This is a genomic window from Kribbella sp. NPDC050820 (genome assembly GCF_040653975.1).
Classification (GTDB): domain Bacteria; phylum Actinomycetota; class Actinomycetes; order Propionibacteriales; family Kribbellaceae; genus Kribbella.
On sequence record NZ_JBFAHB010000051.1, the window covers coordinates 1 to 55,689 of the forward strand.

The 55,689-nt window shown below is 69.4% G+C and carries 57 protein-coding genes, 1 tRNA gene and 1 riboswitch (1 of these 59 only partly in view); of the genes, 32 read left to right on the forward strand and 26 right to left on the reverse strand.

Annotated elements, in window-relative coordinates:
* The first annotated feature begins 164 nt into the window (after positions 1-164).
* The 5 genes from AB0H36_RS32825 (at position 165) to AB0H36_RS32845 (ending at position 4,731) form a co-directional block, all read left to right on the forward strand.
* Positions 165-758, forward strand: coding sequence for a hypothetical protein (locus AB0H36_RS32825; RefSeq protein ID WP_360532503.1), 594 nt, complete (start codon positions 165-167; stop codon positions 756-758).
* A gap of 126 nt (positions 759-884) precedes the next feature.
* A complete protein-coding gene (locus tag AB0H36_RS32830) occupies positions 885-2,165 on the forward strand; it encodes an alpha/beta hydrolase (RefSeq protein ID WP_360532506.1) in 1,281 nt (426 codons plus the stop codon).
* Between the two features lie 92 nt (positions 2,166-2,257).
* Positions 2,258-2,737: a SigE family RNA polymerase sigma factor gene (locus tag AB0H36_RS32835; protein WP_360532509.1), complete on the forward strand. Its 480-nt coding sequence runs from the start codon at positions 2,258-2,260 to the stop codon at positions 2,735-2,737.
* A 12-nt stretch (positions 2,738-2,749) separates the two neighbouring features.
* Positions 2,750-3,352 (forward strand): META domain-containing protein, encoded by a 603-nt coding sequence (locus tag AB0H36_RS32840; protein WP_360532512.1) that lies wholly within the window; start codon positions 2,750-2,752, stop codon positions 3,350-3,352.
* 215 nt (positions 3,353-3,567) lie between these two features.
* Positions 3,568-4,731 (forward strand): hypothetical protein, encoded by a 1,164-nt coding sequence (locus tag AB0H36_RS32845; protein ID WP_360532515.1) that lies wholly within the window; start codon positions 3,568-3,570, stop codon positions 4,729-4,731.
* On the opposite strand, the gene AB0H36_RS32850 is transcribed toward AB0H36_RS32845, so the two are convergent.
* The gene (locus tag AB0H36_RS32850) at positions 4,728-5,156 is read right to left on the reverse strand and encodes a DUF1761 domain-containing protein (RefSeq protein WP_360532518.1); all 429 of its coding nucleotides are present in this window, start codon (positions 5,154-5,156) and stop codon (positions 4,728-4,730) included. The genes AB0H36_RS32845 and AB0H36_RS32850 overlap by 4 nt on opposite strands.
* A 128-nt stretch (positions 5,157-5,284) precedes the next feature.
* Here AB0H36_RS32850 and AB0H36_RS32855 point away from each other — a divergent pair.
* The 3 genes from AB0H36_RS32855 (at position 5,285) to AB0H36_RS32865 (ending at position 9,329) form a co-directional block, all read left to right on the forward strand.
* Positions 5,285-5,357, forward strand: a tRNA-Arg gene (locus tag AB0H36_RS32855).
* A 76-nt stretch (positions 5,358-5,433) separates the two neighbouring features.
* Positions 5,434-7,998 carry a hypothetical protein gene (locus AB0H36_RS32860; RefSeq protein WP_360532521.1) on the forward strand — a complete coding sequence of 855 codons (2,565 nt, stop codon included), beginning with the start codon at positions 5,434-5,436 and terminating at the stop codon, positions 7,996-7,998.
* Positions 7,995-9,329, forward strand: coding sequence for an SWIM zinc finger family protein (locus AB0H36_RS32865; RefSeq protein WP_360532524.1), 1,335 nt, complete (start codon positions 7,995-7,997; stop codon positions 9,327-9,329). Before AB0H36_RS32860 ends, AB0H36_RS32865 begins: the two co-directional genes overlap by 4 nt.
* A 4-nt stretch (positions 9,330-9,333) precedes the next feature.
* Here AB0H36_RS32865 and AB0H36_RS32870 read toward each other — a convergent pair whose 3' ends face one another.
* Positions 9,334-10,134, reverse strand: coding sequence for a hypothetical protein (locus AB0H36_RS32870; RefSeq protein WP_360532527.1), 801 nt, complete (start codon positions 10,132-10,134; stop codon positions 9,334-9,336).
* Between the two features lie 184 nt (positions 10,135-10,318).
* Entirely contained in the window at positions 10,319-11,155 is an 837-nt protein-coding gene (locus AB0H36_RS32875) for an alpha/beta hydrolase (RefSeq protein WP_360532530.1), read from the reverse strand.
* A gap of 144 nt (positions 11,156-11,299) precedes the next feature.
* On the opposite strand from AB0H36_RS32875, the gene AB0H36_RS32880 reads away from it, so the two are divergent.
* The 4 genes from AB0H36_RS32880 to AB0H36_RS32895 all read left to right on the forward strand — a co-directional run bounded on the left by AB0H36_RS32880 (position 11,300) and on the right by AB0H36_RS32895 (position 16,818).
* Positions 11,300-12,937, forward strand: coding sequence for a response regulator transcription factor (locus AB0H36_RS32880; protein ID WP_360532533.1), 1,638 nt, complete (start codon positions 11,300-11,302; stop codon positions 12,935-12,937).
* A gap of 59 nt (positions 12,938-12,996) precedes the next feature.
* On the forward strand, positions 12,997-13,950 hold the full coding sequence (locus AB0H36_RS32885) for a calcium/sodium antiporter (protein WP_360532536.1): 954 nt from the start codon (positions 12,997-12,999) through the stop codon (positions 13,948-13,950).
* A 115-nt stretch (positions 13,951-14,065) separates the two neighbouring features.
* Entirely contained in the window at positions 14,066-14,743 is a 678-nt protein-coding gene (locus AB0H36_RS32890) for a hypothetical protein (RefSeq protein ID WP_360532539.1), read from the forward strand.
* Positions 14,744-14,760: 17 nt separating this feature from the next.
* Entirely contained in the window at positions 14,761-16,818 is a 2,058-nt protein-coding gene (locus AB0H36_RS32895; protein WP_360532542.1) for a hypothetical protein, read from the forward strand.
* Between the two features lies 1 nt (position 16,819).
* Here the strand turns inward: AB0H36_RS32895 and dapA are convergent, their stop codons facing one another.
* Positions 16,820-17,710, reverse strand: a complete 891-nt coding sequence (gene dapA / locus AB0H36_RS32900) for a 4-hydroxy-tetrahydrodipicolinate synthase (RefSeq protein ID WP_360532545.1) — start codon at positions 17,708-17,710, stop codon at positions 16,820-16,822.
* A 72-nt stretch (positions 17,711-17,782) separates the two neighbouring features.
* On the opposite strand from dapA, the gene AB0H36_RS32905 reads away from it, so the two are divergent.
* Positions 17,783-18,682, forward strand: a complete 900-nt coding sequence (locus AB0H36_RS32905) for a LysR family transcriptional regulator (protein WP_360532548.1) — start codon at positions 17,783-17,785, stop codon at positions 18,680-18,682.
* Here AB0H36_RS32905 and AB0H36_RS32910 read toward each other — a convergent pair.
* Positions 18,679-19,287: a helix-turn-helix domain-containing protein gene (locus tag AB0H36_RS32910; protein WP_360532551.1), complete on the reverse strand. Its 609-nt coding sequence runs from the start codon at positions 19,285-19,287 to the stop codon at positions 18,679-18,681. The genes AB0H36_RS32905 and AB0H36_RS32910 overlap by 4 nt on opposite strands.
* Before the next feature lie 74 nt (positions 19,288-19,361).
* On the opposite strand from AB0H36_RS32910, the gene AB0H36_RS32915 reads away from it, so the two are divergent.
* Positions 19,362-20,564 carry an NAD(P)/FAD-dependent oxidoreductase gene (locus AB0H36_RS32915; protein WP_360532554.1) on the forward strand — a complete coding sequence of 401 codons (1,203 nt, stop codon included), beginning with the start codon at positions 19,362-19,364 and terminating at the stop codon, positions 20,562-20,564.
* On the opposite strand, the gene AB0H36_RS32920 is transcribed toward AB0H36_RS32915, so the two are convergent.
* The 3 genes from AB0H36_RS32920 to AB0H36_RS32930 form a co-directional block, all read right to left on the reverse strand.
* Positions 20,551-20,898, reverse strand: coding sequence for a DoxX family protein (locus AB0H36_RS32920; RefSeq protein WP_360532557.1), 348 nt, complete (start codon positions 20,896-20,898; stop codon positions 20,551-20,553). The two genes, AB0H36_RS32915 and AB0H36_RS32920, sit on opposite strands and share 14 nt — an antisense overlap.
* Positions 20,899-20,979: 81 nt before the next feature.
* On the reverse strand, positions 20,980-21,840 hold the full coding sequence (gene sigJ, locus AB0H36_RS32925) for an RNA polymerase sigma factor SigJ (RefSeq protein ID WP_360532560.1): 861 nt from the start codon (positions 21,838-21,840) through the stop codon (positions 20,980-20,982).
* On the reverse strand, positions 21,837-22,523 hold the full coding sequence (locus AB0H36_RS32930) for a TetR/AcrR family transcriptional regulator (RefSeq protein ID WP_360532563.1): 687 nt from the start codon (positions 22,521-22,523) through the stop codon (positions 21,837-21,839). Before AB0H36_RS32930 ends, sigJ (AB0H36_RS32925) begins: the two co-directional genes overlap by 4 nt.
* A gap of 564 nt (positions 22,524-23,087) precedes the next feature.
* Between AB0H36_RS32930 and AB0H36_RS32935 the strand changes: the two genes are divergently transcribed.
* Positions 23,088-23,753, forward strand: coding sequence for an NAD-dependent epimerase/dehydratase family protein (locus AB0H36_RS32935; protein WP_360532565.1), 666 nt, complete (start codon positions 23,088-23,090; stop codon positions 23,751-23,753).
* Positions 23,754-23,930: 177 nt separating this feature from the next.
* On the forward strand, positions 23,931-24,581 hold the full coding sequence (locus AB0H36_RS32940; protein WP_360532568.1) for a DUF2993 domain-containing protein: 651 nt from the start codon (positions 23,931-23,933) through the stop codon (positions 24,579-24,581).
* A 23-nt stretch (positions 24,582-24,604) separates the two neighbouring features.
* Here the strand turns inward: AB0H36_RS32940 and AB0H36_RS32945 are convergent, their stop codons facing one another.
* The gene (locus AB0H36_RS32945) at positions 24,605-25,540 is read right to left on the reverse strand and encodes a helix-turn-helix domain-containing protein (RefSeq protein ID WP_360532571.1); all 936 of its coding nucleotides are present in this window, start codon (positions 25,538-25,540) and stop codon (positions 24,605-24,607) included.
* Between the two features lie 101 nt (positions 25,541-25,641).
* Between AB0H36_RS32945 and AB0H36_RS32950 the strand changes: the two genes are divergently transcribed.
* The 4 genes from AB0H36_RS32950 (at position 25,642) to AB0H36_RS32965 (ending at position 28,756) form a co-directional block, all read left to right on the forward strand.
* Positions 25,642-26,643 carry a methyltransferase gene (locus tag AB0H36_RS32950; RefSeq protein WP_360532574.1) on the forward strand — a complete coding sequence of 334 codons (1,002 nt, stop codon included), beginning with the start codon at positions 25,642-25,644 and terminating at the stop codon, positions 26,641-26,643.
* A gap of 55 nt (positions 26,644-26,698) precedes the next feature.
* Complete coding sequence (locus tag AB0H36_RS32955) at positions 26,699-27,562, forward strand: helix-turn-helix transcriptional regulator (protein ID WP_360532577.1); 864 nt, start codon at positions 26,699-26,701, stop codon at positions 27,560-27,562.
* A gap of 73 nt (positions 27,563-27,635) precedes the next feature.
* Complete coding sequence (locus tag AB0H36_RS32960; RefSeq protein WP_360532580.1) at positions 27,636-28,319, forward strand: PadR family transcriptional regulator; 684 nt, start codon at positions 27,636-27,638, stop codon at positions 28,317-28,319.
* A complete protein-coding gene (locus AB0H36_RS32965; protein ID WP_360532583.1) occupies positions 28,316-28,756 on the forward strand; it encodes a DUF1707 domain-containing protein in 441 nt (146 codons plus the stop codon). Before AB0H36_RS32960 ends, AB0H36_RS32965 begins: the two co-directional genes overlap by 4 nt.
* Here the strand turns inward: AB0H36_RS32965 and AB0H36_RS32970 are convergent.
* On the reverse strand, positions 28,695-29,138 hold the full coding sequence (locus AB0H36_RS32970) for a VOC family protein (protein ID WP_360532586.1): 444 nt from the start codon (positions 29,136-29,138) through the stop codon (positions 28,695-28,697). The two genes, AB0H36_RS32965 and AB0H36_RS32970, sit on opposite strands and share 62 nt — an antisense overlap.
* A gap of 58 nt (positions 29,139-29,196) precedes the next feature.
* On the opposite strand from AB0H36_RS32970, the gene AB0H36_RS32975 reads away from it, so the two are divergent.
* The 3 genes from AB0H36_RS32975 to AB0H36_RS32985 all read left to right on the forward strand — a co-directional run bounded on the left by AB0H36_RS32975 (position 29,197) and on the right by AB0H36_RS32985 (position 31,061).
* Positions 29,197-29,562, forward strand: a complete 366-nt coding sequence (locus tag AB0H36_RS32975) for a hypothetical protein (protein ID WP_360532589.1) — start codon at positions 29,197-29,199, stop codon at positions 29,560-29,562.
* A gap of 63 nt (positions 29,563-29,625) precedes the next feature.
* Positions 29,626-30,246, forward strand: a complete 621-nt coding sequence (locus tag AB0H36_RS32980) for a dihydrofolate reductase family protein (RefSeq protein ID WP_360532592.1) — start codon at positions 29,626-29,628, stop codon at positions 30,244-30,246.
* On the forward strand, positions 30,243-31,061 hold the full coding sequence (locus AB0H36_RS32985) for a PhzF family phenazine biosynthesis isomerase (protein ID WP_360532595.1): 819 nt from the start codon (positions 30,243-30,245) through the stop codon (positions 31,059-31,061). Before AB0H36_RS32980 ends, AB0H36_RS32985 begins: the two co-directional genes overlap by 4 nt.
* On the opposite strand, the gene AB0H36_RS32990 is transcribed toward AB0H36_RS32985, so the two are convergent.
* Both AB0H36_RS32990 and AB0H36_RS32995 read right to left on the reverse strand, forming a co-directional pair.
* A complete protein-coding gene (locus AB0H36_RS32990) occupies positions 31,045-32,109 on the reverse strand; it encodes a biotin/lipoate A/B protein ligase family protein (protein WP_360532598.1) in 1,065 nt (354 codons plus the stop codon). The two genes, AB0H36_RS32985 and AB0H36_RS32990, sit on opposite strands and share 17 nt — an antisense overlap.
* Positions 32,110-32,134: 25 nt before the next feature.
* On the reverse strand, positions 32,135-32,401 hold the full coding sequence (locus AB0H36_RS32995) for a DUF1905 domain-containing protein (protein WP_360532601.1): 267 nt from the start codon (positions 32,399-32,401) through the stop codon (positions 32,135-32,137).
* 43 nt (positions 32,402-32,444) lie between these two features.
* Here AB0H36_RS32995 and AB0H36_RS33000 point away from each other — a divergent pair, with 43 nt between their 5' ends.
* Positions 32,445-33,077, forward strand: a complete 633-nt coding sequence (locus tag AB0H36_RS33000; RefSeq protein ID WP_360532604.1) for a hemerythrin domain-containing protein — start codon at positions 32,445-32,447, stop codon at positions 33,075-33,077.
* A 33-nt stretch (positions 33,078-33,110) separates the two neighbouring features.
* Here the strand turns inward: AB0H36_RS33000 and AB0H36_RS33005 are convergent, their stop codons facing one another.
* From AB0H36_RS33005 to AB0H36_RS33015, 3 genes are all read right to left on the reverse strand, one after another.
* Entirely contained in the window at positions 33,111-33,947 is an 837-nt protein-coding gene (locus AB0H36_RS33005) for a hypothetical protein (protein WP_360532607.1), read from the reverse strand.
* Between the two features lie 109 nt (positions 33,948-34,056).
* Entirely contained in the window at positions 34,057-34,638 is a 582-nt protein-coding gene (locus tag AB0H36_RS33010; protein WP_360532610.1) for an adenylate kinase, read from the reverse strand.
* 106 nt (positions 34,639-34,744) lie between these two features.
* Positions 34,745-35,119: a YciI family protein gene (locus tag AB0H36_RS33015; protein ID WP_360532613.1), complete on the reverse strand. Its 375-nt coding sequence runs from the start codon at positions 35,117-35,119 to the stop codon at positions 34,745-34,747.
* Positions 35,120-35,278: 159 nt separating this feature from the next.
* Between AB0H36_RS33015 and AB0H36_RS33020 the strand changes: the two genes are divergently transcribed.
* The 3 genes from AB0H36_RS33020 to AB0H36_RS33030 all read left to right on the forward strand — a co-directional run bounded on the left by AB0H36_RS33020 (position 35,279) and on the right by AB0H36_RS33030 (position 39,120).
* Positions 35,279-36,046 carry an NAD(P)H-binding protein gene (locus tag AB0H36_RS33020; protein WP_360532714.1) on the forward strand — a complete coding sequence of 256 codons (768 nt, stop codon included), beginning with the start codon at positions 35,279-35,281 and terminating at the stop codon, positions 36,044-36,046.
* Positions 36,047-36,056: 10 nt separating this feature from the next.
* A complete protein-coding gene (locus AB0H36_RS33025; RefSeq protein ID WP_360532616.1) occupies positions 36,057-38,741 on the forward strand; it encodes an AAA family ATPase in 2,685 nt (894 codons plus the stop codon).
* An 85-nt stretch (positions 38,742-38,826) separates the two neighbouring features.
* Positions 38,827-39,120, forward strand: a complete 294-nt coding sequence (locus tag AB0H36_RS33030) for a hypothetical protein (protein WP_360532619.1) — start codon at positions 38,827-38,829, stop codon at positions 39,118-39,120.
* Here AB0H36_RS33030 and AB0H36_RS33035 read toward each other — a convergent pair.
* Positions 39,096-40,031 (reverse strand): DUF3800 domain-containing protein, encoded by a 936-nt coding sequence (locus AB0H36_RS33035; protein ID WP_360532622.1) that lies wholly within the window; start codon positions 40,029-40,031, stop codon positions 39,096-39,098. The genes AB0H36_RS33030 and AB0H36_RS33035 overlap by 25 nt on opposite strands.
* A 161-nt stretch (positions 40,032-40,192) precedes the next feature.
* Positions 40,193-41,047 carry an SAM-dependent methyltransferase gene (locus tag AB0H36_RS33040; protein ID WP_360532625.1) on the reverse strand — a complete coding sequence of 285 codons (855 nt, stop codon included), beginning with the start codon at positions 41,045-41,047 and terminating at the stop codon, positions 40,193-40,195.
* Between the two features lie 250 nt (positions 41,048-41,297).
* Between AB0H36_RS33040 and AB0H36_RS33045 the strand changes: the two genes are divergently transcribed.
* Positions 41,298-42,716 carry a polysaccharide lyase 6 family protein gene (locus AB0H36_RS33045; protein WP_360532628.1) on the forward strand — a complete coding sequence of 473 codons (1,419 nt, stop codon included), beginning with the start codon at positions 41,298-41,300 and terminating at the stop codon, positions 42,714-42,716.
* A 58-nt stretch (positions 42,717-42,774) separates the two neighbouring features.
* The gene (locus AB0H36_RS33050) at positions 42,775-43,323 is read left to right on the forward strand and encodes a dihydrofolate reductase family protein (protein ID WP_360532631.1); all 549 of its coding nucleotides are present in this window, start codon (positions 42,775-42,777) and stop codon (positions 43,321-43,323) included.
* Here the strand turns inward: AB0H36_RS33050 and AB0H36_RS33055 are convergent.
* Positions 43,320-43,616, reverse strand: coding sequence for a hypothetical protein (locus AB0H36_RS33055; protein WP_360532634.1), 297 nt, complete (start codon positions 43,614-43,616; stop codon positions 43,320-43,322). The two genes, AB0H36_RS33050 and AB0H36_RS33055, sit on opposite strands and share 4 nt — an antisense overlap.
* Positions 43,617-43,677: 61 nt before the next feature.
* On the opposite strand from AB0H36_RS33055, the gene AB0H36_RS33060 reads away from it, so the two are divergent.
* Complete coding sequence (locus tag AB0H36_RS33060; protein WP_360532637.1) at positions 43,678-44,205, forward strand: GNAT family protein; 528 nt, start codon at positions 43,678-43,680, stop codon at positions 44,203-44,205.
* Here the strand turns inward: AB0H36_RS33060 and AB0H36_RS33065 are convergent.
* Positions 44,198-44,965, reverse strand: a complete 768-nt coding sequence (locus AB0H36_RS33065; protein ID WP_360532640.1) for a class I SAM-dependent methyltransferase — start codon at positions 44,963-44,965, stop codon at positions 44,198-44,200. The two genes, AB0H36_RS33060 and AB0H36_RS33065, sit on opposite strands and share 8 nt — an antisense overlap.
* Before the next feature lie 16 nt (positions 44,966-44,981).
* Positions 44,982-45,923, reverse strand: coding sequence for an SDR family oxidoreductase (locus AB0H36_RS33070; RefSeq protein WP_360532643.1), 942 nt, complete (start codon positions 45,921-45,923; stop codon positions 44,982-44,984).
* An 84-nt stretch (positions 45,924-46,007) separates the two neighbouring features.
* Between AB0H36_RS33070 and AB0H36_RS33075 the strand changes: the two genes are divergently transcribed.
* Positions 46,008-46,667, forward strand: a complete 660-nt coding sequence (locus AB0H36_RS33075) for a TetR/AcrR family transcriptional regulator (RefSeq protein WP_360532646.1) — start codon at positions 46,008-46,010, stop codon at positions 46,665-46,667.
* A 26-nt stretch (positions 46,668-46,693) separates the two neighbouring features.
* Here the strand turns inward: AB0H36_RS33075 and AB0H36_RS33080 are convergent, their stop codons facing one another.
* From AB0H36_RS33080 to AB0H36_RS33105, 6 genes are all read right to left on the reverse strand, one after another.
* Complete coding sequence (locus AB0H36_RS33080; protein WP_360532649.1) at positions 46,694-47,545, reverse strand: HAD family acid phosphatase; 852 nt, start codon at positions 47,543-47,545, stop codon at positions 46,694-46,696.
* Between the two features lie 96 nt (positions 47,546-47,641).
* Positions 47,642-48,118, reverse strand: a complete 477-nt coding sequence (locus AB0H36_RS33085) for a GNAT family N-acetyltransferase (RefSeq protein ID WP_360532652.1) — start codon at positions 48,116-48,118, stop codon at positions 47,642-47,644.
* Positions 48,119-48,250: 132 nt separating this feature from the next.
* Complete coding sequence (gene sigJ, locus AB0H36_RS33090) at positions 48,251-49,114, reverse strand: RNA polymerase sigma factor SigJ (protein ID WP_360532655.1); 864 nt, start codon at positions 49,112-49,114, stop codon at positions 48,251-48,253.
* Positions 49,115-49,168: 54 nt separating this feature from the next.
* Positions 49,169-52,774: a methionine synthase gene (metH, locus tag AB0H36_RS33095; protein ID WP_360532658.1), complete on the reverse strand. Its 3,606-nt coding sequence runs from the start codon at positions 52,772-52,774 to the stop codon at positions 49,169-49,171.
* Between the two features lie 20 nt (positions 52,775-52,794).
* A riboswitch (S-adenosyl-L-homocysteine riboswitch) is annotated at positions 52,795-52,874 on the reverse strand.
* 70 nt (positions 52,875-52,944) lie between these two features.
* The gene (locus AB0H36_RS33100; RefSeq protein WP_360532661.1) at positions 52,945-53,478 is read right to left on the reverse strand and encodes a TetR family transcriptional regulator; all 534 of its coding nucleotides are present in this window, start codon (positions 53,476-53,478) and stop codon (positions 52,945-52,947) included.
* Complete coding sequence (locus AB0H36_RS33105; protein ID WP_360532664.1) at positions 53,475-54,905, reverse strand: MFS transporter; 1,431 nt, start codon at positions 54,903-54,905, stop codon at positions 53,475-53,477. Before AB0H36_RS33105 ends, AB0H36_RS33100 begins: the two co-directional genes overlap by 4 nt.
* 132 nt (positions 54,906-55,037) lie before the next feature.
* Here AB0H36_RS33105 and AB0H36_RS33110 point away from each other — a divergent pair, with 132 nt between their 5' ends.
* Positions 55,038-55,689, forward strand: the 5' portion of a protein-coding gene (locus AB0H36_RS33110; RefSeq protein ID WP_360532667.1) for an NAD(P)-dependent oxidoreductase. The gene runs 188 nt beyond the window's last position; the window shows 652 of its 840 coding nt (coding positions 1-652); its start codon is at positions 55,038-55,040; the stop codon falls past the right edge of the window.

The window sequence follows — 55,689 nt, forward strand, 5'->3', positions numbered from 1 at the left end:
TGTCGCAAGTCCCAATCTCCCAGCACGCAAGGGCATTCTCGCGTTACGGCACGCTCACCCCAGCCAACTCACCCCAGTCCATCGGTGGATCCAGGTTTAGGGGCGCGCGACGTGACTCCGGTCGACCATCATGGGTGACCTTGCCAACCCGGAAGGACCGAGTCGTGAGTGCATTACGGACACGGGGCCTGATCGGTGCGACGCTCGTCGTGGCTGTACTCGGAGTCACCGCCGCCTGCGGTGACGAGAGCGCCACGTCCCCGCCCGCCGCCCAGCCCACGGATACCCCGACCACCCCTTCGTCGCCCACCCCCAGCGGCACCCCGAGCATGGACTGCCCCGACACCATCGCGGCAGTGCGTGCGGCCACCGACAAGGTCGTCTGGGGCAAGGGCGCCGCCAAGTCCCTGTTCAACCCGGTCAGCGTGGCGGTCTGCCAGTACGACGCCAAGGCGTCCGGGCAGGACTACGCGACCGTCAGCACGAAGCGCAACGCCAAGCAGGCCGCGGAGCTGTTCGCTCTGGTGAACGCTCCGAAGCCGGTCGCCAAGAAGCCGGGCTACTGCACGCAGGAGCTCGGCCCGACGTACGTGCTGCGGTTCACCGACAACGACCGTGGCGTCCTCTCCTACACAGTCGAGGCCTACGGCTGCCGCCGCCTGGTGGCGACCTCCCTGGAGGGCCAGGGCAAGCCCGGCGAACTGCCGGCGCCCCGCCAGGTGACACCCGAGCTGATCAAGTCGCTCGGCCTGCGCTGACCCTGCCCGGACGCGCCCCCCGAAGCCGTCCGGACCGGGTCAACCCGCGCCTGCCTTGCGGGTCTCCTCCCTGGGTTGACCCGCAAGGCAGGTGGCGGCTCCTCGCCATCTGTTGCAAGCTGCAGCATGCGAGTGTTCCGGTTGCTGTGTGCGCTGCTGCTCGTCAGCACCGCCTGCTCCTCGCCGGCGGCGTCTCCCACGGCTCCATGCATCAGCGGCTTCACCTGTACGACGCTGAGCGTGCCACTCGGCGCTGGCGATCAGACCCTGAAGCTGGCCGTGGCCGCAGCCGACAACGTCGATGCGCCACGCGGTGTCCTGCTGATGCTCACTGGTGGCCCAGGCCAACCAGGTGTCTCCCTGCTACCGCGGGTCCGTACCAACCTGCACCCGGACCTGCTGCGCGAGTACAGGCTCGTCATGTTCGACCAACGCGGCACCGGGTCCGCTGGCATCAATTGCCCTTCACTGCAAGCAGCTGTGGGTGGTTCGGACTTCCTGGCTGCGCCGGCCGGGACTGTCGAGGACTGTGCGCAGCGGATCGGCCCAGGGCTTGGGTACTACGGCACGCCGGACACGGTCGAGGACATCGAGCGGCTGCGCCAGCACCTCGGCGTCGAGCGGCTGACGCTCAACGGGACGTCGTACGGGAGCTTCACGGCGGCGCAGTACGGGCTGAAATACCCGGACCGGGTTGCCTCGATCGTGTTGGACTCGGTCGTGCCGCACAAGGGGTTCGACCCGCTCAGCGTCGACCTCATGGCTGCTACAGGCTCCGTGCTCCGCGCTACCTGCCGACAGGACCCCGCATGTACGACGGACCCGGTGGCCGACCTGGCGTGGTTGGTTCGGCATGGGCCGGTCGACGGCACGAGCCTGTTGGAGAGCATGTCGATCTCCAGCCTCAACTCGGTCAACCCGTCGCTGAAGGGGATCCCGGCGATGCTGCACGCCGCCCGCAACGGGGACGACGCGGGCCTGAAGGAGTTCGTCCAGACCGTCACCAGCAGGAACATCGCGTACGACGAGTTGTCCGCCGGGCTGCACCTGGCCACGCTGTGCGCCGACTTGCACGTCACCAAGGCCAGTGTCGAGTCCGAACTGACGAAGCTGGATCCGGCAAAGCTGTATCCGTACGACGTGGAGACGTCACGCAACCAGCTGATCGTCGACGGGTGCTCCCGGTGGCCGGCTGCGCGGATGTCGACATATCCGGCGGCTGACAAGCTGATGCCGCGGACGCTGATCCTGCACGGCACCAACGACCTGTTCTGCCCGGTGGAGTGGGCGCGGTGGGAGCAGGAGCACGCACAGTCGGCGCGGCTCGTCGTCGTACCCGGAAGTGGACACGGCGTGCAGCGGGATCCGCGCGGCAAGGAGGAGGCCCGGGCTTTTTTGCTGGGCTGAGACTCGACTGTGTGTGATTGGTTGCAGCACCCTGAGCCACTCGATGCGTCTAATAGGTGTGAGGTGTTGTACGCCCAGCCGGGGAGTGGCGAGTGGAGTTCGAGGAGTACGTGTCCGCACGCGGACAGGAACTGGTGCGGCTCGGTTTCACCGTCTCCGGCGACTACCAGCGAGCAGAGGACCTGGCGCAGATCGCGCTGATGCAGGCGTTCCGGTCGTGGCGGAAGGTTCGGAAGGCAGACGACCCGCACCACTACGTCCGGCGGATCCTGATCAACGCGTACCTGTCGATGACGCGGCGACGGTCGTTCACCGAGTCACCGGCCGCCGAGATCGACGCGGAGCGCACGGTTCCCGACCACGCCACCGAGGTCGCGAACTCGGACGCGCTGTGGCGAGCGCTCGCTGAGTTGTCGGCGCGGGAGCGAGTCGTGCTGGTGCTGCGCTACTACCAGGACCTGGACGACCACACGATCGCCGAGGTGCTCGGCATCAAACCGTCCTCCGTCCGGGCGACCGCCAGCAGGGCGCTCGCCACGCTACGGACGACAAGGCAGTCCCACCATGTGTGATGAGAGGTTGTCGTGAGCAACACCGATCTCGAGGATGACCTGCGGGGTACCTTCGACCGTGCCGCGGCCTCGGTGCCGCAGGCCACCGGTCTGACCGAGCGCGCGACCACGGGCGCCCGGCAGGCCCAGCGTCGTACCTGGATCGTCTCCGGCGCCGCAGCGGTAGCAGTGGCCGCCATCGCCGTCGTCGGGTTCAGCCTGGCGGGCGGGAACTCACCAGTGCAACTGCCGGTCGCCGGCGGCGAGGCGTCTGTCGCCACGCCGTCCGTGCAGCCGCCGCCGTCGGCCGAGAGCGTGGCCGGCACGTGGCGTCCGGTCCAGATGGCCGGGCTCACTTCGCTGAAGACGGAGCGGCCCGACGACCCGGTGATCGAGTTCCTCGCGAACGGGACGTGGACCGGCTCGGACGGCTGCAACGGGCTGCAGGGGACATACACGATCGGTCAGCGTGGTGAGTTCACCGCGAAGGCCGGGCCGCAGCGGCTGGTCGGCTGCGACAACGTGCCGCATACCGCCGTACTGCAGGGTGCCAAGCGGATCACGCTCGACGCCGACACACTGAAGTTCTTCGGCGCCGACGGGCGCGAACTTGCGAGTTACGCTCGCGCACGGTAGTCGGAATTGCTCGCTTTCGGTGATCAGGCCTTGACTGAGCGGAGTCACTGACTGGACCATGGAGACGGCCGTCCACCGATTTGGGGAGCTACGTGCGACTCTCAGTTACCGTCCCGCTGCTCACACTCGGCTCAGTGTCACTCTTCGCGGTCGGCTTGACGGCGTCCGGGGCTGCCCCGGCCGCCGCGGCGCGGTGCTCACACGCGGAGCCCAGCGTGAGCTCGGTGCAGTCCCAGCGGCTGGCGCAACCGACGTCCGCGTCGGACCCGCGGCCGCTCGGTGAGAGCCTCGGCGACGGCATCAGCCTGGCCGTCCGGTCCCTCGAGCCGGTGGATGCCACCGGGCGGCCGACGTCCGGCCTGCCGTATGGGTTGAGCCAAGGTGTGATCGGCGTGGTCGGATCGGCGTCGACCGGCTACAAGGTCGTGGTGGACACCTCGATGGTGGACACCCGCAGGTATGAGGCCGCGATGAACCGCAACGTCCCCGCGGCCGGCAAGCAGATGGTCCGGGTCGAACGCAGCTGCCGATCGGCCCGCGCGATCGCCGACGCCTGGAACACGGTGGGCGCCCGGTCGTGGTCGGGCGACGCCACGCGGACCACGTTCGCCGCCGATCTCGACCCGGTCAGCGAGGACATCGTCGTCGAGTACGACAAGGAGACGACGTCCGGCGAATCGTTGGAGGGCCTGCGCGGGCTGTCCGGCGTACGGCTGGTGGAGAGCTCACTAGCGCGGACGTCCCGGCTCAACGACACCCCGAAGGGCGGTCACTGGGGCGGAGCGCGGATCACGTCGGCGCTGAAGAACTGCACTGCCGGCTTCTCCGTCGTACGGCGGTCCAACGGCCAGCGCGGATCGGTGACCGCCGGACACTGCGGCGGCGTCGGCACGCTGTGGAAGTCGGGCAGCCACTACTACGGCACCACCTCGGTCCGCACGAACTACCCCGACTACGACCAGGCCCTGCTCACCGGCAGCACGTACGGCGCCAAGATCTGGACCGACGGCCCCGGCGACTCGGCCGACACCCGCACGGTGAAGGGCGGCGGCGACCCCGGCGTCGGCACGGTCGTCTGCCAGTCCGGCAGCTTCAGTACGTCGCTCTGCGGCATCACGGTCCGCTCGACGTCAGCGAAGTACTGCGACACCGACGGCTGCACGACGTACGTGATCCGGGCCACCCGCGGCGGCAAGATCGCGATCATCGGCGGCGACTCCGGCGGCCCGGTCTACACCGGCCGCGGCTCCACCGGCGCCACTATCCGCGGCACCACCTTCGCCGGCTCCGGCTGCGCCTCCTCCCGCTGCACCACCCTCTACGCCGAGCGCTACGCCTCCATCTCCGGCCACCTCGGCGTCTCAGCCCTCACCGGCTAGGTCCACACCGCCAGAATCACCGCGATCACGAGGATGCTGACGGCGTGGTAGCCGGCCGTGATCCCGATCCACGTTTGCGGCTCGGGCTTCCGCGGATCGAAGAACCCGGTGACGTACAGTGCCGGCGCCACGAGCAACAGGCCCGCCACCAGGCCGAGCACCACACCCTCGCCGAACGTATCCGTCACGGTCGCCTCGGCCACCATCGCCAGCGCCACCGTCGACACGAGGCAGGTGATCGCCGGTACGACGTACATCACCGCCGGCGTCGCCCGCTCCGCGTCCGCCTCGGTCCACCCAATCGCCTCCTGCCACTGCTTGCCAAAGGCAACCGGGGCGTACCACAACCCACCGATCCCGAAGTACACCACCGCGCTCACGACCACCGCGAGCCAGTTCAAGTCCCCCAGCACACCAAAACTCATGATGCCTCCCCCACGAACCACCCCATCCCCGCAGCGTGCGCCCACCCCACCCCCGTGTCCAGCGCTCACCCTCCGCACACGAAGATGAGCCCCACCCCCAAGTTCCGCTACGCTGTCCCCGTCTGTCCGCCCCCGTAGCTCAGGGGATAGAGCGTCGGTTTCCTAAACCGTGCGTCGCAGGTTCGAATCCTGCCGGGGGCACCTATCGGTGCTGATGGAAATGCTTGATCGAGCATCCAGGCCGCGGCCGGGAAAACGCCGGGCTAGGGTGACCGTCGTGTCCGTGTACGACGAACTGGAACGGCTGCTGGTCACCGGGTCCTGGCGTGAGCTGGTGCCATATCTGGACGCCCCGGCGACCAGCCAAACCGGCAAGGAAACTCGAGCGTGGTACCGGTCGCGTCGGGCTCACTGGACCGGGGAAGTCCACTACCCCGAGTTCGATCTCGCCGCCTGTCTCCGCGCCCTCGCGGTCGCGCTGGCGAAGCCGGAGCAGGCGGCGAGGTGGCTGTCGAAGCTCGCGTCGGACTGGCGTCCCGGTCCCGCTGACGAGTTGCTGGTCGAGCTCGCTTCCCGCCGCGGCCGGGACTGGTGTGTGGCATTCCTCGAGACCGCGTCCACGGTGGCGAAGGGCGACGGGTTCCTTTCTGCGTGGATTGCGCGACTCGCGCGGCCGCTGATCGCGGCCGGTCTGGCCGACCTGCCGACCGGCCCGGCCTTTGCCAAATCCTGGGCCGAACTGCACGCGCTGGCAGCGTCGGAGATGAAGTGGGCGCTGTGGCGGCAAGAGCGTCACGGTACGCCGGAACCGCTGCCCACCGGATCACTCGTCGAGGAGTTGCGCGCTGACCCCGTCCTGCCCGAAGCCCTGTCAGCCGCGCTGGCCGGCCCGGGCGTGATCGGGATTCTGGAGCGGCACGCCGTACCGTCGTGGGAGCTCGGTCCAGCCGTCGCCGAACTGGTCGCCGATAGCCACCTCGACCGGTCCCGCGTTCTGGCCGACGCCTTTGTCGCATTGACTCGCCAGGACACTCCCAGCACCCAGAAGGGCATCGCGAAGCTGCTGGCAGCACTCGACCTGAAAGGTCCGGACCTCGCCGATCGCATGCCGTTGGTCCAGGGGTTGCTGGCGACCAGCCACGGATCGGTGACCGCCGTGCTGTTGCCCGCAGCGGTCGAAACCGCTCACGCCGACGACCTCCCCGACCTCGCGGCCACGATCTTCGCGCGTCCGGAGAAGGCCCAGAAGACCGTGCTGCTCAAGGCGTTGACCGGGCCGCATGCGGTCGACCGGTGGGGATCCGACGCGGTGACGATCGCGCTCAAGGTCGCGGCCGACGTACCCGACCAGGCGCTCGCGGACCGAGCCGCCAAAGCGCTGACCGCACTCGGAGTCGCCCAGGAAACCAACGCAGAGGCTCCGCCGTGCGATCTGTGGACCGCTCCCCTGCCGGTGGACGACACCGGGCCGGCCGCCAAGATCGAGCCGGATGAGCCTGGTCTGGCCGCTGCTCTGTCGCGGATCATCAGATCGATCACGGCTGCGGACGGCGCGGTCTTCTGGGACGCGATCGTCCGCTGGGCTGCCAGATCGCCTCATGAGGTGCGCTACTGGGCCTGGTCCGCACATCAGAGCCTCGGCGACGGAGTGCGCCCGCCGTCGGCGCTGTGGGCGGTGGTCACCGCGGCCGATGTGACCGCGAAGACCCACCTGACCTTGTGCGACAAGATCGCGAACGGCGTCCATGCGCCGACCGACTGGGAGATCGCCGGCCTGTCCCTGACCGGTGCGGTCCACGAGATCTTCGCGAGCGAGACGACCCTCAGACTCGGCACGATCCCGTACCTGCTGAGCACCCCGACACAGTGGAACGGCCTGCTCTCCTTCGACACCCTCGTGGACCGTCTCAAAGGCTATGGCCGCACGTCGGCAGGCCCGACGGATCTCTTCCTCGCGCTACTCCGCCTCGAACCCACACGACCCGAACACACAACCCAACTCGACGGATTGTCACTCGACCTGTGGTCTCCAGGATCCCGGTGGCGTACGGCGAAACACACCGTAGATGCGGTCGACCTGCTGCGACAGTGGATCGAAGGCGGCGGCCTCCCGAAGCTCGTGGCTCGGCATGACGGAGCCACCGTGACCGTCGAACCGGTCCGGCTTCCGATCGACATCGGCCTCATCCCAGGCATCCCGGCCGGGCTCCTCGACGGTCACACGAGCGGTACCCATCGCGAGTACCACGAGTGGGCGATCCGAGCCGACACCGGATTCGGGATCGTCCCGGCCTGGCCGGATCTGTTGGCCGCCAAGACGCAGACGCAGTACGACCAAGCCGCGCGGCACCCACCTCGCTGGTTGCCGATGATGGCGCACGCGCCCGGCCCCGGCCTCGCTGTCCAGCATGACATCGCGGCCACGCTGTGCCACGCCGACGAGGATCGACGGCTCCTCGCCGTCGAAGCAGCGCTGGCGCTGATGGGCCGCAGTCGGTGGGACAGCACGGCGTACACCGAGTGTTGTCTGCATCTCCTCGATGACGGCTTACTGCGTCTCGGTCGCCTTGGCCACTCGTGGGAGCAGCTGATTCTCGCGGGTGGCCTGCAACCACTCTGGCCGACCGCGATGACCGTGCTTGGCAAGGCTTCGGTGCTCGAGCGGAAGCCCCCTGGGCTGGCGGAGCTGTACGGCATACTGCGTCGCTACGTCGGTGCGGTCCCCGATCCACAGATCCCCGAATCCGTCCTGGAGCTGGCGGCATCGAAGGGTAGTAGCAAGGCGCGGGTGGAGGCAGCCGCCTTTGTGGCAGCAGCCGCACGGGGAGACGGCAGAGCGTGACGATCGAGGCCGGTTACCGCACTGATTCGACACTCGTCCGGCGTACCGATCGCAGCGCACTGCTGGAACTCGAGACAGCGCTCGGTGCGACTCCCGGCGGGCTCGTCGAGCAGCCGCGGTTCTTCAGCGGAATGCTGGCGCGGCCGGACGTGACCGCGGCCGGCATCCTGGCGGTCGCCGACGTGGCCAACAGCCGGTACTTCGACGCGGGTCTCGTCCACCGCCTCAGCAATCTCGATCCCGTGGTCACCGCGTCGGGCGACCGGCTGCGATTCGAGGCGTTCTCACTCTGCAACGGAGTCCATGCCCGGCTCGATCTGCTTGCCGACGGCATCGACTCGGGCGAGGTCGCGCACGGGACCACCAACGTGGACATCAACCAGCCGCTGCGCACCGCACTCGCCGGAGTCGGCGGCACCGAGCTCGTCCACCTCGACGTCGGAACCGAAGGCCTCTCAGTGGCGACGCTCGACGCGACCCATCACGAACGGAAGGTCGATCTCCCGGACCGATGGATCAGGGGCTTCGCCGAGACGCCCGTGCTCGCCGCGCGGATGACGCAGCGGGCCGAGCTCGCCGGATCGGCGGCGGCTCGATGGCTCGCCGCATTGCCCAAGTCCGCGCCGGGTCCGTCGTACCACCTGCTCCCGGCGCCAGGCGGATTGCGACAGTCGACCCGGCCATCGCCTGGGTCCGTGCATCTTGCCGGAGCCGCGCGGCTGGGAGCGTCGGCGCGGGTCGCGCGCTTCACGCACCGCCTGCGCGTGTTCGGGTCCGACGATCACGCCAGCGCGTGGGTGTTCGAACTGCCGGGCGCGCGGTTGACGCTGCTGCTTTCCCCAGAACCGTACCGAGGCTTCTCGGGTGAAGGGGGCCTGCTGACCACCTTGACGGCGCCTTCGGCCGGGTCCGCTGCCGCCCGGCTACTCGAACATCTCGCCTGGCAGCCGGACATCGATCGCGATCGGCTGGCGGCGACGACGGATCTTTCCCTCGCGGACGTCGATGCGGGCATCGGCTTTCTGGCCGTGTCCGGCAAGGTGGGCTACGACCTCCACGAGAGCACCTGGTTCCACCGAGAGTTGCCGTGGGACAGCGAACGGATCGAGCGTGACAACCCTCGACTGAAGGACGCCCGCCAACTACTGCAGGACCGAGCCGTCGCACCATCCGCCAACGGCTGGTCGATCACCTCCGGCAACCACCGTCACTGGGTCAAGGGCGATCCGTACACCTGCACCTGCCTGTGGTGGGCCAAGTACCACGGCCAACGCGGCCCCTGCAAACACGTCCTGGCAGTCACCCTGTACGTCCAGACGCAGCAGCACTAGCAGGTCACTCGCCGAACAAGAGTGGAGCGGTGCCGGGTTCCAGGGCGTGGCGGAAGTGGACGGGGTCGGGGAAGGTGGTTGGGACCTTGCCCAGGCCTTGGATGATCGTGGTGGGGCCGGTTGCGTGGCCGATGGCGTACAGGTAGCCGGACTGGGTTTCCTTGTCGATGCCGAGTAGCAGGGTGCCGTACTGGCCGCATTTCTCGGCGATCAGGGCGTCGAAGGCCTGCCACGTGGAGGCGCGGACCCGCTTCACGACCGGCTTCATCGGCGAGGTCAGGGGAAGCCGGATCGTGTAGAGGGCGCCGCCGCGCGTGGTGGCCAGGAAGGTGTCGTACGTCGAGGTCTGGCTGATCAGCGCCATCGTCTTGACTGCCGAGAAGCCACCCGCGGACTGCGGGTTGGTCCAGCCGAACCCGCCTCTGGAATCCCACCGGGTGAGCGTGCCGTCTCCGCGCAGCGAGTAGTGGTTGACGAGGGCAAAGGGGTTCGTGTCGTACGGGTAGCTCGTCTCGAGGAAGGTGACGTCGCCCCAGCCGCCACCGATCCGGGAGTTGAGGGCCTGCGACCGGTCGACCTCGCCGTCCTCCGTGAGCAGGTAGAAGCTGCTGTACAGCCCAGCGCCGATGACCACGTGGCCGTGGTAGCCGCCGCCGAAGTTGGGGATCTCCGGGTCATTGACGATCAGACTGCTCAACCTGGGCTGGCCGTCGGGGTAGATATCGGTGTACCGCGGCTTCTGCTGCACCGTTGGTGGCGAACCGGCAGTGATCACCCGGGCCGTGTGGTCACCACCGGCGGTCACCGATCCGACCTTGACGGAACAACCAGCCGACACCTGCGCCGGCGCAGACGTCCCCGCTTGTGCGGGACCAGGGGTGAATCCGACCACCAGACATGCGGCAACAGCCGCCTTACTCAATCGACCGGACATACCCAGCCCCTCGGATCGCAGTACGAAGTAGCACTCCTGCCTACCTCGATACACATCAGCCCCGGAAAGTTGCTGCGTCCGAACAGCGGGAGGCGAAGGTGGCGATTGGGGCGGCTACGGCCGATGGGTTTGTGGTTACTGAGAAGTGGTCGCCGTTGGTGAGGGTGGTCTCCTCGTGGTCGGGGAAGAGGGCGTGGAGGAAGGCTCTGGTTGCGGGGTTGAGCGGGTTTTCTGAGGCGGCGCTCCAGGAGAGGACTGGGCTGGTGATGGTTGCCGCCTGGTCGGGGTCGAAGGTCCAGTCGACCAGGGCGGAGGCTTCGGTCTCGATGAAGGTTGCCGCGTCTCTGATGCCCTGGTCGATGACGCCGGGTCCTGCGGCCTTCGTCGCCGTGCGCCAGTCCAAGCCGGTCGGCTCGAAGAGGGCGTCGAAGGCGCCGGCAACGTCCCCTGCCTGGTAGTGCCCTGCCATCGCCTCGAACGCCGGCCCAAGGATTCCCAGCAGGTCCGCGAAGTTGCTCGCGGCCAGCCAACTGCTCGACGGCAGCGGCTCGAGCAGTGCCAGGGATCGCACCCGATCCGGGTAGGAGGATGCGAGTACGAGCGCGATCATCGCGCCCTCGGAGTGACCCACCAGGTGTGCCCGGTCCACCCCGAGGTGGTCCAGCAGGGCTACGACGTCGGCCGCCTGCAGGTCGAACCCGCCGGCCGGTCCGCCGCTCTCGCCGTACCCGCGCCGGTGGTAGCGGATCCGCTGGAATTCGCTGAACGCCGGCTGCTCGGCCAACGGGCGAAGGAAGTCGGCCCAGATGGCGCCGTGGATGAACAGCACCGGTTCCCCCTCGCCTTGGACCTCGTAGGCCAACTCGGTGCCGTTCACGGTTGTCGTCTTCATCAGAACTCCCTGGTTTCGTAGGACGGCTTCTGATTCGAGACTGGCCGACCGTGCCACCGCAGGGATCGGCATTGGCTGCCACCCTGGATCCGAGGGTGTGGGTACAACTACCCAACTCCGATGGGCCGGGGGCATGCTGATGCCATGGATGCCATGGATGCCGTGGCCACGGCACACCTGGCCCACGCACGGGAGCTGCACCGGACCTCCCGGTGGGAGGCGGCGTGCGTCGAGTACGCCGCTGCAGACGCCGAAGAGCCGCTCACCGTCGAGGATCTGGAAGCGTTCGCAGAGGCAGCCCAGGTCTCCGCCCGGGGCGATGAGGCGGTCGCCCTCCTGCACCGGGTGTTCGACCTCCGAGTCAGTGCCGGCGAACCTGCAGCCGCAGCGCAGGTCGCGTTCTGGTTGTGGTGGGTGCTCCTGAACACCAACGAGGTCGTCCAGGCGAACGGCTGGCTGCAGCAGACGAGCCGCACCTTGGGTCCCGAAACGGCCGCCAGCCTGTGGCTCCGGATCCCTGAGGCAATGTTCCACGCCGCGACGGGCCAACACGGTCGCGCTGAAGAGCTGCTGAGCGCGATCGTCGACGAAGGTCAGGGCGAGGTGATCCCGTGGGCCTTGAGCATGTTGGGTCAGACCTTGATCGACGAGGGACGGCTGCAGGACGGGCTGGATCGCCTGGAGGAGGCGATGGCCCTCAACACCGGCCTGTCGCCACGCGTCACGCCGTGGATCTACTGCGCCGCCGTCCGCGGGTGCTGTCTGGCCCGCGACTTCGCTCGCGCCCGAGCCTGGAACCGGTCGATGGCCAGGTGGCTCGATTCGCTGAGCAGCCTCGGCGGCGCGTACCTCGGGAACTGCCGCATCTATCGCTCACGGTTGATGTGTCTCAACGGTGCCTGGCCAGCGGCGGTCGACGAGATCGCCGCGGTCTGTGACGACCTCGACGGCTACACAGGTTGGGTTTGCGGGCACGCGTACTACCAGCTCGGTGAGGTACGACGGCTCCGTGGCGAGTGGAATGCCGCCGAAGATGCCTACCGCCGCGCGGCGGAACACGGCTGCCTGACGCAGCCTGGACTCGCCCTCCTCAGACTCGCCGAAGGTGACGTCGACGCCGCGTCGGCCGGCGTACGGCGAGCGCTGGCCGAGGTGACTGCGGCGCCCGATCGCCTGGACCTGCTGAAAGCGGCGGTCGCCATCCACCTCGAGGAAGGGAACATCGAGGCGGCCCGGGATGCCGTGACCGAGTTCGAGGGGATCACGCGAGGGCTGACGACGCCGGCCATCGAGGCCGAGATGTCCGCCGTCAGCGGCGCGCTGGCCCTCGCCCATGGTGATCCCGCAAGCGCATTGCCACTCCTCCGGCGGGCCGCCGCCACCTGGCAGGAGCAGGGTGCCCCGCACGAGACGGCCAAGGTGAACGTCCTGATCGGCCAGGCGTGCCGCGCGCTCGCTGACCATGACGGTGCGCGGCTCGAGTTCGCAGCGGCCCGGGAGACGTTCGAACGGCTCGGCGCGCGTCCGGATCTGGCTCAGCTGAACAGGATTGTCGCCGCCACGGACGCCGACGCCCACGGGCTCACTCGACGCGAGATCGAGGTCCTCCGCCTCATCGCCCGAGGCAAGGCGAATCGTGCGATCGCCAACGAGCTGCACCTCAGCGAGCGCACGGTCCATCGCCACGTGTCCAACATCTTCACCAAGCTCGACGTCGACTCGCGTACCGCCGCCGTCGCGTACGGGATCACCCACCGCATCGTCGAGACAGGCACCCTCTGACCGGAGACTTGAAGGACTCGACGGTTGGCGCGGGGTTAGAGGCGTGAGACGGTGGGGTGGTGGGGAGCGCTCTGCTGATCATCGGTGGTCTAGTGGGGCTGTTGGGTGGGGCTGAACTGCTGGTCCGGGGTGGGACAGGGCTGGCGCTGCGGTTGGGGATTGCTCCGATCGTGGTCGGGGTGACTGTGGTGTCGCTGGGCACCAGCATGCCGGAGTTGGCGATCGGGATTGACGCTGCGCGACAGGGCAGTGCTGGGCTCGCGGTCGGCAACATCGTGGGGACGAACCTGGTCAATCTGTTGTTGATTCTCGGGTTGAGTGCCCTGATTGCACCGATCGCGCTGGACACCCGCACGGTGCGGTTCGACCTGCCCTGTATGACTGCGGCGTCGGTGGTGCTGCTGGTTGTGGCGCTCGATGGGACCCTCGGGACGCTGGACGGTGTCGTGCTCCTGGTTCTCGGAGTCGGTTACACGCTGGGCGTACTGCGCACCGGCCGGCAAGAGTCGCCGGCAGTCCAGGAGGAGTACCAGGCCGACTACGAGGCGAAGAAGGCGCGGCCCTGGGTGCACCTCGTGAGTCTGCTGGTGGGGATCGTCGTCATCGTTGTCGGCGCGACGCTGCTCGTCGACGGGGCGGTCGATGCCGCCAGGGCGTTCGGGGTGAGCGACGCGGTCATCGGACTGACGATCATCGCGATCGGTACGTCGGCTCCCGAGCTGGTCACCACGATCTTGTCGACGATCCGCGGGAACCGGGACATCGCCTTGGGCAACCTTCTGGGATCGAGCGTCTACAACATCGCGATCATCCTCGGCGTCACGATCCTTGCAGCGCCCGGCGCCGTACAGGTCCCTGACGAGATCCTCGGCGGGGACCTCCTGCTGATGGTCGGCGCGGCGGTCGCGTGCGTGCCGGTGTTCCTGTCGGGACGCCGGATCACCCGCGCCGAAGGCGGTGTGTTCGTCGCGGCGTACGTCGCCTACCTCACCTGGCTGCTCATCTCCCAGTAACGCTGACGTCCACTGGACTTCGGTGCCTTGAGCACCGACAGTGGAGCCATCGCGCGCTGCGCGAGTGGGGGGAAGGCACAATTTCATGGTTGATCTACGTGGGGTGGGATCAGCGATGCCGCGGCTCCTGAAGGACTGGGAGCGCACTGTCGCCATCGCCGTCGGCATCGTGACGCTGAGCGCGGCTTTGCTGACGTACGTCGCAGTCCGCCAGGACGACGCGGCCGCGGAAGCACGCGGTCAGGCCACACTGGAAACGCTGCAGGTACAGCGGCAGCGGTCCGTGGCCAGCATCCGGGTGGAGGCCGAGTCCAGCGCGGCCAGTCGCTACCGGCGGTCGCTCGCTGAGGCGGAGGCCATGGAGGCGCAGGCGACAGCCGCAGCGGCCGCCGGCCAGCAAGCGCGAGCCGCGCAACTGCGGGCGGAGGCGCTCGTACTGCGCAGTGTGGCCGACGCATACCGTGAGACGACGTTCGACGTCACACGCCTGAGCGGTACGACGGCGTCCGCCAGCTACGACACCGAGCGCCGACTCGAGACGATCAAGGGCTACGAGGCGTTCGAAGCCCTGCAGCCCGACCAGCCCGCGGCCACTGCCGAGGTCGCCGATGCCCGGCACGCGCAGAGCATCCGCACGATGCTGTCAGTCGTCGCACTGCTCCTGCTCGTCCTGCTGCTGACGGTCGGTCGGGTACTGCGTCCGCGGTGGCGCACACCGGTGCTGGCAACGGCCGCGATCGTCTTCGTGATCGCGACGGCCGGCGCCGGCCTCAACGCCACCGTCGGCGGCTGAGCGAACGGAGCCTGCCCATGCCTGTTCCCGAAGCCCAGATCGAGCTCCCGGACATCGACGTACTCGACACTCCGTTCAAGAAGGCAATCGCTTGTTCTGCAGCGCTTCTGGTGCTGCTCGGCAGCCTGCTCGCCCTGGCTGCGAGCCGAGCGGGCGAGCACGAGCGGAACCTGTCGGCGCATGCGCAGGAGACCTCGATCACCTCGCTCGCCCAGTACGGCGCTGCCTACGTGGAGATCTCCAAACTTGCGGCCAGCGACGGCGAGGTCCGCTCGCTGCGCCAGCGGGCCGAGTTGGCACGGTTCGCGTCCTCGCTGACCGGGACGGACACCTACACGACCGCGGCGCAGATGTGGGACAAGTCGTCGCAGGCGCTCGCCGACCTCGCGGTGACGGAGACGGGCTCGACGCACTTCGAGGACGTGAACCGGCAGGCCTCAGATCGCCTTCTGGAGCCGCGGGTCACCGCGCTCCGAGCCGACGCCGAACGGGAGACCGCCACGGCCTGGGGCACCAAGTCGGACCGCTACGTCCTCGGCATCACCTTGCTCGCGGTTGCCCTTTCCCTGTTGGGACTTTCGCTCACGCTGGCCCCGGGAACCCGGAACCTGGTGGTCGTCCCCGCGCTCGTGATCGCAGGCTTCGCGGTCCTGGTCAGCGTCATCGCGGCGAGCCAACACCCGTTCGTCACACCCGACGCGGCGGTCGTCGCGCTGGCCGAGGGCGACAAGCGGATGTGGCTGCGCCAGTACGACGGCGCCGTCGACTCGTACACGGAAGCGATCCGGCTGCGCAGCGACTACACGCAGGCGTACCGCGCCCGCGCGACCGCGATCGTGCTCGCCGGCAGCCCGGAGAACGCCTCCTACGTCTTCACCACGGTCGACGAGAAATCACGGCTCCGCTCGATCGCCGACCTGGACCGGGCGCTGGAGCTCAGCCCGGTCCCCGACTACCTCTCGCTCGTCAACCAGGGCGCGAATCTCTTCCACGTACGGCGCTACGCCGCGTCCGAGGTGCTGACGCGCAGAGCGCTGGAATCGAACGATCGCCTACCGCTGCCGTGGGCGAACCTCGGTCTCGTCCAAGCGGCCCAAGGCGATGAGGCCGAGGCGCGAGCGTCGTACGGCGAAATGATCCGCCGGACAGCGGAGCGGCCGGACCCGCTCGAGCAGGCCGAGTTGTATGCCAGCTCGCGCACCACGCTGGAGATCCTGGCCGTCAAGGAGCCGGACCGGAAGGAGCTGGTGCAGAAGCTGCAAGGGATGCTCGTTGCCGCACAGGCGGAGCAGTTCTCCCCCGGACCAAACCCGGCCGGCGCGGACGCGGCGATCTCCGCGCTGAAGCTGACCGCCATCGGTTGGTCCGTCGGGGCGACGTACCAGAGCACAAATCTCCCCGCGAAGTCACGGATCTCCTGGATCGGCTACTTCCGGCCGAGGTCCGGCGATCCTTGGCAACAGCGGTCCACTCTGGTCGCGACCGATCGGGTCGTTGCCGGGCAGCCGGGCCAGCGGTACTTCATGGACAGCGGCTGCCCGGGGCGTGGTGAGTACCGCCTCGATGCCTGGCTCGACGACCGGTTGCTGGCCTCTGCCACGGTTTCGAGCACTCCCAGCGGAACGACGTCCTTCGTCGGGTCCTACGACTCGTCAGGTCGCATCTCGGCCTGCCGACCGCCCGGTTGGGACCTCGACGACAGCGTGCCGGGGCGGATCCGGCTGTCCGCCCCGGGCGCTGCCATCGAGAGGTTGACCGTACGCTCGGCGCCGCTCCCGGCCGAGTTGCTCGGCCAAGCCGTGCCAGGCGTGATCGACACCGCGCTGAACACCGAGTCCCTGTGTACGAGCCTTGGCAAGCCGACCGCGCAGGCCCCCTTCGCGCTGGGTGGTGTCAACGGCGTGTTCCGCCAGTACAAGCAGCAGAACGGCGATCGTGCCGTCTGGTGCTGGGCTGGGGTCGGCGCAGACAACTCGGTGCGCACAGTGGTCGCCCAGTACGAGGACAAGGCAACGTCCAGGGGTCTCATGGGCGACCTGCTGACCCGCCTCTACTTCGACGTCCGCCGGCCCTGATTCACGCAGGTACGGCGACGGTCGCGAGCGCAGCCGTCAGTCGTTGCAGGTGAGACTCGGGCGCCTCGAGGAGCGGGCGACGTACGGTCGCGGAAGGGATGATGCCCAACTCGGCGAGGGCGGCCTTGGCCATGACGGCGCCTCCGGACGTACGCATGATGGCGTCGGCCAACGGGAGCAGGTCACGTTGGATCGCCTGCGCCTCGTCGAGGTTGTTGGCGCGGATCGCCCGGATGAGGTCGGCATTGCGGTTGGCAACTATGTTGCCGACGACGCTGACCACGCCAGTCGCTCCGGAGGCGAGGTAAGGCAGGTTGAGCTCGTCGATTCCGCAGTAGTAGGCCAGCGACGTCCGGGCCATCACGTTCATCGCTTCGAACAGGTCGCCCTTGGCGTCCTTGACCGCCCGGATCTGCGGGTGGCCGGCGAGCTCGATCAGCGTCGGGGCCTCCATCGCGATACCTGCTCGCGCGGGTACGTCGTACAGCATGACGGGCAACGCAGTCGCGTCGGCCACGGCCACGCAGTGGGCGACCACACCGGCCTGGCTGGGACGGGAGTAGTAGGGGCAGACGAGGAGCAGCGCGTCCGCACCGGCGGCTTCGGCTGCCCGGGCACGGTCGATGCTGGCGGCGGTGTCGTAGGTGCCGACGCCGGCGATGACCTTGGCTCGCTTGTCGGTCTGGGTCGCTACGGCGCGGACGAGGTCGGCCGACTCGGTGTCGGTGAGGGTCGGTGCCTCGCCGGTCGTGCCGCCGACGACGAGGCCGTCGCAGCCGGTGGCGAGGAGGTGGTCGACGAGGCTGGTGAGGCCGAGTTCGCTGATCGTGCCGTCGGGGTTCATCGGGGTCACGAGGGCGACGAGGTTCGCGCCGAAGAGTTGGTCGGTCATGGTTCGATCCTGGCGCGGACGATTGATGTGGTCCAGCGATGCTTTTTTGGCGATATTGCTTAATCTGTCTTCATGATCGACGTGGGAGCCCTGCAGGCGTTGCGGTCGGTGGCCGCGCTTGGGACGCTGGCGCGTGCGGCCGATGAGCTCGGGTTCACCGCGTCGGCGGTGTCGCAGCAGATCAAACGGCTGGAGCGTCAGGTGGGCGTGCCGGTGCTTGCGCCGGCCGGTCGCGGGGTCGTGCTGACGCCGGCTGGACAGGCGATCGTCGACTCCGCGCCGGAGGTGTTCCAGGCGTTGGAGCGCTGTGCGGAGGCGGCCCAGTCGGTCGCGGAGGGCTCGCCGCGTGGCGTTCTGCGAGTCGTCGCCTTCTCCACGGCCATCCGCGGTCTGCTCGCGCCCACGCTCCAGCAATTGTCCGTGCGCTGCCCGGACCTCCAGGTGCACCTCACCGAGCAAGACCCGGATGAGGCGCTGCGCAGTGTCGATGCGGGGACAGCGGACCTCGCTCTCATCCATGACGCCGATGGGATTCCGGCCGTGGTGCCACCCTCGCTTACCCAGCGCGGGTTGCACACCGACGTCGGCGACGTGGTCATGCATCGGACGCATCCGCTCGCGCGCCTTGACTCGCCTCTCACCGGTGCCGACTTTGCTGGCCAGGCCTGGGTGACGAGTCCGCCTGGGACGGTGTGCCACCAGTGGTTCCGGCGGCTGTTCGCCGACGTTGCCGAGGATCCCGACGTACGCCATCTGGTCGATGATTTCGGCACCCAGTTGGCGCTCATTGCCTCGGGCAACGTCATCGCGTTGATCCCCCGCCTGGCCCGCCCACCGCTCGGCTCCGACCTGGTCGCCCGCCCGCTCCGCCGCCCGCCGAAGCGCGAAGTCCACGCCGCCTGGCGCCGCAGCGCCAACACCAGCCCGGCGATCCAGGCGGTGCTCGCCGAGCTGTCCGCCTCAGGACGCTAGGGCCGGTTCGCGGCGATGGCGGTGTCGATCGCCCTACGGGCGCGGTCGAGGACCTTGGGGTCGCCGAAGAGGACGTGATAGTAGTTCGCCAGCTCGACGGCCGCGGTCAGGTCGAAGACGAGTTGAGGTACGTCGGTGGTGCGCTTGAGCTGCCCGCGATCGCGGGCCACGGCGGCGAAGGACTCGAGCAGCTCCGTCCAGCCCTGCTGGTCCGAGGCGACTGCGTCGTGAGCCGCCGTACCGGAACGGGCGTCGAATTCCGCGAGCATCCCGGCGAAGAAGCAGCCGCCGGGGAAGACGCGCCGCTCGATGTAGGACAGGTAGGACGCGCAGATCTGCTCCAGCTGCGGGAGCCCGTCGTCCGCGGCCAGGGCCGGCTGGATCACCTCGCGCTCGAAGATGTCCCGGGCCGCCTGGATGATGTCCAGCTCGAGCTGCTGCTTCGACCCGAAGTGCGCGTACAGGCCGCTCTTGCTCACGCCGGCCTCCTCGGCGAGCCGGCCGAGCGTGAGCGTGCTCAGGCCTTCGATCGAGGCGAGGCGGACGGCCGTCTCGAGGATGGCGGCGTACGTCTGCTCGCCGTCGGAGCGCCGGAGGCGGTTCACCCTTGACAAGGTAGCACGACCGTGCCATCTATGAGATAGACAGCACGGTCGTGCTGTCTATCGGGAGGGTTCAGATGTACGACGTGATCGTGGTCGGGGCGAGTATCGCGGGATCGACGGCGGCGACCCTGCTCGGACGGGCCGGCCTGCGGGTCGCGCTCGTCGAGAAGCATCACCGAATCGACAGCTTCAAGGTGCTGTGCACACATCATGTGATGGCCTGTGCGACTCCGACGATCCGGCGACTCGGCCTCGACCGGACGATCGAGGCGGCCGGTGGGATCCGGAACGGGCTCGACTGCTACACGCCGTGGGGGTGGGTGGTCGCTCCACCGGGCAGTCCACACGGGTACAGCATTCGCCGGGCGAAGCTCGACCCGATGGTCCGGGCGTTGGCCGCCGGCACGAGCGGTGTCGACCTGATGCTGGGGCAGCGAGTGTGCGGGCTGCTCGACGACGGTGGCGTCAGGGTTCGGGGCGACGACCGGCGCGAGCGGTCCGTGCGCGGGCGGCTCGTGGTTGGCGCGGACGGCGTGAACTCGGTCGTCGCGCGGCTCGCCGGCGCCGAACAGCGGGTGGCGGCGAACGAGCGGTTCATCTACTTCGCAGAGTTCACCGATGTTCGGCTGACGTCGGGCTCGAGGACGCAGATCTGGTTGCACGAGCCCGGGATCGCCTACGCCATGCCGAACGAGGACGGCGTCACTGTGCTGGCGTCGATGCCGGTCAAGGCAGCACTTCCGGCGTACCGCTCCGATCGGGAGTCCGCGCTGCTGGCCGACCTGCGCCGGCTGCCGGATGCTCCGGTTTTCGAAGCAGCCCACCGCAGCTCACCGATCGTCGGTGCCACCGACTGCGCACTCATCACCCGTTCCGCGGTGCCGCGCCCTGATGTCGCCCTCATCGGTGATGCAGCGATGACCTCGGACCCGTCCCAGGGGGTCGGGTGCGGGTGGGCGTTCCAGACCGCGGAGTGGCTGGCCGACGCAGTCACACCGGCGCTGCTCGACGGCAGCCCGCTCGAGCCGGCGCTTCGCCAGTACGTACGGCGTCGCAAGGCGCTGACCGGCCACCAGTCGACCATCGAGGACCAGGCGAAGGCCGGCCCGCCGACGCCTGTCGACCGGTTGCTGCTCGGGGCCGCCGTACGGGACGAGCGGACCGCGGCGCACATGCTTGCCTTCGTCAACCGAACCATCGGTCTTCGGCAACTGCTGGCGCCGGCGGCGATCGCGCGGGCTGCCTGGGTGATGGTCCGGGTGCCTAGTGGTACGTGAGGTTGGTGATCAGGGCGGCCAGGGAGGCGGTGAAGAAGAGGGTCCAGGCGGCCAATTGGTGGTCGTGGACTCGGAGGTGGGCTGCCAGGGCGCCCAGGAAGTAGAGGACGAGGCCGGCGCTGGCCAGGAGGCCTAAGGGCGGGATGGCCAGGCCGGCCAGGAGGCCCAGGGATGCTGCGCCCAGGAGGGTTCCGAGCGGGCGCATCCAGGTGTGGGGGACGTTGAGCTTGTCGGCTTGGGACTTGGGGTAGGCGTGGCCGATGAGGTTGGCTACTGCGGCTGAGGCGGTGAGGGTGGCGGCCAGGAGGGTTGCTGCGAGGTAGACGGCGTACATGGGGTTCCGTTTCGTCCGCTGGTGGGTGGGCGCCTCACGGACGAGACAGCTGGGTGGAGCGTGACAGGGCTGGCTGGTGAGTCAGATCACTTCCGCTACACCGGTGAGCTTCTGCGGGTTGCTGACGACATGGATGGTCTCGATCGCGCCGTCGACGAGGTGGAAGGTGGCTGCGATCACCGGGGTAGCGCCGGCGTAGATGACCAGGCCGGGCGCGCCGTTGACGTGCCGCAGTACGACGTGGGAGTCGGCGGGGCGGCGCTGGGACAGCAGGATGATCGCCTGGGCGACGTACTGCGGGCCGTGGATGGGCTTGCGTGGGGCGCCGGTCAGGCCGCCGCCGTCGCTGATCAGGGTGACGTCCGGTGCTAGGACGTCCATGAGCGCCTTCAGGTCTCCGCCGAGGCAGGCTTCGAGGAATCGCTCGGTGACCTGCTGCTGCGTTGCCGGGTCGGCGTCGTACTTGCGGCGGCGGTCGGCGACTGCGGCGCGGGCGCGGTGGGCCAGTTGGCGGACGTCGGCGTCACGGCGGCCGAGGATTGCTGCGATCTCCGTGAGGTTGTAGCCGAAGGCCTCGTTGAGGATGAAGACCGCGCGCTCGGTGGGTGACAACGCCTGCAGGACAAGGAGCATCGCGGTCGAGACTGTGTCGGCGCGGACGACGTCGTCGGCGGCGTCGGGGGTGGTGAGCATCGGCTCGGGCAGCCACGGGCCGACGTAGGACTCACGTCGTATTGCGGCACTGCGGACGCGGTCGATCGACAGCCGGATGGTGACTTTGACGAGGTAGGCCTCGGGGTCCTCGATCGTTGCCTGGTCCACCTCGTCCCAGCGAAGCCAGGCTTCCTGTACGACGTCCTCCGCGTCGGCGACGCTGCTGAGCATGCGGTAGGCGACGGCGTACAGGAGCCCTTTGTGGCGGGTGAAGTCGGCGACCGTCACTTGGGCAGGCCGGCGAGGTCGGCCATCAGGATCATGTGGTGGTCGAAGTACTCGGCGCGGGCCTCGATCATGTCGTCGAGACGGCCGAAGACCTCGAAGTTGAGGACGCCGAACAGGTGCGTCCACGCGACCAGCACGCGGTCGAGGCGCTCCTCGAGCAGCTCGCCCTGGCGCTCGTCGATGAGGCGGCGGAGGTCGGCGCGCAGCGGCATGGTGAGTGGTGAGGCCTTGATCGAGTTGAGCCGGCCGAGGCCGTCGGTGACGATGCCGACCAGCAGCAGGATCACCTTCGAGGCCGGCTCGACGGTGTCCTGCGGGGCGGCGTAGTCCGGGACCGGGGCGCCGTAGATCAGGCCATACTCGGCGGGGTTTGCGAGAGCCCAGGCGCGTACGGCGCGGCAGACGGCCAGCCAGCGGGCGCGGAGGTCGTCGCGGGGGACGGCGGACTCGGCTTCGGTCGCGGCGGCGGCGAGGGCCTCGTAGGCGTCGATGATCAGGGCGGTGAGCAGGGCGTCGCGGCTCGGGAAGTAGCGGTAGAGGGCGGAGGCGACGATGTCCAGGTCGCGGGCGACTGCGCGCAGGGAGAGGTTGGCGCCGTCGGTCGCCAGGTGCCGGCGGGCGACGGCCTTGATCTCCTGGCTCATCTCCGAGCGGACTCGGGCGCGGACCGATGGTGCGGACATGGGATCAGTCTGACACAGAGCTGAGAACACTGGAACGTTTCGAGAACAGTGTTCTTGACCATGGCATTGCGGTCTGCGTACAGTGAACTTGTTCGAGAACACTGTTCTCGCCCCGAGTTCGAGAGGTCGCCCACCATGTCTCTGCACGTCGTCGTCGGAGCCGGCCCGGTCGGATCAGCCACCGCCCGCCTCCTCGCCGCTCAAGGCGAGCAGGTCCGGCTAGTCACCCGCTCGGGCCGCGGCCCACAACCCCTCCCCGCCCCCACCGCGGGCGGCCCCGGCGACCCCACCGGAGCAGCCGCTGCCGGCGCGGGCGCTCCCGGCGAGGCGGGTGCCGCCGGAGCAGGCGCTGGCGGAGCAGGCGTTGCCGGGGCAGGCGCTGGCGGAGCAGGCGCTGGCGGAGCGGGCGCTGGCGGGGAGGGGCGGATCGAGTGTGTGGCGGTGGATGCTTCGGATGGGGAGCGGTTGGCTGAGGTGACCAAGGGGGCTGTGGGGTTGTACAGCTGTGCGGGGCCTGCCTATCACCGGTGGGCTACGGACTGGCCGCCGCTTGGGGCGGCGCTGGTGCGTGCGGCTGAGGAGACAGGCGCCGTACTGGTGACGACGGGGAACTTGTACGGGTACGGCGAGGTGGACGGGCCGATGACCGAGGGCATGCCGTTGCGGCCGAACTCTGTGAAGGGTGAGGTGCGCACCAAGCTCTGGACCGATGCGCTGGCGGCGCACGAGGCCGGGCGGATCCGGACGGCTGAGGTGCGCGGGTCGGACTACCTAGGCGCGCACACGGTGTCGCCGTTCAGCGTGATGGTGCTGCCGAAGGTGATCGAAGGCCGGCGCGGTACGGCGCCGGCCGACCTGGACGCACCGCACAGCTGGACGTACGTCGGTGACGTCGCGCGCACGCTGGTCGCTGTCGCCGCGGACGAGAAGGCGTGGGGGCGGGCGTGGCACGTGCCCACTCCCCCGCCGCAGTCGATCCGCGAGCTCGCCACCCACGCTGCCGAGCTCGCCGGCGCCCCGACCGCCCGCGTCGCCAAGATGCCTGGCTTCGCGCTACGCCTCGCCGGCCTCTTCAACCCGGCCGCCCGCGCAATGGTCGAAACGCAGTACCAGTGGCAGCGCCCCTTCGTCATCGACTCCACGGCAGCAACAGTTGCCTTCGGCATCAACCCCACCCCCACCACCCAAGCCCTCCAAGAAACCATCAACACCCTCCGCACCCCCGCGTAACCGCTCATGTAAGGAGTGTGGGGAGGTGGGTTGGGGGGCTGGCCTAGGCTGTGCGGGGTTGACGGGGTGTCGGGGCTTGCGGGCCGGATGGTGGGAAGGGCTGGGATGGGTTCGAGGAGACCGCGTCGTTGGGGGCGGCGTCTGGTGGTCACCGTGGTGGTGCTGGGGTGCCTCGTGGTGGGTGCTGATCGGGCTGCCGCGTGGGTTGCCGAGGATCGGCTGGCGACGATGGCTGCCGACGAGGCCGCGAAGTACGACGTCCAGGCCGCGGACACCAGCGTTTCGATCGGCGGGTTCGGGTTCCTGCCGCAGGTCGCGCGCGAGGAGTTCCAGTCGGTCACGCTGACGATGCAGCAGCCGACGTTCTCGTCCGTTCCCGCCGAGGACCTCACGGTGACGATGAGCGGCGTGCACGTCCCGCGCGCGCTGGTGACGGGCGGAGCCGGCGCGGCGGTCACCATCGACTCGACGGATATGAAGCTCCGGCTGTCGCCGGCCGAGCTGACCAAGCTCGCCGCACGGGCGACTGGCGTCGACGACCTGACTCTGCGCGTCGTGGACGAGAAACTGCACGCCCAGCTGGCGGTTCGCGGTGTCGACGTGGACGCGACGCTCGTCCCGAAGGTCGAGAAGGGCCGCATCGTGCTCGCCGTCGACCAGCTCTCCGACGCAGTCCCGTCAGCACTCCGCACCGTCGTGAGCCGGTTGCTGGCCCGCGGCATCACGCTCCCCGAGCTCCCGTTCGGCGCCTCCCTCAAGCAGGTCGCCGTCGAAGGCAGCTCTGTCGTCCTCGTCGCCACCGCCGACGACCTGCAGTTCGCCGCCTGACCCCCGATCAGCAGCCCGTCAGGTCACGGGTTGCGTACCTGGGTCGGGGGTTGGCCGTAGGTTGCGCGGAACAGGCGGGTGAAGTGGGCAGGGCTGCTGAAGCCCCAGCGGGTTGCGATGGCGCTGACTGGTACGGCGTTCAGGGTGCTGTCGAGTAGATCGCGGTGGCAGCGGACGAGTCGGCGGCGTCGGATCGAGGCGACCACGGTCGTCTTCTCGGCTTCGAAAAGCTTGTGGAGATAGCGGACCGAGATGAAGTTGGCCGCCGCGATGCTCCGCGGCGACAGCGCCGGATCCGACAAGCGCTGCTCGATGTACGCGTGGATCTGGACCAGCAACGCCCGGCGCCGCGTCGCCGGCGGAACGCTTCGACCGTCCCCGAGCCGTTCGGCCAGGACCACGGTCAGCAGGTCCAGCATCGCCGTACCGAGGCGTCCGCCGTCCGCGTCGTCGAGGTGCTTCGGAAGCCGAAGCGCCAGCGAGGACACGAGCGCACCCAGCCCGTCATCACCGGCAATCCGAACACCGGTCAGCGAGTCCAGATCCCAAGCAGGCAAGAGCGATCGCGGAAATGCCACCGCCACCAGGCCGGCCGCCGGACTGTTCGCCCAGCCACAAGGCCGGGACAGATCGACCAGCGTGAAGTCACCCGGCGCGCAGCGAGCCTCCCGACCGCCATGTGCGATCAGACCATGCCCGCGAGCCTGGACGTCGATCTTGAACACCTCAGGATCCGAACTGCTGATATGCGTACGGCGACGAGTAGCCCGGCTCGACTCGCCGGTCGACAGCTCGACCACCCGCACCGGACCGACCTCGCCGACCCGCAAGCGGTCCCGGGCATCCAGCGACGGCGGAGCCGCCAGATCCAGGCGCGCGAGCGTGTCCCCGACCACCTGGTGCCAGTAGTCGGCTCGTGCCTTCAGAGGCTGGTCGTCGGCCCGGAACACGACGCTCATCCGCCCACCGTAACCAACCAGCACCGGCCAGTACACGGATCCTCAACACCTGTGCACTCCTGGTCATGTCCCCGCGGTGCACCCGGTGTGAGCGTGGCCGAATGACCACGAACCAAGACCAGTTGCTGTTCGGAGCGACCGTGACGAAGGTCGTCAGCGCGACCGCAGAGCTCGGCCTGGCCGACCTGCTGGAGGACGGGCCACGATCCAGCGCCGAGCTGGCGAAGATCCTCGACGCCGACCAGCGATCCCTCCGGCGCCTCCTGCGCGCCTTGGCCGGACTGGGCCTCACCCGGCAGACCGACACCGACATGTTCGAGCTCACCGAGGCCGGTGGATGCCTCCGCAGTACCACTGACGACTCCATTCACGCCCTGTCCGTCATGTTGTGGGACAAGGCCTCCTGGCTCAGCTGGGGTGAGTTGGTCACCGCGATCCGAACTGGCGTACCCGGTTGGCTGCAGGCCCATGGCATGTTCTGGATCGACTACTACACAAGCCATCCGGCGGCATCCGCCGTCTTCAACAAGGCGATGGCGCAGCACTCCCGCGCCGCCGCGCCCGGCCTGGTCGACGCCATCCGCCCAGAGCGCTTCGACACCATCCTCGACGTCGGCGGCGGTGACGGCACCCTGATCGCCGAGCTGCTCACCGCGCAGTCAACCCTGCAAGGCATCGTCTTCGACCTCCCCTCCGGCCTCGAGGATGCCGCGACGACACTCGACGCACGAGGTGTCGCCGATCGGTGCCGCCTGGAGCCCGGCAACTTCTTCGACGAAGTGCCCAAGGGCGCGGACGCCTACCTGCTCAAGCAGATCCTGCACGACTGGGACGACGCCGCAGCCCTGCAGATCCTCCGCAACTGCCGAACCGCGATGCCGCCGACCGCAAGCCTCCTGGTCCTCGACCGAATGCTCCCCGAGCTCGCCGGACCGAACGACGTACCGACGCTGCTGGTCGACATCCACATGCTCGTCGTGACCGGCGGCCGGGAGCGCACCGAGGCCGAGTTCCGCAGCGTGCTGTCCCAGGCGGGCTTCACGATGACCGCGGTCAGCGACGCGATCCCGCCGTACGACTACCGCGTGATCGAAGCGAGCTGAGGGTGGTACTCACAGGGCACCCCTGACCTACAACACCCGCGCTAGCCTCGAAAGCGTGGACAACCGCAGTGAGATCCGCGAGTTCCTGGCCAGCCGGCGGGCGAAGGTCACGCCGGAGCAGGCCGGGATCGGTGGCCTGCACTCGGGGCACCGCCGGGTGCCGGGTCTGCGGCGCGAGGAGGTCGCCCTGCTCGCGGGCGTCAGCGTCGAGTACTACGCCCGCCTCGAGCGCGGCCACCTCGGCGGAGTCTCCGACAGCGTGCTCAACGCACTCGCCGACGCACTGAGACTGAACGAGGCCGAGCGTCAGCACCTGTCCGATCTGGCTCGCACTGCCGGCGCATCCCCACGTACGGCGCGACGCCGCCGGACCACCGAGGAAGTCCGCCCAGGCATCCTGGCGATCCTGGAGTCGCTGACCGAGTCGCCGGCGTTCGTCCGCAACGGCCGGCTCGACCTGCTCGCCGCCAACGAGCTCGGCCAGGCCATGTTCGCCCCGGTCTTCGCCACAGCCACTCGACCGGCCAACCTGGCCCGCTTCAACTTCCTCGATCCAGCCGCGCGGACCTTCTACCCGGACTGGAACCACTCGGCGAACACCACCGTCGCCCTGCTGCGCACCGAGGCCGGCCGCGACCCTTACAACAGCAAGCTGACCGAGCTGGTCGGCGAGCTCACCACCCGGAGTGAGGAGTTCAGCAAGCGCTGGGCCGCGCACGACGTCCGCCTGCACCACTCCGGCGTCAAGCACTTCCGCCACCCGGAGGTCGGCCCGCTCGAGCTGCGGTTCGAGGCAATGCCGCTGCCCGCCGACCCCGGTCTGACCATGACCGTCTACACCGCCGAACGGGGCTCACCGACGTACGACGCGCTCCGGCTGCTCGCGAGCTGGCGGGCAACCGTGGAGTCGGCCGGCTGAACCCCTTGGGTTGCGATCGTTCGCGATATATCGTCGAACTATCGCATTCTCAGCCGAGGGACGGGTGGTCGAGATGACCGGATCGACGTACGCGGCGGGGTGGCCCTGGCAGCACCTCGCCCGGCACTGTTCAGCCTTCGAGGACCTGAAGGAAGAGTTGCGCGCCGCGATGAGCGGCGGCCGCAAGACCCATCACGGCCACCAGCACCCGTTCGGGGGCGGCCAGTGGGGGATGTTCGGCGGGCAGTTCTTCGGGCCGCCGTGGGGCGGGCCGCCGCCGCGCTGGCGCGGGCCCAAGGCCCGGCGCGGTGACGTCCGGGCGGCGATCCTCGCCGTCCTGGCCGAGCAGCCGATGAACGGCTACCAGCTGATCCAGGAGATCGCCGAGCGCAGCGGCGGGGTGTGGAAGCCGAGCCCGGGCTCGATCTACCCGACCCTGCAGCAGCTCGAGGACGAGGGCCTGGTCACCGCCGACGCCGAGGTCGGCCGCCGGACCTTCACGCTGACCGACGAGGGCCGGGCGTACGTCGCCGAGCACGCCGACGAGGTCCGGGCGCCGTGGGAGGCGATGGGCGCGCCACAGCACGACGACGAGAACGGGCTGAAACCGATGCTCGGCCAGGCCGCGGCGGCGATGTGGCAGATCCTCGCGACCGGCACACCGGAGCAGCAGGCGCAGGCCAAGGACGCGCTCGCCGAGCTGCGGCGCAAGCTGTACGGGATCCTCGCCGACGACGAGCCGCAGGACCGGTCATGAACCCGTACCTTCCCGAGCGCCACGGCCCGGTCCGGATCGGCGACGCCGAGCGCGACCAGGCCGTGGCGATGCTCAGCGACCACTTCGTCGCCGGCCGGCTGACGCAGGAGGAGTTCGAGGACCGTAGCGAGCACGCGACCCGGGCCCGGTACGCCGACGACCTGGTGCCGCTGTTCGACGACCTCCCGGACCCGGCCGAGCTGCAACTCGTGCAGGGCCCCTGGTCGCCGGCCGGGAAGCCGGTCCGGCAGCGGCAACGGCAGGCGCCTCCGCCGTTCGTGATGCTCGCGCCGATCCTGATGATCGGCCTCGTCGTCACCGCGGTGCTGCTGACCGCGCCGTGGCTGTTGTGGGGCCTGTTCTGGATCGCCTTGTTCAGCGGGGCGCACCGCCACCGCTGGCAGCATCAGCAGCACTACCACCACCGTCGCCGCTGACCCGCCGCCCGCGCCGGCGCGGGATCTCCTGAGCCAACTCGACCACGAACCCGTCGGGATCGGCCACGTGCACCGTCCGGTGTCCCCACGGACGGTCGGCCGGCCCGCTGAGCACCGGCACGCCCAAGCCGGCGAGGCGATCGGCGCACGCGTCCACGTCGCCGACCATCAGCACGATCTCCGCGGCCGGGCCGGGCGTCACCGCCCGCCCGGTCAGCCACTCCGCCCGCCGCCGCTCGTACAGCGCGAACCGGGTCGCGCCCGTCGCGAACTCGGCGTACCCCGCGTCGCTGAACTTGTGCGGCAGTCCCAGCACGTCCCGGTAGAACTCCACCGAGACGTCGAGGTCCTCGACGTACAGGATCACGTATCCAAGCTCCACGGCCCCACGGTATGTCGGCGCGGCGAGTTAGCGTCGGGGGCGAGGAGAGGAGATCGGCATGTACGAGGGTGTGTTGATCCTGGAGAGCCTCCGGGTGGGGACGGAGTTGTCGGAGATCCCGCTGGCCGTGCGGAAGATCAGCAGGTACGACGTGAGCAGCGCCTCCACCGGCCAGCCGCCGGTGTGGTCGGTGCTGGAGTTCGAGGTGGAGGACTGGCACTCCGAGACGCTGGCCCGGGAGCTGGCGGCGAGCCTGGACTCCCCCGGCTGGTACGCCGACTTCCACAACGCCAAGGAGATCTTCGTGGTGTTCCCGGGCCGGGTGTTCCGGTACCCGCGCGGCGACGCGGCGGCCCGGGCGGAGGCGCAGGCCTTCGGGCGCGGACTGGAGATTCCCGAGCCGCAGCTGGACTGGACCGAGTAACCATGTCAAAGCGACCGAACCGGCTCCGACCAGCGGGTGCAAGCACAACCTGAGGAGACTGCTATGGCCAAGGTTCGGGTCCACAACTTCACCATCACGGCGGACGGATTCAGCGCCGGGGTGAACCAGCGTGAGGAGGCGCCGTTCGGGGACGGCGTGGAGGGGCTGCATGACTGGATGTTCGCGGCGCAGGAGCCCGGCGCGACCGGGATCGACGCCGAGCGGGTCGCGCTGTGGGACAAGGAGGTCGGCGCGACGATCATGGGCCGGAACATGTTCGGACCGATCCGCGGTCCGTGGCAGGACGACTCGTGGAAGGGCTGGTGGGGTGACAACCCGCCGTACCACCACGACGTCTTCGTGCGCACGCACCACCCGCGGGAGTCGGTGCCGATGGACGGCGGGACGACGTTCCACTTCACCGACGAGCCGGTCCAGGTCGTGCTCGAGCGGGCGTTCGCGGCCGCGAAGGGACAGGACGTGGTGATCGCGGGCGGCGCGGCGACGGTCCAGGCGTATCTGCGGGCTGGTCTGATCGACGAGCTGTACCTGGTTCAGGTCCCGCTGCTGGCCGGGGCCGGTGAGCGACTGTTCGACAACGTCGACGAGGCTCTGCGGAACTACAAGGTGACTGAGATGATCAGCTCACCTGCTGCCACCCATCTCACGCTGAGGCGCCGATGACCGACGTACTTCGCTACACCGCTTTCACCACCGACCCGGCCGGCGGCAACCCGGCCGGAGTCGTGCTCGATGCGAGCGGTCTGGACGACGCCGCGATGCAGACGATCGCCGCCGACCTCGGCTACTCCGAGACCGCCTTCGTGACTGGCAAATACCAGGTGCGGTACTTCTCGCCCAAGGCAGAAGTCCCGTTCTGCGGACACGCCACGGTGGCCACCGCCGTGGCGCTCGCCGAGCGGATCGGCCCGGGTGAGCGGGTCTTCTCGACACCCGCCGGCGACGTGCCGGTCACGGTCGACGAAGGCATGCGAGCGACGCTGACGAGTGTCGAGCCGTACGTCGAGGAGGCCGGCGACGTCGGCGAGGTCCTGGACATCCTCGGCTGGCGTGCCGACCAGCTCGACCCAGCCCTACCGCCGGCCATCGGATTCGCCGGTGCCCGCCACCTCGTGCTGGGTACGGCGACCCGGCAACGACTCGCCGACCTCGAGTACGACTTCGACCGGCTGCTCGCGTACATGCTGGAACGCGATCTCACCACCCTGCAGTTGGTCTGGCGGGAGTCCGAGACGACCTTCCACGTGCGCGATCCGTTCCCGGTCGGCGGGGTCGTCGAGGATCCGGCGACCGGCGCGGCAGCGGCTGCGTTCGGCGCCTACCTGCGCGAGCGCGGTCTCGTCCAGGCACCGGTCACGCTCACGCTGCACCAAGGCGACGACCTGGGTCGGCCGAGCTTGATCCACGTCGAACTGCGGGCCGACGACAACAGGGTGCGGGTGAGCGGTAACGCCGTACCGATCACGGAACCCGGGTGAGCCAGTCCTCGGTGCCGAACTTGGTGGTGACCCGGTCCTCGGCGAGCTCGACGGTGGCCGGGTCGATCGAGCCGGGCTTGAGGCCGTAGCGGCCGGCGAACGACGCGACCATGCGGTCGATCACCTCGGCACGGTCGAGACCGGTCTGGCTGCGCAGCGGGTCGACCCGCTTGTTCGCGCTCGTGGTGCCCTTGTCGGACAGCTTCTCCCGGCCGATCCGCAGCACCTCGAGCATCTTCGCGGCATCCATGTCGTAGGCCATCGTGACGTGGTGCAGAACGGCGCCGCCTGCCAGGCGTTTCTGGGCGGCGCCGGCGATCTTGCCGGCCGGCGAGGTGATGTCGTTGATCGGCTGGTACGTCGCGGCGATGCCGAGATCGTTCAGCGCGCCGATCACCCAGTCGTCCAGGAATGCGTACGACTCGGTGAACGACAGCCCGGACACCAGCGACTCGGGGACGTAGAGCGAGTACGTGATCGTGTTCCCCGGCTCGACGAACATGGCTCCGCCGCCGCTGATCCGCCGTACGACTGTCACGTCGTGCTTGGCTGCGCCGTCGAGGTCGACCTCGTTGCTAAGCGACTGGAAACTGCCGATGATGACGGCGTTCGACGCCCACTCCCAGACCCGCAGCGTCGGCGGGCGCTCACCGGAGCCGACCTGCTCGGTCAGCACCTCGTCGAGCGCCATCTGCAACGCCGGCTCGCGCGGTACGTCGTGCACGAACTCCCACTCGTGATCGCGCCAACCGGTTGCCCCGGTCAACGCACGCCGTACGGCGACCGCCACAGCATCCGGCGAGAACCCGAGCATCTCGACGCCATCCCCCAGGACACCGCGGACTCGGGCAGCCACCTGCGCCGCCGGAGTCGCCACCGGCAGACCGGCGAGGGCACCGTTGATCCGCTCCAGCGCGTCATCCGGTTCCAGGAAGAAGTCCCCACTGATCTGCGCCCTCCGGACGTGCTCGTCCACCACGTCGAGGTCCGCAACAACCAACTTCCCACCGGGCACCTTGTACTCACCATGCACGTTCTGCTCAACCACCCACGTGCGTGGGATGTTCCCGGGATCAGGGGTGCAGGACGACGTCGATCGGGTCGCCGACCGCGGCGCCCGCGGATTTCAGCGCGGCTTTGCTGACGCCGACACAAAAGCCGCCACCGGCCACCAGCATGGTGCTGGCGGTGAAATCCGCGCCATTCAGCGTGCCGGTGATGCGTCGCTGTTTGCGTCCGCCCAGTTCCGTTACGAATTCGGCCGGTACGTCGACCACTGCCAGCCCGCCAGGCTTGTCGTCGCGCCACTGGCGCACGGTCCCGCGAAATGCCACCGCCATGTTGTCTCCGAATTCCGGGGATTTCAGCCTACACTCCGGATTCATGGCGGAAATGAGTATGAACAAGGCGATCCACGCCGCAGTACGGCGGGATCTGCAGCGATTCATCGACGCGTTGGGGCGATTTCCGGAGGGGGATCGGCAGCGGGCCCAGCAACTGGCCACGGCCTGGGCGAACTTCGACCAGCAGCTGACACACCATCACGAGGGCGAGCACGACATCGCCTGGCCGGCGCTGGAGCAGATCGGTGTGAGCCGCGACCTGCTCACCCAGATGGATGCCGAGCACGACACGATGGCGACCGCGCTGAACGCGGCGCGCAGCTCGATCGCGAGCTTGCGCAGTACGGCGAGCGCCGCGGACGCAGCGGCCGCGCTGGCGGCGATGCAGGAGCTGCAACGCGTGACGGTGCAGCACATGGATCACGAGGAGGCCGAGATCGAGGCCGTGTACCTGGAGAAGAAGGACTCCGCCGAGCTGAAGGCGATGGGCCGGGAGTTCGCCAAGATCGGGCCGTCGCAGGGCGGCACGTTCTTCGCCTGGGTCTCCGACGGCGCCGGACCCGACGAGATGGCCGCGATCACCAGCGGCATCCCGAAGCCGGTCTACACCGTGATCACCGGCATCTTCGGCCGCAACTACCGCAAGTCGGTAGCCCCCGTCTGGCGCACCTGAGCCCCGGGCAGGGCACCCGGGGCTCAGTACAGCTCAGGCTGCCGGCGGGGTGTCCGTGGGTGGAGTGCCGGTGGGTGGAGTGCCCGTCGGCGGGGTGCCACCGCCACCCGGCATGCTGAACGCGTCGTCGGCCCCGACCGCGGTGTCGGACAGGTCCAGGGCGATGGCGAACGAGGCCTCGTAGCCGCTGCTGGTCTGCTTCGGTTGCAGAAGCATCTGGTCGCCGAGGTCGGCGTAGTGCATGTCGGTGTCGTTCGTGGTGTCCGGCGTGCCCTTGGCGGCGTACGGCGCCGCGGCCAGGTAGGCCGCCTTGAACTCCTCGGGGAAATAGAGCTGAGACGTGAACTCGTACGGGCTGCCGTCGGCGCCCGTGGTGCGGACCTTCACGTGGGTGTGGACGGTCCGGCCCTGGTACCAGCCGGGCAGGATCGTGGTGAACTTGACGATCCCGCCCGGGTTGCTGACCTGGTAGCCGCGGAGGAAGTTCTTGCCCGTGGTCCCTTCGGCCGCGATGTCGGAGTAGATCCCGGCGGCGTCACAGTGCCAGAGGTCAACAGTTGCACCAGGCAACGGTGTGCAGGCCTTGCTGCCCACCTGCAGGATGTGCAGCACCAGGGTGAACGTGGTCCCGGCGACCCTGGACCCGTCCGACGTGTCCACCCGCAGGTCCGACCGGTTCAGCCCTTCGTCCACGAAGTAGGGCCCTTCGGTCATCTCCGGCTTGGCCACACAGTCGACCGTCGTACTCGTCGCGGCGTCGGCGGCCACCGCCGTACCCACGGCGGTGAACGTCACGCCGGCCGCGCCGAACACGGCCAGGGCCCGGCGCCGGGTGAGCACCCGGCCGACCGGCTTGTCGTCGTCTTCCACTGTCCTTCTCCTTCGTCGGTTCCGATCCCCGTGCGAAGGTAAAGACGTTAGAAAGACCCGCTGGGAGAGCCCGTGGACTTTCCTGGCAGTACGCCGTGAACGTCGCGGGTCACTCGGCCGGCGTAAGTTCGACGGCGACGTCGAGGACGCGCGTGCGGACTTCGTGGATCTCGCCGGTGCCGTCGATCTCGCGGAGGACGCCGCGCTCGTCGTACAGGCTGATCAGGGGGACGGTCTGGTCGCCGTACACCTGGAGGCGGCGGCGGATGACGTCCTCGGTGTCGTCGGAGCGGTGCTCGATCTCGGCCCGCCGGAGCAGGCGCTGCACCAGGGCTTCCTGGTCGACGCGCAGGATGACGACCGCGACCAGCCCGCGGCCCTGCGCCGCGAGGACCTCGTCCAGCACGGCGGCCTGCTCGAGGGTGCGCGGGTAGCCGTCGAGCAGGAAGCCGGTACGGCAGTCGGCGGCGGCCAGCCGCTCGCGGATCATCGCGTTGGTGACCTCGTCCGGGACGTACTCGCCGGCGTCGAGGTACCGCTGGGCCGTCCGGCCCAGGTCGGTCCCCTCGGCGACCTGGGCACGGAAGATGTCGCCGGTCGAGATGACCGGCACCCCGAGACGGCCGGCCAGCAACTCGGCATGGGTTCCCTTGCCGGCTCCGGGCGGCCCCATCAGGATGACGGTGGTCACGGGCAGTGCTCCTGACTCTCGGTAGTCGATTCAGAGTAGGAGAACTTCCGCACCGGCGGTACGGCGTACATCACTTGATTTGCGGGGCCCTGATCACATCAGCACGTCACATCATCACGGGCCGTAGCTCCACGGTGTCACCGGGACCGGCGAACTGGGTGGCGACCTCCTCGGCCCGCTCCCGACTGGCGAACTCGAACAGGAAGAACCCGGCCAGCTGCTCCTTCGACTCGGCGTACGGCCCGTCGGTGCTCACCGGACGCTTGCCCTGCCAGCGGTAGACGGTCGACGAGGCGGGGGCGTCGAGCGCGGCCGCGGACAGGAACTCCCCCGAGGCGTGCAGGTCGGCCAGCAACGCCTCGAACTCCTCGTACATCTGCTTGCGCTCCGCCGCCGGGATCGCCCGGCCGGCCTCGGTGAAGTCGGGGGTCGGGTGGCCCCACGGCTGCGGGTTGGAGTGGATCAGGATCACGTACTTCACGACAACCTCCTGCAGTTCTGAGTCGGTACGCGGGAGACGTCGGACCTGGCCCACTCCCCTCGACATTTTGCCCGAGTCACACTCCCCGATCGGGGTCCGTCAGAAGGGTGAGGGCCCGGGAGACGGGCCTCGGAGACGAGTGGAGGAATCGTGGGAACGATGCTGGTGACCGGTGGGACGGGCACGCTGGGGCGGCAGGTCGTGCCGCTGGTGCAGGCCGCTGGATGGAAGGTGCGGGTACTGAGCCGGCACGCGCAGGACCGGGGTGACGGGATCGAGTACGTCGCGGCAGACCTGACGCAGGGTGACGGCCTGGACGCGGTGGTCGAGGGCGCCGAAGTGGTCGTCCACCTGGCTGGTGGCCCGAAGGGCGACGACATCGGGACGCAGAACCTGGTCCAGGCGGCCGAGCGGGCCGGCGTACGTCACCTGGTGCACATCTCGGTGACCGCGGTGGACCAGTTGCCGTTGACGTACTTCAAGTCGAAGCTCGGCGCCGAGCAAGCCGTACGCCGGTCGTCGGTGCCGTGGACCGTACTGCGAGCCGCGCAGTTCCACGACTTCGCGTTGCGGACCACGCGGGCGATGGCGAAGCTGCCGGTGCTGCCTGTTCCCGGCGGGGTGCGGTTCCAGCCAGTGGATGCGCGGGACGTGGCCGAGCGGCTCGTCGAGCTGGCGCTGGGCGAGCCGGCCGGCCTGGTGCCTGATGTGGTCGGACCGAAGGTCTACACCGTGGGCGAGCTCGCGCAGGACTACCTGAAGGCGACGGGCAAGCGCCGGCTGTCGCTCCCGATCCGGGTGCCGGGCAAGGCCGGCAAGGTGTACCGGGCCGGCGGCAACCTGACGCTCAGCGGCGCCCACGTCGGCACCCGCACCTGGGAGGACTTCCTGGCCGCGCAAACTTCCGCAAAAGCCGCCGCGGAGTGATGCTTGCCCCATGGCGATGGTGGGGCGCCGGGGGGAACTGCAGGCGCTGCGGGGCTGGGTGGATGAGGCACGCGCGGGACACGGCCGCCTGGTGCTGTGCACCGGCGAGGCCGGAATCGGCAAGACCCGGCTGGCGCAGGAGGTCGCCGGCGTAGCCCTCGCCCAGGGCGCCGCCGTCGCCTGGGGACGCTGCGCCGAGACCGAAGGCGCGCCCGCTTACTGGCCCTGGCGGCAGGTCCTGCGATCTCTCGGGCTCGACGCGGATCAGGTGCTCACCGGAGACGACCGTTTCAAGCTCCTCGAACAGGTCACCGACGAGGTACGGCGAGCCGCCGGCGACCACGGCCTGGTCGTGATCCTCGACGACGTGCACCGCGGCGACGAACCGTCCCTGCTGGTCCTGCGGCAACTCGCCGGCCACCTCGCGAACCTGCGAGTGCTGGTTCTCGCCACCGCCCGCGAGAGCACCGGACTCGGCGACCTCTCCGCGGCCGAACGCCTGGACCTGCACGCGTTGGCCGCGACCGAGGTCGCCGGACAGTTGTCGCCGGCAACCACTGATCCAGAGTTGGCGGCAACGGTGTACGACGTCACCGGCGGCAACCCGCTGTTCGTCCGGGAGCTCGCCCGCGCGATCGCCGACGGCTCCTGGCGTCCGAACGAGCCACCGCCACGATCGGTGCGGGAGATCGTCCGGACCCGGCTCGATCGAGCCTCGGACGACTGCCGCCGCCTGGTCCAGGCGGCCGCTATCGTCGGCCGCGACTTCGGGCTCAGGACAGTTGCCGCGACGATGCAACGACCAGTCGACGACTGCCTGCCACTGGTCGACGAGGCAACAACTCTCGGCTTCGTCGACCGGTTGGACCAGGACTTCCGCTTCGTCCACGCCCTCACTCGAGACGCGGTCGAGGCATCCCTGTCGACCACCGAGCGGACAACGCTCCATCGTGCCGTCGCGACCGCACTGGAGGCCGATCCCGAGACCAACCTGGCTGCGATCGCCAGTCACCACGCAGTCCTAGCGCAGTACGGCGACGGGACGACCGCCCGGATGTGGATGGTTCGCGCGGCCGAGGACGCCGTACGTCGACTGGCCTATGAGGAAGGTGTCCGGCTGTATCGGCAAGCGTTGACGACGCGGCCTCTCGATCCGCCGGAGTGCTGCGCGATCTTGATTGCCCTGGGCAAGGCGGCGTACCTCGCCGGCGATCTGCGTGCGTGTTGTGAGGCAGCGGTCGACGCGGCGGCAGCTGCGCAAAATCCGGAGGAAGCGGCCGAGGCTGCGCTGGTGCTCGAGGCCGTGCCCGATCCGACGATCAACGCAACTGCCAAGCGACTGTGTGAACAGGCGCTTGCGCTCGACGTCGATCCGGCGTTGCGCGCCCGGCTGCTGTCGCTGCGCAGCCATCTGGCCTTCTACGACGGTGAGCAAACGCGGCTCGACGCGATCAGTTCGGAGGCGCTCGAGCTGGCTCGGGCATCCAGGGACGACCGGGCGCTGGCGGATGCGCTGCGGGCGCGGCAGGAAGCCTGCCCAGGTCCCGAAGGTCGCACCGAGCGGTTGACGCTCGCGGCCGAGATGCTCGACCTGGCCAAGCGGACGAGCGATCCGCGGGCCGAGATGTGGGGTGCGATCTGGCGACTCGATGCGCTGATCGAGAGCGGCCGGCTGGCTGCCGCAGCCGAGGAACTCCCCCGCCTCCGCGTCGCCGTCGATCGCCTCGGCGGACCGGTCGCCGCCTGGCACCACGACCGGATCGCCGCTTGTATCGCGCAGGCTCGCGGCCTCTACGCCGAAGCGGCCGTGCTTGCCCGCCGTGGGTTCGACCGAATGCGGCCGATCGAACCGGCGCCGGCGACCGGCGCGTACTTCGCCCTGCAAATGGCGTTGGCCGGACACGTCGGGCCCAGTGAGGAGATCCGCCGGTTCGCCGAGCAGCCGTTCACACCGCCACCGCGGTTCGTGACGCTGTCGCTGCTGTCGCGGGCCCATCTGTTGCTTTGCACGAACTCGCCCGAGCAGGCGGCCGCGTCGTACCGGCAAGCAGGGCCGATCGACACGTGGTCGCTGCCCGCGTTCTTCGTGCTGCCGGCGTACGTCTACGCGACGCTCGCCTGCCTGGGACTCGGCCGGTACGACGACCTCGCCGTACTGCTGGACCGGCTGCAGCCGTTCCGCGGGGAACATGCCGTCGGCAACGGTGTCGCCTACATGGGACCGACCGAGCTGGCGATCGGCCGAGCCGGTGCGGCTCTCGGACGGCTGGATACCGCGGTCGACGATCTCACCACGGCCGTCGAACTGGCCGAGACCGCCGGTGCGGCCGGGTTCGTCGCCGAGGCGCAGTACCACCTCGCCTCGACGCTGTTCACCCGGCACCGGCCGGGCGACCACGACCGGGCCCGGTCGTCGGCGACCGAGGCGGCCCGGCTGGTCGACATGCTCGGGATGACGGCGTACGCGGAGCGGACCGAGGTGCTCGTCGCGCGGCTGAACGGCGGGGAGGAGCACGGCCTGAGCGCGCGCGAGCTCGAGGTCGCCGGCCTGGTGGCCGAAGGGCTGACCAACCGGCAGATCGCCGAGCGGCTGGTGATCTCCGAGCGGACCGCGCAGAACCACGTCCAGCACATCCTCACCAAGCTCGGGTTCGCCACCCGGAGCCAGATCGCCGCGTGGTCCAGCCGGCGATGAGTACCTCGAATGAGTGATCCGGCGGATTCGGCCCGGCGCTCCGATCCCTAGCGTCAAGGGTGTCGGAACTCATCGAGGAGGAATCATGCAGTGGATCGCAGTCGCCACCCCGCCGTTCACGGCGATCGAGCAGTTCGACAAGGTCCTGGACCAGCTCGGCGAGGAGCAGGCCGACGGCCTGGAGGCCCGGTATGTCGGCACCACGGCCGACGGACTCCGGGTCGTCACCCTCTGGACCACCCGGGAGCACGCCGACCGCTTCTTCGCCGAACGCCTCGGGCCGGCGCTGGCCAAGGTCCTCGGACCCGAGCCCGCCGGCCGCCCCGAGATCCTCGGGATCGACGTCGCCCGCTCCTACACCCGCCAGCCGGTCGGCTGATCCAGCATGGTGGGCGGGTAGAGCCCGCCCACCAGGTAAGGCCGGAGCAGGTCGCTCGGACTGGCGTGCATGCGGCGGGCGATCCCGGCGAGCAGATCAGCCACTTGGACCCGCGGGTCCCGGCGCGAGTCGACCTGGGTCACCGTCAACAACGGCGTCGGAGCAGGGAACACGGCGCCGGCCAGGTAGGTCCGCAGCCGGGCGACGCGCCACTTGGTCAGCGCACTCTGCTCGTCATGCACCACCGCGACCGACCGGCGACCGCCGCTCCAGAACAGCGCAGTCTCCGCAAGTGCAGGAACCAAGGGCTCGAGTGGCGGCGGGATCGCGGGATCGTCGTCGATCAACCGCCGTACGACGTCCTCGACGTGCGCGCGGGTCAGGTCGCGCAGCGCCGGGACGCCGGGCGGCATCGTGGCGAAGAAGCGGTCGATCAGCGCGTGGTCGAGCAGCCGGATCCGCTTCGTCCGCGTCAGCTGGAGGAACGCGTCCAGGAACTCGGTCCGGTTCGCCGCCTGGTAGATGCCGAGCGCGGCCGCGTCGTGGTCGGTGGCCAGGCTGGTGCCCGCGCCGTACGACGGTTCGGCGACGAGCAACTCGATCACCCGGCGGGCGACGTACCAGGTCTTGTCGATGACGTGGACGTTCGCCCGCCCGCGCAAGGCGGTGAGGAACCACTCGAGGTCGGCGCGCTGCCCGGGCCGGAGCAGCAGGTTGGACTTGTACTCGGTGGACCCACGGCGGCGGAACGACGACCGCAGTACGGCGACCAGCTCGGCGGCCTCCGGTACGGCGAGATCCACGCCGGCGTGGGTGATCACGGGCGACTCGGGATCCAGGAGGTTGCTCCCGGAGAATCCCGACTCGTCACACGCGATCTCGACCCACGCCGGCGACGGCAGGGTGTGCATGGGTGATGAGCTCCAAAGACTGAGAGGGCTGCACGCTGAAGGGCCCGTCGGCGACGGGCGTGATCCTGCGCGGGGTGTCGCGCGATCAGTGAGCGGCAGCGGCCTTCGGAGTCATGCCGACCATCATCGGCCACTCGGCGGCCGGAGCACCAGTGATTTGGTCAGCGCTTGCGGCCGGCCGCGACTTGGAGCAGCCGGGCGGTGCCGGTGGGGTCGAGCTTCTGCGCGTTCGCCGGCCACCAGCCGGCAAGGTCGACCAGACCGGGTCCGGCCAGGTCGAGACCGTCGAGCAGCCCGGCGATCTCGCCGGCGGTCCGGAACCGGACGTCGGGGAAGGCGTCCTTCAGCTTGTCCTCGAGCGAGCCGGCGAAGTCGGCCAGCGGGCTGCCGTCGCGCGGGTGCACCGGGTGGCTGATCGCGAGCCACGATCCAGACGGCACGGTCTCGAGGTAGTCCGCGATGATCCGCCGTACCTGGTCGTCGTCGGGGACCAGATGCAGGACCAGGCCGAGGACGATCCCGACCGGCTGGTCCAGGTCGAGGGCGCCGGAGACGACCGGGTTCCGGAAGACGCCCGCCGGGTCGGTCAGGTCGGCGTCGGCGAAGTAGGCGTGCAGGTCGTCGGCGAGCAGGGCCTGTCCGTGGGAGACCGCGGTCAGGTCGTTGTCGACGTACACCACCTTGGCCGCCGGATCCGCGCGCAGCGCGATCTCGTGGGTGTTCTGCGCGGTCGGCAGGCCGGAGCCGAGGTCGAGGAACTGGCCGACGCCGCCGTCGCGGACCATCAGGCAGATCGCCTCGGCCAGCCAGCGCCGGTTCTCGGCCGCGATCAGCGGCGCCTCGGGGGCGATCCGGACCAGCTCCTGGTAGAGCCGGCGGTCCGCCTCGAAGTTGTTCTTGCCGCCGAGGAACAGGTCGTAGAGCCGCGCCTGGGACGGCCGGTTCACGTCGATACTCGTCGCGTCGGCGGCCCGGTGGTACGACGTGGACCGGCGCCCGGCATCCTGCTCCGGCATCGCCCGGGTCCACCTCCGTCCGCCGCTCGAAAGCTCCCGAAAATCCGAAAAGCCCGATTGTCGGGAAGGCTACCCGGGCCGGCTCCGGCGGCTGCACCCGGGCTGTGCCACGGAACCACCGACCGCCTGCGTCCCACCGGACGGGAGATCCGGGCGTGTTGCTTGGTAAACGCTTGCCAAGATCACCGTGCCGACCACAGACTGAGCGCCACCATCCGGATCACCGCCCCGAACCACCGGAGGACCGCCCATGCATCGCCGTACCTTCCTCACCGCCGTCGGCGCCGGTCTCGCCACCTCGGCCGTCGCCGTCCCACCCGCCCGGGCCGCTGCCCGGCCGGTCCGGGCCCGCACCCTCGACGAGCTCCGCAAGGCGATCGCCGTGGCCCGACCGGGCGCCGACATCGTGCTCGCCAACGGGACGTACGCCGTACCGGACGGCCAGACGATCGCCATCCAGGGCAAGCGCGGGACCGCGGACGCCCCGATCACCGTGCGCGCCGAGTCGGTCGGCGGGGTGACACTGACCGGCAGCCGCGGCTTCGTGCTCGGCGACTCGTCGTACGTCGCGGTGAGCGGCTTCAAGCTGCGGCAGGGTACGACGTTCGAGGTGCCGACCAGCTGTCATCACGTCCGGATCAGCCGCAACGACTTTCAGTTCGCCGACATCGAAGGCCTGCACTGGCTGATGGTCCGCGGCGACAACTCGACCGTCGAGCGCAACCACTTCCACGGCAAGTCGACGCTCGGCGTTTTCCTCGGGGTCGAGGGTCCCGACTCGGACGGGATGGCCCGCGGGGTCCGGATCACCCGGAACCACTTCTCCGACCACACCTTCGCCGGCGACAACGGCGGCGAGCCGATCCGGCTCGGCCTGAGCGGGCGGTCGCTGAGCGACGCCGGCGCTGTGGTCGAGTACAACCTGTTCGAGCGCGTCGACGGCGATCCGGAGGCGATCTCGGTCAAGTCGTCGGCGAACACCATCCGGCACAACACGATCCGCGACAGCCTGGGCGGGATCGTGCTCCGGCACGGCAACCGGACCCGGGTCGAGGGCAACTTCATTCTTGCTGGAAGCAACGGAATCCGGATCTACGGCAACGACCACCTGGTGATCAACAACTACGTCGAGCGGATCGGCGGCTCCGGCGTCGTACTGGGCAGCGGCAACGTCCAGGACCACAAGCCGGAGGACTCCCCGGAGAGCCGCCGCGGCAACGACGCGCCGGACCGCGTGACGATCGCCCTCAACACCGTGCTCTCCTGCGGTACGGCGATCAGCGGCGAGTCGCAGCGGACGCTGCCACCACGCGACTGCACGATCGCGGACAACCTGCTGCTCGGCGACGCCGGCCGCCAACTGGTGTCGATGCCATACCTGGACGGCATCAGCTGGTCCGGCAACATCTGCTGGGGCGACGCCGCCGACGGCAACATCCCGGGCGGCTTCAGCCGGAAGGACCCGAAGCTGGCCACCGGGTCCGACGGCATCCGCCGCCTCAGCTCGACGAGCCCGGCGATCAACGCCGCGAGCAGGACGTACCCGAACGGCACTCGCGACCTCGACGGTCATCCGCGCACCGGCCGGGCCGACGTCGGCGCCGACGAGTACAGCCCGTCCGCACCGCTCAATCGCCCACTGACTCCGGCGGATGTCGGCCCGCGATGAGTTTTCCCCGGCTCGCTCGTCTGAAGATGGGTAAGGACGAGCGAGCCGGAGGTTTGTGATGGCGAAGGTGCTGTACTCGGTGACGATGTCGGTCGACGGCTTCATCAGCGGGCCGGGAGGCGACATGCAGTGGATGCGGCCGTACCTCGGCCCGAACCCGGAGGTCGAGGAGCTCATCCCGCGGATCGGATCGTTGCTGATCGGCCGGCGATCCCACGACGGGGACGATCCACACAAAGGCGAGCAGGGCGAGGGCGAGGCCTTCGGCGGCGGCTGGGACGGGCCGATGTTCGTCGTCACCCACCGCCCACCGGCCACTCCGGAGGCTGGAGTGACGTACGTCGGGGAGTTCGGCAAGGCGCTCGCGATGGCGAAGGACGCGGCCGGCGACAAGTACGTCAACGTGATCGGCGCGAACATCGCCAAGCAGTGCATCGAGGCGGGCGAGCTCGACGAGGTCTTGCTCTGCTACGCCCCGGTGATGCTCGGCGACGGCACCCGTCTGTTCGAGCGCGCCGGCGGCCGGACCGTCCGCCTCGAGCGCCTGAGTCTGACGGAGAACCCGCTCGCCTCCAACCTCTGGCTGAAGGTCGTGAAGGACGGCTAGAAGTCGGCCGCGGTCGAGTGCATGACTGCGCGGACCTCCACCGAGCGCCCGGCCGTGTGCGCGTCGGGCAGGAGTTGCGCGAGCTCGACCGCGCGGGCCCGGTTCTCCACGTCGACCAGGTAGAAGGCATCGATCGGGGTCGCGCGGGCGCGGTCGGGAACGGTGACCGCCGACTGCTGATCGGCGAGCAGCTCGCCGCCGACCAGCTCGCCGGCCTCGGACGCGACGTCCTCGAACTCGTCGCGGCACAGGTCCCCACTGGTGTCGCCCTGCAGGATCAGTAGGAATTTCATCGGCGCCACTCCTCTCACTGACAAGACGGAGCCGCGGCCGCGGTTTTGACATCATGGCGGCATGTTCGTGCGAACCGAGCGGTTGAGCCTGCGCCGTTTCACGACCGCCGACGCGGAGGCGTTCGCGGCCTACCGGTCGGCGCCCGAGGTGGCCCGCTACCAGTCGTGGGAGACGCCGGTGACCCTGCCGGCAGCAGTCGCGCTGGTGGCGGACTTCAGCGAGGGCGATCCGGCCGCGCCGGGCTGGTTCCAGTACGCGATCGACCTCGATGGCGTGCTGATCGGCGATCTCGGCCTCAACCTGCACGAGAACCTGATGCAGGCCGAGCTCGGGTTCACGGTCTCACCGGCGTACCAGCGCCAGGGGTATGCGACCGAGGCCGTGCGTGGCCTGCTCGACCACCTCTTCGTCGACTGGGACCTGCACCGCGTTTCGGCCGAGTGCGATGCCCGCAACACCGCGTCGGCTCGCTTGCTGGAGCGCGTCGGCTTCAAGCGGGAGGGACTCCGGTTGGCCAACAGCTGGTTCAAGGGCGAGTGGACCGACGACCTGCTGTTCGGTCTGCTCCGCAGGGACTACGTCAGCTGACTGCCTTGGCTGCCCATGCCCTCGCGGTGAGGCGGATCGAGCCGTCTGCCTCGATCGGCAGCCGGGCACGCACGGCCTCGCGCAGCTTGTCCTGATCCGTCTCGGGCAAGCTGCGCAGATACGCCGGCGCGACCCCCTGCCCACCCAGGAACGGCTGCCAGTAGTCGTCGAACGAGGCGAACTCGGTCGGTACGACGATCTCGCGCGTCCCGACTGTGGTGAACCCTGCTTGGGTGAACAGGTCGTCGAGTCCTTCCGCCGTACAGAACGGGAAGCGGAGGCCCTCGTCGTGGTCGCGGTCCCGCGGCCGGACGTCGATCATCGCGTCCCAGAAGTGCTTCATGAGTTGCATGCCGTCGGCGTAGTCCCAGACGTAGACCGCGACCGTCGAGCCGATCTCACGCATCCGGCGCAGCGCCTCGACGCGTTCCGGGATGAAGTTGAGCACCAGGCCGGCGACGACCGCGTCGTACGGGCCGTCCGGAAGCTCGGCCGCGGACCTGACCTCGAAGCTCGCCCGCTGGTCGTCGACGGTCTGCCGGGCGTAGCCGATGAAGCCTTCCGACGGGTCGACACCGTGGACTGAGGCGGGATCCGCCGTCCGCAGGATCGTGCTGGTCAGGGCGCCGGTGCCGCAGCCGACGTCCAGCCAGCGCAGGCCGGCGGGCTGGTCGAGCCAGCCGAGGAACTCCGCCGCGACCAGCCGGCTCCACCGGCCCACGTACGACTCGTAGATGTCGCCAGTCGACCACTCGCTCATTCCCGCAGCGTAGGGCCTACTTGACGCCGGTAGGGAGCGTGACGCCGGTGAGCTGTTCGGCGACCCGCCACAGGCGGGCGTTGGTTTCGGGGTCGAGGGCTCGCTTCGGTGGGTGCACGACGGTGGCCGGGCCGACGAGGCCGAGGCGGCCGGACGGGCCGTAGTACGCACCTGGCTCGGTGTCCGGGCTGGTTGCCGCGACCAACAGTGGCTCGGTGCCGACCTCGACCCCCTGACTCGGGAGCGGGCTCAATCGGTAGCCGATCCGGTTGAGCAGTGAGGGCTTGTCCCGGCCGAGTGCTGCGCCGGCGCTCTGCAGGTTGGTGCGGGTGAAGCCGGGGTGTGCGGCGGTGCTGAGCAGCGGCCAGCCGCGGTCGGCGGCGATCTTCGCGAGCTGGATGCTGAGCATCAGGTCGGCCAGCTTGGACTGCGAGTACGCCACCGTACGGCGGTAGCTGCGCTCCCACTGCAGGTCGTCGAAGTTGATTCGGCCGAAGTTCGCCGCGCCGCTGGCGTGGGTCGTGATCCGCGGCGCCGGCGCGGCCAGGACGAGCGGCAGCAGCCGGAGGGTGAGCGCGAACGGGCCGAGGTAGTTGGAGCCGAACTGCAGCTCGAACCCGTCCTTGGTGGTCTGCCGGGTCGGCGGGTTCATCACGCCGGCGTTGTTGACCAGCAGGTCGAGGTGCGGCTCGTCGGCGCTCAGCTTCTCGGCGAACTCCTGGACCGAGGCCAGGTCGGCGAGGTCGATCCGCCGGACCTCGAGCTGCGCGTCCGGGTGCTCGGCGAGGATCTCGGCGCGGGCGGCCTCACCCTTCGCGACGGTGCGGACCGCCATCACCACACGGGCTCCGGCGGCGGCCAGGCGCTTGGCGGCCTCCTTGCCGGTGCCGCTGTTGGCGCCGGTGACGACCGCGAGCTTGCCGGTCTGGTCGGGTACGACGTACATGATGGTCTCCATAAAAGACTGGTGGTCTGTTATGGCGTCGACAGTAACAGACCAGCGGTTCGTTAACAACAGACCGCCGGTCTGTAGACTGTGAGGGTGACGACATTCCAGCGCGCCCGGAGCGCGGAGCAGCGGGAGGCCAGGCGCCGGGCGATCCTCGGCACGGCCGCCACGATGCTGACCGAGATGCCGGTCGCCGACCTGAGCCTGAACGAGCTGAGCCGCCGCGTCGGCCTGGCCAAGTCCAACGTGCTCAAGTACTTCGAGTCCCGCGAGGCCGTCCTGCTCGAGCTGTTCGGCACCGAGTTCGACGCCTGGATCGACGATCTCCGGACCGCGCTACGAGACGCCAAGGGCTCGCCGGCCCAGCGCAGTGAGCAGTTGGTGGACGCTGTGGTCCGGACGCTGGCAGCGCGGCCGGTCTTCTGCGATCTGATCAGCGCGCAGGCCGCCGTGCTGGAGCGGAACGTCTCGACCGACGTGGCGCTCAACTTCAAGCGCCACGCCCTCCGCGGCTATGAAGGGCTGCTGATGATCGTCGTCGCGGCCCTCCCGCAGCTCAGCGTCGAGAACGCGTCCCGCTTCGTCGCCACCGCGAGCATGCTGGCCGGCGCGATCTGGACCCATTCGCACCCGACCGCCGCGATCCAGGCCGCGTACGACGCCGATCCCACCCTGGCCGCGATCCGACTGGACTTCGAGCCCAACCTCCGCGACGCCCTCCAGAGCCTCCTCTACGGTCTCCTCCCCCGCTGACCACCACCCGCCGGCCAGAGGAACGGTCAGGGCAGGTAGTAGTTCGGGTTCGGGACCTTGAAGGTGCGGTCGGCGTACCCGCCCTTGAGGTCGCTGTACTGGTCGCCGAAGTTGGCGACGATGTCGTACCCGAGCGACTCGATGTGGGCGCGGGTCGCCGACTTGTAGTGGATCGTGGTGCAGGACCCGTTCGGGTCGCTCGCGCACGCCGACTTCAGGTAGTCGGGGTAGTCCGCGACCGCCGGCTTGGTGAACAGGCCGTCCTCACCGTTCGGCAACGTGGTCGGCTTCGGGAAGCCGGCGTCGACACCGACGCCGTCCGCGGTCAGGTTGCCCAGCGTCGCCTGCTCCTGCGCCGCGCCGCGCCCGGTCAGGAAGAAGATCGCGTACCCCTCCCGCTCGGCCGTCGTCACCAGGTCGACCATCCCCGGTACGGCGGGGAATTTCTGGTCCAGCACGTAGGTCGCGTTGGTCGCCGGGTTGTACGCCCAGTTGCTGGCGATCTCGTAGTTCCAGGTCGCCAGCGAGGTGTCGTCGACGTCCAGCAGGATGGCCTTGGTCTTCTTGGTGTGATGGGGTGCCGAGATCCATCGCGTGCCGGCGGCGGCGACGGCCTTCGCCTCCTTGGCGTAGTTGCTGTTCGCACCGAACGTGCCGGTGCCGAGCGGATCGCCGTAGTAGTTGCGCAACTGCTGGCGCAGCACGTCGATGTTGGTGACCTGCTTCTCGGTCCGCGGTGTCGACGTCTGGATGGCCGGCTGCTGGGACGCGACCCCGGCCGAGTACGCGACCCCGCCGACGACCGACGTGATCGCGACCGAGGCGACCCCGGTCAGCAGCAGGCGGCGCGACGGCAGCCGCACGGAACGGATGTTCATGGGTGACCTCTCCAGGAAAGAAAGCTTGCCGAAGCAAACTAACTCCATTGGTCACCGATATATCTGCCGAACGACCAAGTTCAGGGGAATCCTGCGTCAGACCGGCTTGACGTAGCGGTGGCAGGGGACGGGGATCGGGCCGGAATCCGTGCCTGCCGGGTAGTCGAAGGCGCCGGCGTCGGACCAGCCGCTGCGTTCGTAGAAGCGGCGGGCGCGGGCGTTGCCGGTGGCGACCGCGAGCCAGGCGTCGGCGTGCCCGTTGGCCTTGACCTGCCGTTCGGCCTCGGCAAGCAGTACGGCGGCGATCCCGGAGCCCCGGTGGTCGCGGGACACGTACACCTGCTCGACCTCGTCCCCCACCACCATCACGAACCCCGCGACCTCGTCCCCCTCGACCGCGACCGTGGTGTCCGCGACCCGCTCGGCCGCCCGGGTCCAGAACGACTCCTTGGTCCGGATCGCGACCAGTTCCTCAGGCACGTGCCCGAGATGCCCGTCACCCCACCCGGAGTACCAAATCGCAGCAACCGCGTCGGCATCCTCTGCCTGAGCCGACCGAATCAAAGCCGTCATCCAGTCAGGGTAAGCACCAACGAGGCCCCGGCCGCCCCCAGAAACACGACAGCCAGCTGACCGCGGCAGCCGCCACCAGCCACGGCACGCCCAGCAGCAGCCCGGCAAGGAGCCCGGCGGCACCGGTGGCCGTCATGTCAGTCCACCCAGCTTGTCCGGGTTGGTGATCGCGTAGATGCCCGTCACCTGGTCGTCCTCGACGTCCAGCACGATCAGTGCGAACGGCGTGTCCCCCGACAGCACGAGCGCGGCCGGGTCGCCGTTGATGGTTCGGTAGTGGATGCCGAGGTCCGGCAGCGGGCGGCGAAGGCGGTCGCCGATGATCAGTGGGGCGATCCGGTCGCGACCGAGGATCGGGTGCAGCCCGGCTGCCCGGGCCTTGCCGCCGCCGTCGGCCCACAGAGTGACGTCGGGCGAGAGCACGTCCATCAGGGCGTTCAGATCCCCGCCCGCAACCGCCTCGACGAATCGTCGCGTCACCTCGTGCTGCACCTGGGGATCCGCCGGGAACCGCGGCCGCCGCGCCTCCACGTGCTCCCGCGCCCGGTGCGCCAACTGCCGGACCGCCGCCGGCGTCCGGTCCAGGATCTCGGCGACCTCGGTGTGCGCGTACCCGAACACCTCGTACAGCACGAACACCGCCCGCTCCAACGGCGTCAGCGTCTCCAGTACGACGAGCACCGCGAGCGACACCGCCTCGGCTCGTTCAACCGGATCGACCGGTGTGACCACGGGCTCCGGCAGCCAAGGCCCGACGTACGCCTCCTTGCGCCGGTTGATCGTCGTACGGCGGGCCAGCGCCGAGTTGACCGCGATCCGCACCAGGTACGCGCGGGGGTTGTCCACGGCCGATCGGGTCGACTGCGCGGACCAGGCCAGCCAGCTCTCCTGCAGCACGTCCTCGGTGTCGGCGACCGAACCGAGGATGTTGTAGACCACCGAGAACAGCAACTCCCGATGCTGCAGAAACACCTCGGTGGCCGCGTCCGAACTCATCTCCTCGTGTGCTTTCACACCTCTATGAGTCCAGCGGGCCACCGATGTGTGACATCACTCAGGGTCGTAGGCCAGATTCGGGCGGAGCCAGCGCTCGACCTCGGCGACCGGCAGGCCCCGCCGTACGGCGTAGTCCTCGATCTGGTCGCGGCCGAGACGGCCGACGCTGAAGTAGCGGGAGGCCGGGTGCTGGAAGATCAGGCCGCTGACCGCCGCAGCCGGGGTCATGGCGAAGGACTCGGTCAGGCCGAGACCGATCTTCTCGGCCTCGAGCAGCTCGAACAGGTCCTTCTTCTCGGTGTGGTCCGGGCTCGCCGGGTACCCGAGCGCGGGCCGGATCCCGCGGAACCGCTCCGCGTGCAGGTCCTCGAGCACCGGCTCGGCGTCCGGCTCGAACCAGTCCCGCCGCGCCTCCAGGTGGATCCACTCGGCGAACGCCTCCGCCAGCCGGTCGGCCAGCGCCTTGACCATGATCGCCCGGTAGTCGTCGTTCTTCGCCTCGTACGACGCCGCCAGTGCCTCGGCGCCGTGGATCGCCACCCCGAAACCGCCGAGGTGGTCACCGGCAGGTGCGACGTAGTCGGCCAGGCACCGGTTGTGCCGGCCGGCCGGCTTCTCGGTCTGCTGCCGCAGCATCGGGAACGACACGTCCTGGCCGTCCAGGACGATGTCGTCACCTTCGCTGTGCGCCGGCCAGAACCCGTACACGCCCTCGGCGGTAAAGGAGCCGTTGGCAACGATCTCGTCGAGCAGCGTGTTCGCGTCGTCGAAGAGCTCGCGGGCGACCGGCTGGTCCAGGATGGCCGGGTACTTGCCCTTCAGCTCCCAGGCCAGGAAGAGGAACTGCCAGTCGACCATCGCGCGCAGCGTCTCGATCGCCGGCGACACCTGCTTCAGCCCGGTGAACGCCGGCACCGGCGGTTCGCCGTGGTCTACCGGCTCGGCATTCGCCCGCGCCGCCGCCAGCGACAGCAGCGGGCTGCGCTGCTTGTTCGCGTGCTGCTCGCGCAACCGCTCCTGCTCCGCAGCGTTGCTCCGGGCAAGCTCCTCGGCACGCTCGTCGTCCAGCAGATCCGACACCACACCGACCACGCGCGACGCGTCCAGCACGTGCACGGTGGTCCGGTCGTAGGCCGGTGCGATCCGTACGGCGGTGTGCTGCTTCGAAGTCGTCGCGCCGCCGATCAGCAGCGGGAGCTTGAGCCCGCGGCGCTGCATCTCGGTGGCGACCGCCACCATCTCGTCGAGGGACGGCGTGATCAGCCCGGACAGGCCGATCGCGTCGGCGCCCTCGGCGACCGCGGTGTCCAGGATCCTGGCCGCCGGCACCATCACGCCGAGGTCGATCACCTCGTAGTTGTTACAGCCCAGGACCACGCCGACGATGTTCTTGCCGATGTCGTGCACGTCGCCCTTGACGGTGGCGAGCACGATCTTGCCCTGGCCGCGGACCATCTCGGCCCGACCCTCCAGCCGGGCCTGCTCCTTCTCGGCCTCCATGAACGGCTCCAGGTAGGCGACCGAGCGCTTCATCACCCGGGCGCTCTTCACCACCTGCGGCAGGAACATCTTGCCGGCGCCGAACAGGTCGCCGACGATCTTCATCCCGTCCATCAACGGGCCCTCGATCACCTCGAGCGGCCGCGGCAGCTTCTGCCGGGCCTCCTCGGTGTCGTCCTCGATGAAGTCGACGATCCCGTGCACCAGCGCGTGCGACAGCCGCTCCTCGACCGTCCCCTCGCGCCAGGACAGGTCGACCTCGCGCTGCTTGCCGCGGCCGCTGACGGTCTCGGCGTGCGCGACCAGCCGGTCGGTGGCGTCCTCCCGGCGGTCGAACAGCACGTCCTCGACCAGTTCGAGCAGCGTCGGCTCGATGTCCTCGTACACAGCGAGCTGACCGGCGTTGACGATGCCCATGTCCAGCCCGGCCTTGCCGGCGTGGAACAGGAACGCCGAGTGCATCGCCTCGCGCACCACGTCGTTGCCGCGGAACGAGAACGACAGGTTCGAGATGCCACCGCTCACGTGCACGCCGGGGCAGCGTTCCTTGATCAGCGGCAACGCGTCGAGGAAAGCCTTCGCGTACCCGTTGTGCTCGGCGATACCGGTCGCGACGGCCAGCACGTTCGGGTCGAAGATGATGTCCTCGGGCGGGAAGCCGACCTTCTGGGTGAGCAGGTCGTAGGCCCGGGCGCAGATCTCCACCTTGCGCTCGGTGGTGTCGGCCTGGCCCTGCTCGTCGAAGGCCATCACCACCACGCCGGCGCCGTAGTCGCGGACCCGGCGGGCGTGCTCGAGGAACTGCTCCTCGCCCTCCTTCAGGCTGATCGAGTTGACCACGCCCTTGCCCTGCACGCACTTCAGCCCGGTCTCCAGCACCGACCACTTCGAGCTGTCGATCATGATCGGGATCCGGGCCACCTCCGGCTCGGTCGCGATCAGGTTCAGGAACGTGGTCATGGCCTGCTCGCTGTCGAGCAGGTCGGCGTCCATGTTAACGTCCAGCAGGTTGGCGCCGCCGCGCACCTGCTCCAGCGCCACGTCCACCGCGGCCTGGTGGTCCCCGGACTCGATCAGCCGGCGGAACCGCGCCGACCCGGTCACGTTGGTCCGCTCGCCGATCATCACGAACCCGGTGTCCGGCCCGATCCTGAACGGCTCCAGCCCGGAGAACCGGGTGGTCTCGTTCGGCGGTACGACGTTCCGCGGCGGCAGGCCGGCCACGTTCGCCGCGATCTGCTTGATGTGCGCGGGAGTCGTCCCGCAGCAGCCGCCGACGATGTTGACCAGCCCGGACTCGGCGAACTCCTGCAGCATCCCGGCCGTCTCGTCCGGCGTCTCGTCGTACCCGCCGAAGGCGTTCGGGAGACCGGCGTTGGGGTGGGAGGCGACGTAGGTGTCGGCGAAGCGGGCCAGGTCGGCCACGTGCGGGCGCATCTCGGCGGCGCCGAGGGAGCAGTTGACGCCGACGACCAGCGGCTTGGCGTGCTCGACCGAGCTCCAGAAGGCCTCGACGGTCTGGCCGGACAGGGTCCGGCCGCTCAGGTCGACGATCGTCACCGAGATCCACAGCGGGAGGTGCGGCGCGACCTCGCGGGCCGCCATGATCGCGGCCTTCACGTTCAGGGTGTCGAAGATGGTCTCGATCAGCAGCAGGTCGACGCCGCCTTCGGCCAGGGCGGCGATCTGCTCGGCGTACGCGGCCCGGACCTGCTCGAAGGTCACCGCCCGGTACGACGGATCCTCGACCCGCGGCGACAGCGACAGCGTCACGTTCAGCGGGCCGATCGAACCGGCCACGAATCGGCCGCCGATCTCGTCGGCCGCCTGCCGGGCCAGCCGGGCGCCGGCGACGTTCATCTCGCGCACGTGGTCCTGCAGGCCGTAGTCGGCCTGGCCGATGCTGGTCGCGGTGAAGGTGTTCGTGGTGGTGATGTCCGCACCGGCCGCGAGGTACTGCCGGTGGACGTCGAGGATCACGTCCGGCCGGGTCAGGTTGAGCAGGTCGGGGTCACCGGTGACGTCGTGGGTGTGGTCGCGGAAGCGGTCGCCCTGGTAGTCGGCCGGACTCAGTTTCGCGCCCTGCAGCATGGTGCCCCAGGCACCGTCCAGGATCGCGACCCGCTGATCCAGCAGCTCCCGTAGAGCGGTTTCGCTCATCTGCCGTCACCTCCAGAAAATCTCCGGAGGCGCCCTTGCAACAGATACCCCGGGTCGAGCGTGGCGGACCTGAGCGTCCGTTGCAGCGCCTCTCGACCTGGCTGCACCATGTTAGCGGCGTCACACCGCGTGAACAGGGGGCCTGCCCACTAAGTGAGACTGCTGTTCACTCAGTGGATGAGCGCCTGGAGGCCCGGGGCGAACAGGTCCGCGATGGTCTCCGGGTCGGCCGTCGTACTCGGGCCGGTCTTGTCGATCGACATCACCGCGCCGAGTCCGAGCAGCTGGGCGGTGATCAGCTCCGCGCGCAGCCGGGCGTCGTCGCCGCTGAGCCGGGCGGTGAACGCGCTGGTCACCTGGTCGCGGAAGTGCTCCCGGATCAGCGCCCGTTCGTCGCCGCTGCCGGCCGCGAAGATCACCCGGACGAGCAGGTCGAGACCGTTCTCGCGGCGGTAGTTCACCAGCGTCAGCACGGCGTGCCGGCCGAGCTCCTCGTCGGGTGCGTCGAGCAGCAACTGCGCGGCCTCGCTGAAGTCCGCGACCTTTTCGAACAGCGCTTCCTTGCTGCCGAAGTGCTTGACGATCAGGGCCGCGCTGACGTTCGCGTCGGCGGCGATCCCGCGCAGCGTGACCGAGTGGTACGGCTGCAGCGCGAACGCCCGCCGCGCCGCCCGGAGAATCGTGATCCGCCCCGGGTCCGTCACGTCGTGCCCACCGGGCTCTCCAGGTGCACCGGCGCCTGCCGCCGGGCCGGGATCAGCAGCACCGCCCCGGCCGCGACCGCCGCGGCCAGCCCGGCGATCACGAAGACGATCAGGTACGCCGACAGCGCCGGCGCCACCAGGTCGTCCTTGGTGATCGTCACGTTGGTCAGCACCGTCACCACGATCGCGCTGCAGATCGCAGCCCCGATCGTGCGCATCAGCGTGTTCAGTCCGTTCGCCGCGGCCGTTTCGGTCACGGGCACAGCATGCATGATCAGGGCCGGAAGTGCCGAGTAGGCGACCGCGGTTCCGGCCGAGACGACGGTCGCGCCGACCACGATCCCGGCCAGGTTCTCGCTGGTGAACAACCGGACGACGTACCCGGCGGCCATCAGGACCGACGCGATCGCGAGCGTGAACCGCGGGCCGCGGGCGGACGAGATCCGCGCGGACACCGGCGACAGCACGACCATCGCGAGACCGCCCGGCAGCAGGCACAGGCCGCTGACCACGATCGACGCGCCGAGCCCGTACCCGGTCCACTTCGGCTCCTGCACGAGCTGCGCGGTCGACAGCGAGTTGGCGTAGAAGGAGAACCCGATCAGCAGCGCGGACAAGTTGGTGAACAGTACGGCGGGCCGCGCGGACACCCGCAGGTCGACGAGCGGGCTCCTGGTCCGGAGCTCGAACCAGCCCCACAACGGGAGGACGGCGGCGGCGGCGACGTACAGGCTGATGGTCGCCGTCGTGCCCCACGCGCTGCCCTTCGAGACCGCCAGCAGCAGGCAGACCAGGAACACGCTGAGGCCGAACGCTCCCGGGACGTCGAACCTGCCGCGGGTCCGCACCGCCGACTCGGGCACGATCAGCAGCACCAGCACGATGTCCAGCAGTCCGATGCCGAAGTTGACCCAGAACATCGTGTGCCAGTTGAAGTACTGCACCACCAGCGTCGCTGCCGGGATGCCCAACGCCGCGCCGACGCCCAGCGTCGAGCTCATGATCGCGATCGACGGCAGCACCCGGCGCGGCTCGAGCTCGTCGCGCAGGATGCTGATCCCGAGCGGCACGACAGCCACCGCGGCCCCCTGGAACGCGCGGCCTACGATCAGCACGGCCAGCTCCGCACTGCTTGCGCAGAGCAACGACCCGATCATCATCGAGCCGAGCGCGACCAGCAGCACCCGGCGCTTGCCGTACATGTCGCCGGCCCGGCCGAGCAACGGCATGAACACCGCGCCGGTGAGCAGCGTGACGGTGACCAGCCAGCTGACGTCGGCGGGCTCGCTGTGGGTGAGCCGCGGCAGCTCCGGCAGCAGCGGCACGACGATCGTCTGGCTGATCGAGACCAGTACGCCGCAGAACGCGAGGGCGGCCAGCACGAGCCGCGGACGAGCGGGGCGGACGGTCGAGGGGCTGACGCTCACGCGGTGTCCTCACGATGGTGAACAGCTGTTTACTTTCGCCCCACCCTAAACCCGCGGTGCCGAAGTGGCCCATGGGATTGATCACAGACTGGCCCCCGGCCGCAGCACAGCGTTCGCCTAGCGTGGGGCGCCATGCGGATCTTTCTCGCCGGCGCGACCGGAGCGATCGGACGCCTGCTGGTGCCACTCCTGCTCGCCGAAGGTCACCAGGTCACCGTCGTGACCCGACGCGATCCATCCACGCTCGACGGCGTGACCGCCGTACGCGGGGACGTGTACGACGCCGCGCACCTGCGTGAGGTGGTCGCGGCCGCCCGGCCGGACGTGGTCATGCACCAACTGACCGACCTGGCATCCCGCGACTTCGCGGCGAACGGACGGCTCCGGCGAGTGGGCACCCGCAACCTCGTCGACGCCGCGCTGGCCGCAGGCGCCGGCCGGGTGATCACGCAAAGCATCTCGTGGGCTTACGAGGGCGGCGACGAACCGGCCGTCGAGTCGACACCGCTGGACCTGGCGAACCCGGACGACGGACGCCGTGGAATGGTCGAGGCCGTGGCGGGACTGGAGGCCATGACTGCTGAGGCACCGGAGTGGGTTGTGCTGCGGTACGGGATGTTCTACGGCCCCGGCACCTGGTACACGAAGGGCGGGCTGATGGCGGACTTGGCCGCCGCCGGCAGCCTCCCCACCGGCCCGGACATCACGAGCTTCCTGCACGTCGAGGACGCCGCGATCGCCGCCGTACAGGCTCTGCAGTGGCCGAGCGGGCCGGTCAACATCG

Bases quoted from the DNA above. Each gene is read 5' to 3' on its own strand.
- AB0H36_RS32850 (WP_360532518.1), bottom strand. From the start codon at position 5,156: ATGAGTTTTGGTGTGCTGGGGGACTTGAACTGGCTCGCGGTGGTCGTG.
- AB0H36_RS33020 (WP_360532714.1), top strand. From the start codon at position 35,279: ATGCTGGTGACCGGTGGGACGGGCACGCTGGGGCGGCAGGTCGTGCCG.
- AB0H36_RS33000 (WP_360532604.1), top strand. From the start codon at position 32,445: ATGGCGGAAATGAGTATGAACAAGGCGATCCACGCCGCAGTACGGCGG.
- AB0H36_RS33030 (WP_360532619.1), top strand. From the start codon at position 38,827: ATGCAGTGGATCGCAGTCGCCACCCCGCCGTTCACGGCGATCGAGCAG.
- AB0H36_RS33070 (WP_360532643.1), bottom strand. From the start codon at position 45,923: ATGGAGACCATCATGTACGTCGTACCCGACCAGACCGGCAAGCTCGCG.
- AB0H36_RS32880 (WP_360532533.1), top strand. From the start codon at position 11,300: ATGGATGCCATGGATGCCGTGGCCACGGCACACCTGGCCCACGCACGG.
- AB0H36_RS33060 (WP_360532637.1), top strand. From the start codon at position 43,678: ATGTTCGTGCGAACCGAGCGGTTGAGCCTGCGCCGTTTCACGACCGCC.
- AB0H36_RS32980 (WP_360532592.1), top strand. From the start codon at position 29,626: ATGGCCAAGGTTCGGGTCCACAACTTCACCATCACGGCGGACGGATTC.
- AB0H36_RS32905 (WP_360532548.1), top strand. From the start codon at position 17,783: ATGATCGACGTGGGAGCCCTGCAGGCGTTGCGGTCGGTGGCCGCGCTT.
- AB0H36_RS32945 (WP_360532571.1), bottom strand. From the start codon at position 25,540: ATGAGCGTCGTGTTCCGGGCCGACGACCAGCCTCTGAAGGCACGAGCC.
- AB0H36_RS32985 (WP_360532595.1), top strand. From the start codon at position 30,243: ATGACCGACGTACTTCGCTACACCGCTTTCACCACCGACCCGGCCGGC.
- AB0H36_RS32915 (WP_360532554.1), top strand. From the start codon at position 19,362: ATGTACGACGTGATCGTGGTCGGGGCGAGTATCGCGGGATCGACGGCG.
- AB0H36_RS32875 (WP_360532530.1), bottom strand. From the start codon at position 11,155: ATGAAGACGACAACCGTGAACGGCACCGAGTTGGCCTACGAGGTCCAA.
- AB0H36_RS32965 (WP_360532583.1), top strand. From the start codon at position 28,316: ATGAACCCGTACCTTCCCGAGCGCCACGGCCCGGTCCGGATCGGCGAC.
- AB0H36_RS33045 (WP_360532628.1), top strand. From the start codon at position 41,298: ATGCATCGCCGTACCTTCCTCACCGCCGTCGGCGCCGGTCTCGCCACC.
- AB0H36_RS33080 (WP_360532649.1), bottom strand. From the start codon at position 47,545: ATGAACATCCGTTCCGTGCGGCTGCCGTCGCGCCGCCTGCTGCTGACC.
- AB0H36_RS33085 (WP_360532652.1), bottom strand. From the start codon at position 48,118: ATGACGGCTTTGATTCGGTCGGCTCAGGCAGAGGATGCCGACGCGGTT.
- AB0H36_RS33040 (WP_360532625.1), bottom strand. From the start codon at position 41,047: ATGCCGGAGCAGGATGCCGGGCGCCGGTCCACGTCGTACCACCGGGCC.
- AB0H36_RS32950 (WP_360532574.1), top strand. From the start codon at position 25,642: ATGACCACGAACCAAGACCAGTTGCTGTTCGGAGCGACCGTGACGAAG.
- AB0H36_RS32975 (WP_360532589.1), top strand. From the start codon at position 29,197: ATGTACGAGGGTGTGTTGATCCTGGAGAGCCTCCGGGTGGGGACGGAG.
- AB0H36_RS33050 (WP_360532631.1), top strand. From the start codon at position 42,775: ATGGCGAAGGTGCTGTACTCGGTGACGATGTCGGTCGACGGCTTCATC.
- AB0H36_RS32960 (WP_360532580.1), top strand. From the start codon at position 27,636: ATGACCGGATCGACGTACGCGGCGGGGTGGCCCTGGCAGCACCTCGCC.
- sigJ (WP_360532655.1), bottom strand. From the start codon at position 49,114: ATGAGTTCGGACGCGGCCACCGAGGTGTTTCTGCAGCATCGGGAGTTG.
- AB0H36_RS32890 (WP_360532539.1), top strand. From the start codon at position 14,066: ATGCCGCGGCTCCTGAAGGACTGGGAGCGCACTGTCGCCATCGCCGTC.
- AB0H36_RS32920 (WP_360532557.1), bottom strand. From the start codon at position 20,898: ATGTACGCCGTCTACCTCGCAGCAACCCTCCTGGCCGCCACCCTCACC.
- AB0H36_RS32930 (WP_360532563.1), bottom strand. From the start codon at position 22,523: ATGTCCGCACCATCGGTCCGCGCCCGAGTCCGCTCGGAGATGAGCCAG.
- AB0H36_RS33065 (WP_360532640.1), bottom strand. From the start codon at position 44,965: ATGAGCGAGTGGTCGACTGGCGACATCTACGAGTCGTACGTGGGCCGG.
- AB0H36_RS32895 (WP_360532542.1), top strand. From the start codon at position 14,761: ATGCCTGTTCCCGAAGCCCAGATCGAGCTCCCGGACATCGACGTACTC.
- AB0H36_RS33035 (WP_360532622.1), bottom strand. From the start codon at position 40,031: ATGCACACCCTGCCGTCGCCGGCGTGGGTCGAGATCGCGTGTGACGAG.
- AB0H36_RS32830 (WP_360532506.1), top strand. From the start codon at position 885: ATGCGAGTGTTCCGGTTGCTGTGTGCGCTGCTGCTCGTCAGCACCGCC.
- dapA (WP_360532545.1), bottom strand. From the start codon at position 17,710: ATGACCGACCAACTCTTCGGCGCGAACCTCGTCGCCCTCGTGACCCCG.
- AB0H36_RS33025 (WP_360532616.1), top strand. From the start codon at position 36,057: ATGGCGATGGTGGGGCGCCGGGGGGAACTGCAGGCGCTGCGGGGCTGG.
- AB0H36_RS32995 (WP_360532601.1), bottom strand. From the start codon at position 32,401: ATGGCGGTGGCATTTCGCGGGACCGTGCGCCAGTGGCGCGACGACAAG.
- metH (WP_360532658.1), bottom strand. From the start codon at position 52,774: ATGAGCGAAACCGCTCTACGGGAGCTGCTGGATCAGCGGGTCGCGATC.
- AB0H36_RS33055 (WP_360532634.1), bottom strand. From the start codon at position 43,616: ATGAAATTCCTACTGATCCTGCAGGGCGACACCAGTGGGGACCTGTGC.